The 57,671-nt window shown below is 47.5% G+C and carries 62 protein-coding genes (2 of these 62 cut by a window edge); 14 read left to right on the top strand and 48 right to left on the bottom strand.

The window, feature by feature from the left end; translation table 11 throughout:
• The 10 genes from EKM94_RS04565 to EKM94_RS04525 all read right to left on the bottom strand — a co-directional run.
• Positions 1 to 222, bottom strand: the 5' portion of a protein-coding gene (locus EKM94_RS04565) for a Lin1244/Lin1753 domain-containing protein (RefSeq protein WP_125598147.1). 765 nt of this gene lie to the left of the window's left edge; 222 of the gene's 987 nt are visible here — the first part of the coding sequence; it begins with the start codon at positions 220 to 222; its stop codon lies beyond the left edge, outside the window.
• 11 nt (positions 223 to 233) lie between these two features.
• On the bottom strand, positions 234 to 944 hold the full coding sequence (locus tag EKM94_RS04560; protein ID WP_125598144.1) for an MBL fold metallo-hydrolase: 711 nt from the start codon (positions 942 to 944) through the stop codon (positions 234 to 236).
• On the bottom strand, positions 944 to 2,026 hold the full coding sequence (locus EKM94_RS04555; protein WP_125598141.1) for a hypothetical protein: 1,083 nt from the start codon (positions 2,024 to 2,026) through the stop codon (positions 944 to 946). The genes EKM94_RS04560 and EKM94_RS04555 overlap by 1 nt, the downstream gene beginning before the upstream one ends.
• Positions 2,027 to 3,967, bottom strand: coding sequence for an AAA family ATPase (locus EKM94_RS04550; RefSeq protein ID WP_125598137.1), 1,941 nt, complete (start codon positions 3,965 to 3,967; stop codon positions 2,027 to 2,029).
• A gap of 60 nt (positions 3,968 to 4,027) precedes the next feature.
• Positions 4,028 to 4,264 (bottom strand): hypothetical protein, encoded by a 237-nt coding sequence (locus EKM94_RS04545; RefSeq protein WP_125598134.1) that lies wholly within the window; start codon positions 4,262 to 4,264, stop codon positions 4,028 to 4,030.
• 146 nt (positions 4,265 to 4,410) lie between these two features.
• Entirely contained in the window at positions 4,411 to 4,707 is a 297-nt protein-coding gene (locus tag EKM94_RS04540) for a DNA-binding protein (protein ID WP_125598131.1), read from the bottom strand.
• Entirely contained in the window at positions 4,698 to 5,186 is a 489-nt protein-coding gene (locus EKM94_RS04535) for a hypothetical protein (protein WP_125598128.1), read from the bottom strand. Before EKM94_RS04535 ends, EKM94_RS04540 begins: the two co-directional genes overlap by 10 nt.
• A gap of 70 nt (positions 5,187 to 5,256) precedes the next feature.
• Positions 5,257 to 5,418 (bottom strand): hypothetical protein, encoded by a 162-nt coding sequence (locus tag EKM94_RS12315; protein WP_164511103.1) that lies wholly within the window; start codon positions 5,416 to 5,418, stop codon positions 5,257 to 5,259.
• A gap of 290 nt (positions 5,419 to 5,708) precedes the next feature.
• Positions 5,709 to 5,942: a hypothetical protein gene (locus EKM94_RS04530; RefSeq protein WP_125598125.1), complete on the bottom strand. Its 234-nt coding sequence runs from the start codon at positions 5,940 to 5,942 to the stop codon at positions 5,709 to 5,711.
• Positions 5,943 to 5,962: 20 nt separating this feature from the next.
• Positions 5,963 to 6,199 (bottom strand): helix-turn-helix transcriptional regulator, encoded by a 237-nt coding sequence (locus tag EKM94_RS04525; RefSeq protein WP_125598122.1) that lies wholly within the window; start codon positions 6,197 to 6,199, stop codon positions 5,963 to 5,965.
• A 142-nt stretch (positions 6,200 to 6,341) separates the two neighbouring features.
• On the opposite strand from EKM94_RS04525, the gene EKM94_RS04520 reads away from it, so the two are divergent.
• From EKM94_RS04520 to EKM94_RS04490, 7 genes are all read left to right on the top strand, one after another.
• Positions 6,342 to 6,722: a helix-turn-helix domain-containing protein gene (locus tag EKM94_RS04520; protein WP_125598119.1), complete on the top strand. Its 381-nt coding sequence runs from the start codon at positions 6,342 to 6,344 to the stop codon at positions 6,720 to 6,722.
• Complete coding sequence (locus EKM94_RS04515; RefSeq protein ID WP_164511102.1) at positions 6,712 to 7,140, top strand: ImmA/IrrE family metallo-endopeptidase; 429 nt, start codon at positions 6,712 to 6,714, stop codon at positions 7,138 to 7,140. The genes EKM94_RS04520 and EKM94_RS04515 overlap by 11 nt, the downstream gene beginning before the upstream one ends.
• Before the next feature lie 22 nt (positions 7,141 to 7,162).
• Positions 7,163 to 8,554 (top strand): DUF4041 domain-containing protein, encoded by a 1,392-nt coding sequence (locus EKM94_RS04510; protein WP_125598113.1) that lies wholly within the window; start codon positions 7,163 to 7,165, stop codon positions 8,552 to 8,554.
• A 96-nt stretch (positions 8,555 to 8,650) separates the two neighbouring features.
• Positions 8,651 to 9,358, top strand: coding sequence for a DUF3862 domain-containing protein (locus EKM94_RS04505; protein ID WP_125598110.1), 708 nt, complete (start codon positions 8,651 to 8,653; stop codon positions 9,356 to 9,358).
• A 79-nt stretch (positions 9,359 to 9,437) separates the two neighbouring features.
• Entirely contained in the window at positions 9,438 to 11,111 is a 1,674-nt protein-coding gene (locus EKM94_RS04500) for an SIR2 family protein (RefSeq protein WP_125598107.1), read from the top strand.
• A gap of 237 nt (positions 11,112 to 11,348) precedes the next feature.
• Positions 11,349 to 11,567 carry a hypothetical protein gene (locus tag EKM94_RS04495; protein ID WP_125598104.1) on the top strand — a complete coding sequence of 73 codons (219 nt, stop codon included), beginning with the start codon at positions 11,349 to 11,351 and terminating at the stop codon, positions 11,565 to 11,567.
• A 102-nt stretch (positions 11,568 to 11,669) separates the two neighbouring features.
• Entirely contained in the window at positions 11,670 to 12,908 is a 1,239-nt protein-coding gene (locus EKM94_RS04490) for a tyrosine-type recombinase/integrase (RefSeq protein ID WP_125598101.1), read from the top strand.
• Between the two features lie 86 nt (positions 12,909 to 12,994).
• Here the strand turns inward: EKM94_RS04490 and gndA are convergent, their stop codons facing one another.
• The 10 genes from gndA to EKM94_RS04440 form a co-directional block, all read right to left on the bottom strand.
• The gene (gene gndA / locus EKM94_RS04485) at positions 12,995 to 14,419 is read right to left on the bottom strand and encodes an NADP-dependent phosphogluconate dehydrogenase (protein WP_125598098.1); all 1,425 of its coding nucleotides are present in this window, start codon (positions 14,417 to 14,419) and stop codon (positions 12,995 to 12,997) included.
• A gap of 254 nt (positions 14,420 to 14,673) precedes the next feature.
• Positions 14,674 to 15,294, bottom strand: coding sequence for a DUF177 domain-containing protein (locus tag EKM94_RS04480; protein WP_125598095.1), 621 nt, complete (start codon positions 15,292 to 15,294; stop codon positions 14,674 to 14,676).
• A gap of 10 nt (positions 15,295 to 15,304) precedes the next feature.
• Positions 15,305 to 16,474 (bottom strand): nucleotidyltransferase, encoded by a 1,170-nt coding sequence (locus tag EKM94_RS04475; RefSeq protein WP_125598092.1) that lies wholly within the window; start codon positions 16,472 to 16,474, stop codon positions 15,305 to 15,307.
• A 3-nt stretch (positions 16,475 to 16,477) separates the two neighbouring features.
• Positions 16,478 to 17,233: a class I SAM-dependent methyltransferase gene (locus tag EKM94_RS04470; RefSeq protein WP_125598264.1), complete on the bottom strand. Its 756-nt coding sequence runs from the start codon at positions 17,231 to 17,233 to the stop codon at positions 16,478 to 16,480.
• Entirely contained in the window at positions 17,230 to 17,589 is a 360-nt protein-coding gene (gene rsfS, locus EKM94_RS04465; protein ID WP_164511101.1) for a ribosome silencing factor, read from the bottom strand. Before rsfS ends, EKM94_RS04470 begins: the two co-directional genes overlap by 4 nt.
• Complete coding sequence (gene yqeK, locus EKM94_RS04460; RefSeq protein ID WP_125598258.1) at positions 17,589 to 18,158, bottom strand: bis(5'-nucleosyl)-tetraphosphatase (symmetrical) YqeK; 570 nt, start codon at positions 18,156 to 18,158, stop codon at positions 17,589 to 17,591. Before yqeK ends, rsfS begins: the two co-directional genes overlap by 1 nt.
• A 43-nt stretch (positions 18,159 to 18,201) precedes the next feature.
• Positions 18,202 to 18,846 (bottom strand): nicotinate-nucleotide adenylyltransferase, encoded by a 645-nt coding sequence (locus EKM94_RS04455; protein ID WP_125598089.1) that lies wholly within the window; start codon positions 18,844 to 18,846, stop codon positions 18,202 to 18,204.
• Entirely contained in the window at positions 18,843 to 19,154 is a 312-nt protein-coding gene (yhbY, locus tag EKM94_RS04450) for a ribosome assembly RNA-binding protein YhbY (RefSeq protein WP_125598086.1), read from the bottom strand. The genes EKM94_RS04455 and yhbY overlap by 4 nt, the downstream gene beginning before the upstream one ends.
• 10 nt (positions 19,155 to 19,164) lie before the next feature.
• On the bottom strand, positions 19,165 to 20,274 hold the full coding sequence (yqeH, locus tag EKM94_RS04445; protein ID WP_125598083.1) for a ribosome biogenesis GTPase YqeH: 1,110 nt from the start codon (positions 20,272 to 20,274) through the stop codon (positions 19,165 to 19,167).
• Complete coding sequence (locus EKM94_RS04440) at positions 20,267 to 20,794, bottom strand: YqeG family HAD IIIA-type phosphatase (protein ID WP_125598080.1); 528 nt, start codon at positions 20,792 to 20,794, stop codon at positions 20,267 to 20,269. Before EKM94_RS04440 ends, yqeH begins: the two co-directional genes overlap by 8 nt.
• A gap of 147 nt (positions 20,795 to 20,941) precedes the next feature.
• On the opposite strand from EKM94_RS04440, the gene EKM94_RS04435 reads away from it, so the two are divergent.
• The gene (locus EKM94_RS04435) at positions 20,942 to 21,898 is read left to right on the top strand and encodes an NADP-dependent oxidoreductase (RefSeq protein ID WP_125598077.1); all 957 of its coding nucleotides are present in this window, start codon (positions 20,942 to 20,944) and stop codon (positions 21,896 to 21,898) included.
• Positions 21,899 to 21,993: 95 nt separating this feature from the next.
• Here the strand turns inward: EKM94_RS04435 and EKM94_RS04430 are convergent, their stop codons facing one another.
• Complete coding sequence (locus EKM94_RS04430; RefSeq protein ID WP_125598074.1) at positions 21,994 to 23,091, bottom strand: alpha/beta hydrolase; 1,098 nt, start codon at positions 23,089 to 23,091, stop codon at positions 21,994 to 21,996.
• Positions 23,092 to 23,594: 503 nt separating this feature from the next.
• On the bottom strand, positions 23,595 to 23,837 hold the full coding sequence (locus EKM94_RS04425; RefSeq protein ID WP_125598071.1) for a hypothetical protein: 243 nt from the start codon (positions 23,835 to 23,837) through the stop codon (positions 23,595 to 23,597).
• A 203-nt stretch (positions 23,838 to 24,040) separates the two neighbouring features.
• Here EKM94_RS04425 and EKM94_RS04420 point away from each other — a divergent pair, with 203 nt between their 5' ends.
• Positions 24,041 to 24,826: an endonuclease/exonuclease/phosphatase family protein gene (locus EKM94_RS04420; protein ID WP_125598068.1), complete on the top strand. Its 786-nt coding sequence runs from the start codon at positions 24,041 to 24,043 to the stop codon at positions 24,824 to 24,826.
• A 116-nt stretch (positions 24,827 to 24,942) separates the two neighbouring features.
• On the opposite strand, the gene EKM94_RS04415 is transcribed toward EKM94_RS04420, so the two are convergent.
• Complete coding sequence (locus EKM94_RS04415) at positions 24,943 to 26,352, bottom strand: DHA2 family efflux MFS transporter permease subunit (RefSeq protein WP_125598065.1); 1,410 nt, start codon at positions 26,350 to 26,352, stop codon at positions 24,943 to 24,945.
• A gap of 473 nt (positions 26,353 to 26,825) precedes the next feature.
• Between EKM94_RS04415 and EKM94_RS04410 the strand changes: the two genes are divergently transcribed.
• Positions 26,826 to 27,323, top strand: coding sequence for a hypothetical protein (locus EKM94_RS04410; RefSeq protein ID WP_125598062.1), 498 nt, complete (start codon positions 26,826 to 26,828; stop codon positions 27,321 to 27,323).
• Between the two features lie 267 nt (positions 27,324 to 27,590).
• Here the strand turns inward: EKM94_RS04410 and nagE are convergent, their stop codons facing one another.
• The 11 genes from nagE to EKM94_RS04355 form a co-directional block, all read right to left on the bottom strand.
• Positions 27,591 to 29,570: an N-acetylglucosamine-specific PTS transporter subunit IIBC gene (gene nagE, locus EKM94_RS04405; protein ID WP_125598059.1), complete on the bottom strand. Its 1,980-nt coding sequence runs from the start codon at positions 29,568 to 29,570 to the stop codon at positions 27,591 to 27,593.
• A 5-nt stretch (positions 29,571 to 29,575) separates the two neighbouring features.
• The gene (locus EKM94_RS04400; RefSeq protein WP_125598057.1) at positions 29,576 to 30,487 is read right to left on the bottom strand and encodes a PRD domain-containing protein; all 912 of its coding nucleotides are present in this window, start codon (positions 30,485 to 30,487) and stop codon (positions 29,576 to 29,578) included.
• 575 nt (positions 30,488 to 31,062) lie between these two features.
• On the bottom strand, positions 31,063 to 31,689 hold the full coding sequence (locus EKM94_RS04395; RefSeq protein WP_125598054.1) for a GNAT family N-acetyltransferase: 627 nt from the start codon (positions 31,687 to 31,689) through the stop codon (positions 31,063 to 31,065).
• A 202-nt stretch (positions 31,690 to 31,891) separates the two neighbouring features.
• On the bottom strand, positions 31,892 to 32,251 hold the full coding sequence (gene rplT, locus EKM94_RS04390; RefSeq protein ID WP_125598051.1) for a 50S ribosomal protein L20: 360 nt from the start codon (positions 32,249 to 32,251) through the stop codon (positions 31,892 to 31,894).
• Positions 32,252 to 32,301: 50 nt separating this feature from the next.
• Positions 32,302 to 32,502, bottom strand: a complete 201-nt coding sequence (gene rpmI, locus EKM94_RS04385) for a 50S ribosomal protein L35 (protein WP_125598048.1) — start codon at positions 32,500 to 32,502, stop codon at positions 32,302 to 32,304.
• A gap of 33 nt (positions 32,503 to 32,535) precedes the next feature.
• Positions 32,536 to 33,057: a translation initiation factor IF-3 gene (gene infC, locus EKM94_RS04380; protein ID WP_318531098.1), complete on the bottom strand. Its 522-nt coding sequence runs from the start codon at positions 33,055 to 33,057 to the stop codon at positions 32,536 to 32,538.
• A 724-nt stretch (positions 33,058 to 33,781) separates the two neighbouring features.
• Positions 33,782 to 35,761 (bottom strand): threonine--tRNA ligase, encoded by a 1,980-nt coding sequence (gene thrS / locus EKM94_RS04375; RefSeq protein ID WP_125598042.1) that lies wholly within the window; start codon positions 35,759 to 35,761, stop codon positions 33,782 to 33,784.
• Positions 35,762 to 36,440: 679 nt separating this feature from the next.
• Complete coding sequence (locus EKM94_RS04370; RefSeq protein WP_125598255.1) at positions 36,441 to 37,055, bottom strand: sugar O-acetyltransferase; 615 nt, start codon at positions 37,053 to 37,055, stop codon at positions 36,441 to 36,443.
• Between the two features lie 157 nt (positions 37,056 to 37,212).
• A complete protein-coding gene (locus EKM94_RS04365) occupies positions 37,213 to 38,400 on the bottom strand; it encodes an MFS transporter (RefSeq protein ID WP_125598039.1) in 1,188 nt (395 codons plus the stop codon).
• A gap of 44 nt (positions 38,401 to 38,444) precedes the next feature.
• On the bottom strand, positions 38,445 to 39,068 hold the full coding sequence (locus EKM94_RS04360; RefSeq protein ID WP_125598037.1) for a sugar O-acetyltransferase: 624 nt from the start codon (positions 39,066 to 39,068) through the stop codon (positions 38,445 to 38,447).
• Between the two features lie 170 nt (positions 39,069 to 39,238).
• On the bottom strand, positions 39,239 to 40,093 hold the full coding sequence (locus EKM94_RS04355) for a helix-turn-helix domain-containing protein (RefSeq protein ID WP_125598034.1): 855 nt from the start codon (positions 40,091 to 40,093) through the stop codon (positions 39,239 to 39,241).
• Between the two features lie 438 nt (positions 40,094 to 40,531).
• Between EKM94_RS04355 and EKM94_RS04350 the strand changes: the two genes are divergently transcribed.
• Positions 40,532 to 41,347 carry a Cof-type HAD-IIB family hydrolase gene (locus EKM94_RS04350; RefSeq protein WP_125598032.1) on the top strand — a complete coding sequence of 272 codons (816 nt, stop codon included), beginning with the start codon at positions 40,532 to 40,534 and terminating at the stop codon, positions 41,345 to 41,347.
• 217 nt (positions 41,348 to 41,564) lie between these two features.
• Positions 41,565 to 44,345, top strand: coding sequence for a Cna B-type domain-containing protein (locus EKM94_RS04345; RefSeq protein ID WP_125598029.1), 2,781 nt, complete (start codon positions 41,565 to 41,567; stop codon positions 44,343 to 44,345).
• A 359-nt stretch (positions 44,346 to 44,704) separates the two neighbouring features.
• Here the strand turns inward: EKM94_RS04345 and dnaI are convergent, their stop codons facing one another.
• From dnaI to EKM94_RS12765, 12 genes are all read right to left on the bottom strand, one after another.
• Positions 44,705 to 45,643, bottom strand: coding sequence for a primosomal protein DnaI (gene dnaI, locus EKM94_RS04340; protein WP_125598026.1), 939 nt, complete (start codon positions 45,641 to 45,643; stop codon positions 44,705 to 44,707).
• Positions 45,630 to 47,093, bottom strand: a complete 1,464-nt coding sequence (locus EKM94_RS04335; protein ID WP_125598023.1) for a replication initiation and membrane attachment family protein — start codon at positions 47,091 to 47,093, stop codon at positions 45,630 to 45,632. Before EKM94_RS04335 ends, dnaI begins: the two co-directional genes overlap by 14 nt.
• Complete coding sequence (gene nrdR / locus EKM94_RS04330; protein ID WP_125598020.1) at positions 47,086 to 47,601, bottom strand: transcriptional regulator NrdR; 516 nt, start codon at positions 47,599 to 47,601, stop codon at positions 47,086 to 47,088. Before nrdR ends, EKM94_RS04335 begins: the two co-directional genes overlap by 8 nt.
• Positions 47,602 to 47,900: 299 nt before the next feature.
• The gene (coaE, locus tag EKM94_RS04325) at positions 47,901 to 48,527 is read right to left on the bottom strand and encodes a dephospho-CoA kinase (protein ID WP_164511100.1); all 627 of its coding nucleotides are present in this window, start codon (positions 48,525 to 48,527) and stop codon (positions 47,901 to 47,903) included.
• Positions 48,520 to 49,368, bottom strand: a complete 849-nt coding sequence (gene mutM / locus EKM94_RS04320; protein ID WP_125598014.1) for a DNA-formamidopyrimidine glycosylase — start codon at positions 49,366 to 49,368, stop codon at positions 48,520 to 48,522. Before mutM ends, coaE begins: the two co-directional genes overlap by 8 nt.
• 52 nt (positions 49,369 to 49,420) lie before the next feature.
• Positions 49,421 to 52,099: a DNA polymerase I gene (polA, locus tag EKM94_RS04315; RefSeq protein ID WP_125598011.1), complete on the bottom strand. Its 2,679-nt coding sequence runs from the start codon at positions 52,097 to 52,099 to the stop codon at positions 49,421 to 49,423.
• A 116-nt stretch (positions 52,100 to 52,215) separates the two neighbouring features.
• Complete coding sequence (gene murC, locus EKM94_RS04310) at positions 52,216 to 53,529, bottom strand: UDP-N-acetylmuramate--L-alanine ligase (protein ID WP_125598008.1); 1,314 nt, start codon at positions 53,527 to 53,529, stop codon at positions 52,216 to 52,218.
• 41 nt (positions 53,530 to 53,570) lie between these two features.
• Complete coding sequence (ytpR, locus tag EKM94_RS04305; protein WP_225422158.1) at positions 53,571 to 54,206, bottom strand: YtpR family tRNA-binding protein; 636 nt, start codon at positions 54,204 to 54,206, stop codon at positions 53,571 to 53,573.
• Between the two features lie 166 nt (positions 54,207 to 54,372).
• Complete coding sequence (locus EKM94_RS04300; protein ID WP_125598006.1) at positions 54,373 to 54,702, bottom strand: thioredoxin family protein; 330 nt, start codon at positions 54,700 to 54,702, stop codon at positions 54,373 to 54,375.
• A 113-nt stretch (positions 54,703 to 54,815) separates the two neighbouring features.
• Positions 54,816 to 54,938 (bottom strand): hypothetical protein, encoded by a 123-nt coding sequence (locus tag EKM94_RS12775; protein ID WP_263853228.1) that lies wholly within the window; start codon positions 54,936 to 54,938, stop codon positions 54,816 to 54,818.
• Between the two features lie 76 nt (positions 54,939 to 55,014).
• Positions 55,015 to 55,143, bottom strand: a complete 129-nt coding sequence (locus tag EKM94_RS12770) for a hypothetical protein (RefSeq protein WP_263853227.1) — start codon at positions 55,141 to 55,143, stop codon at positions 55,015 to 55,017.
• A 328-nt stretch (positions 55,144 to 55,471) separates the two neighbouring features.
• A complete protein-coding gene (locus tag EKM94_RS12765; RefSeq protein ID WP_263853226.1) occupies positions 55,472 to 55,603 on the bottom strand; it encodes a hypothetical protein in 132 nt (43 codons plus the stop codon).
• Positions 55,604 to 55,810: 207 nt separating this feature from the next.
• On the opposite strand from EKM94_RS12765, the gene EKM94_RS12310 reads away from it, so the two are divergent.
• Positions 55,811 to 55,975, top strand: a complete 165-nt coding sequence (locus EKM94_RS12310; protein ID WP_164511099.1) for a hypothetical protein — start codon at positions 55,811 to 55,813, stop codon at positions 55,973 to 55,975.
• Positions 55,976 to 56,110: 135 nt separating this feature from the next.
• On the top strand, positions 56,111 to 56,449 hold the full coding sequence (locus tag EKM94_RS04295) for a hypothetical protein (RefSeq protein WP_125598003.1): 339 nt from the start codon (positions 56,111 to 56,113) through the stop codon (positions 56,447 to 56,449).
• Positions 56,450 to 56,527: 78 nt separating this feature from the next.
• On the opposite strand, the gene trmB is transcribed toward EKM94_RS04295, so the two are convergent.
• On the bottom strand, positions 56,528 to 57,193 hold the full coding sequence (trmB, locus tag EKM94_RS04290) for a tRNA (guanosine(46)-N7)-methyltransferase TrmB (protein WP_125598001.1): 666 nt from the start codon (positions 57,191 to 57,193) through the stop codon (positions 56,528 to 56,530).
• Positions 57,194 to 57,671, bottom strand: the 3' portion of a protein-coding gene (locus EKM94_RS04285; RefSeq protein WP_164511098.1) for an ABC transporter permease. The gene runs 764 nt beyond the window's last position; 478 of the gene's 1,242 nt are visible here — the last part of the coding sequence; its start codon lies beyond the right edge, outside the window; its stop codon occupies positions 57,194 to 57,196.

The raw sequence follows: 57,671 nt of genomic DNA, 5'->3' as shown, positions 1-57,671 counted from the left end.
TGCACTTTCCTTGGCATCGACATCATCGGCCACCAAGAACCGTATATCTTCATCCCACCGCATGTAATACCCATCGTCTTGATAAATATTACAGAGCAGGCAGATTAGTATAGTGATTGACTGGTTTCCACACGAACGCATGATTTTTCGAATCTTGATATCATGGAGAAAATTAACATCTAAATTAAAATAATCAATTCCTTTTTTGATTGGACGTGCCAATTGGGCACCTCCTAACTTTTTGCTATTGTGACTGGTACACCGGTTATTTCTTGAGTCTTAGATTTAAACAACTTTGGATCACCGTTTAACTTTGATAAATGGATCAGCGTGACGCTCTCTAAACTTGGTGAGGTGTTAGCTTTAATGAAGTTCAATGAGTTCTCCATCTCGAAATGAGAATGCCAGATACGCCGCTCCAAGAATGGATTTAAAATACCATCATCAACATTCTTCTGAGCGATTGCAGATGAGTAATTCATCTCAACTAACATCTGAGTAATATCTTTAAACCTATATTTAACAAAATAAGTATCAGTGACATAAAGCAGACGGTCGCCCGCCTGACTCTCAATCAGGTAGCCTACTGGGTCTTTGGCGTCATGTTCGACGTGAAATGGCGTCACTATCCAAGTGCCAATTTTGTACTCGTGTAACGGCTGGATGTCGACTCTTCGAACACCTTCGAATTTGAGTGCGTTGGCAGTGCCAGCTGTCAGATAAACTGGCGCAATCGTATTGAGCAGATATTGCTTCAGATACTTGCTGTGATCACCATGTTCGTGAGTGATTAGGATGCCAACAACTTTGCTGAAATCAAAGTTCATCTTAGGTGCGGCTTTTTTCTCGGGAATTCCAACTTCAAGTAAAAGTTGAGTCTTACCATCACTCACGCAATAACCGTTTCCTGATGATCCTGTGCCAAATATTGTAATATCAAGCATTAGAATGGGTCCTCGTCATCATCAAAAATGGAAGGTTCTGGTTCTTGTGGGGCTTCTTCCTTAGTTGGTGCATCGATGATTTCAGGCTGCTGAGGCTTAACTACTTCACTGGCTTGCGATACTCCTTCAGGTGCGGGCTTCCATCCTTCTTTGGGTTCATTTTTTTCAGGCTTACTAGCCTCAATTTTTGCCTGTTCAAAGTCTTCTGAATTGGCGTGTTCTGTTACGTCCTTGCGAACCTTAGCAGCCTCTGGATCAGTGACCTCTTGATATTGATTAGCAACAAAACTGCTGGAGAAATCCTTAGGAATCTTTTTAGTAACATTGTTCCGCATCTTACGGATAATCATACTCTCACGAGACTGAGGTTCGCGCCAAGCAGGACTGATCTGGCCAGTTTTAACTAAATCATCATCGTCTAAGATTTCATCAAGCGTCATATTTTCAGTTTTCTGGCGAATCTCCGTTTTCTTAGCAATCTTATCTTTATCCCACATCAAGTTGTTCATCATATGGGCAATCAAATTCTTCTTAACATCAGCACGTTCGCCGATGTAATAGTTAATACTGCCATTCTGTGACTCAATAGGATAAACGACCCGAATGACCTTGCCGATACCTTTTTCGACCCATGTAGGTGGGGTTGTTTCGACACCTCTGTGTGATGGATAAGTGAAATCGTCGCCCTCTCGAATTGCCCAATAAGGGTAGACTTTTTTAACGTCGCGACCAAATCGTGCCAGTAAAGCATCGTTGCCGTCACCCTCGATATTCATTTCAATCTTTGGTTTGGCGTTTTTTGACTTCCGAACGATGAAATAAACTTCTCGTGGAGTTGCATCAGCATTTAATTGCAACGCGGCTACCGTCAATAAGATTTGTGTTAAGTTGCTCTGATCGATTTGGCTAATCGATAAGCTGCTATTCTCTAGCGTTGTGTTAATTGCAGAGATTGCCGAAATAACGACCTGTCGTTGATAGTCAGTCATCTCAATGCCGTTATTACTTAATTGGCTGGAGATCATTGGTGCAATTGCATTGGTAATCTTAGATAATCCTGTTTCATATTTTGCTACTGTCATTTAAGCCACCACTTTCAATTTTTTATCTTCGGATACTACTAAGCTGATTTGTTGTGATCCAGTTTCAACCAGATGGTTAACTGATTCTGCATTATCAATAAAGATTGGAGCCTTCATATCGTAAAAATCTGTAAGAGTATTAATGATGTCCAATCCTGCGTTAATTCTGGCCGCATTATTTAGATCACTGAACGGCACACCGTTAACCGTTGCTTCGCAGGTTTCTTTCAATTCACCGTTTTTCTGGTTTTCAAATAGCTTGAATTTAACAACACTAAATTTTTGATTGATGCTATCTTCGGTCATGGTGATTTTTGCACGCATAAACCGTTCGATCAGGTAAGATTGCTTGTCTAGTTCGTTATACTGCGCCTTTAATCGTGCATCGTCGGCTTCAAGTTCTGCTAAGCGTGCTTGTTGTGTTCTAACAGCTTGATATTTAGCTAATTCAGTTTCGATATCAGCAATTGACTTGGCGTATTGACTGATCTCATCATTCAGGTGTTCAATCTCAGTTACGTTAATCTGGGAGGCCGACTGATTATTGATTTGATTCTGTAAATCAGCAATTTTGGCTTCGGTCTCTTTGCAACTAGCTGAATCTTTATATTCGACTAAAGAACGTTTTGCCGATTCATACTCTGATGTTGCTTTTTTATTCAATTTTGTTAATTCGGTAACCTTAGAAATTGATTGTTCTTCATTTCGCTTAAGATCACCCAGGTTAATTCTTAATTCATCCAATTCAGACTTGTATTGTTTTCCCTGAGCGACGATTTGCTCTAATTTTTCTGATTTTTCGGTATTAAAATGTTTAATCAGTTCAGCAACTTCATCATCGGGTAGTTCTCGATGACAAGTTGGACAGGTCTTTGCAGATTCATCAAAACTTTGTTCTTTTAGGGCGTGATATTCTTTTAGAAGTGACTCTTTCTTTATTTCAATACCCTCTATTTTTTGCCCAGTACTGAATATATCAGCAGTCAATTGCTCATCGTTATTAGTTGCATCACTCAGTTGACGTCGTAATTCAGTCACTTTATTGGCCGTTTCCATTACGTGTAGATTATTGGTAGCCCCAAATTTTGTTTCATCCTTAACTGCTTGTAACTTTAATTCTGCTATCTGTTTATATAAAGCAGTTGGGGTATCAACCGATCGCAATTCAGTAATTTTTGCCTTACGAGAATCAATTTCAGATTGATAGGTAGCTTTCATTTCTTCTAAGTCACCAGGACTAGTGGAGACTGTTTCGGGTATTGCCCTGGTTGCTTCATCGATTCGAGCGGGCAAAGCATCAATATCACGCTTAATCTGACGACGCTGATCATTAATCCGCTTGTTTTGGTCCTCGATAGTACTATCACTGATTAACTGACTCAAGTCTTTGAGCTCTGGATGCTTATTGATGACATCTTGATCAGTTAGACCTGAGATAAGTTGCATTAACACAGCACGCTGTTGATCCCATTTGAGATTGGTAAACATCGCCGGGTTAGTTAGCGCCTTAAAAGTATCGACATCAATGATCTTATTGATGAATTCCTCATACTCTTTAACTTTCTGTGGTACATCGTCCACGTAAAGTAGAGTCTTATCAGGCTTGCGCACCTTCTTAAGCTCGCCGTTTGGTTTGGTCCAAACTTCTTTGAGAACTCGCTTCAGTACTGTATTCTTAGCGCCAATTTTCAGCGTTGCGGTAACTTCAGGTTCTAATCCAAGTAACTCAGTTCCCTCAGCCGCCAATGGCTTGACGTGAAATGCTTTCGATTCTTCCGAGTTCTTGCCGAAAAGCAACCAAGTAAAAGCGTCAAAAATGGTTGTCTTACCCGAAGCGTTCTGACCCAAAACAGCAGCGTCATTTCCTTTAGGCTCAAAGCTGAAATCTTTGATACCCTTAAAATGATGAATGGTCATTGATTGTAAATTAATGACTGTCATTGTTTAAACTCCTTTGCAATGTTAAAATATGTGTATAAATAATTTTGATTTGATTATTTTTTAGCCTATGTCGGTGGCGGCCGATGTAGGCTTTTTTGTTGTTCCGTGAGCCAATTCATATTGCTCTTCATTAATCAGTTCCTGAATTGCTCCTTGTGACGCTGTCATGCCAATTTCCTTATCATTGATGCCAATCAATCGATTGAAGCGTATGCGATCTTCGATTTTGTTGTAGGCCTCCTCGAATGCAAACAATCTTGCAGTTCGAATCCGCTGCATCATTTCAAGTTCTGTCACAAAATCACTTCCAATCTAAATCAAAGATTTGATGTAAAGCCTTTTTGAATGTTCCAGTCTTGCCCCACTCGTAAGCTATTCCAACGATGGTAGTAAGCCCAATCAAAATTAAGATTCCTGATACCTGCTGCAAAAAACTCATGCAATCAATACCTTTCCTGATTTTCATCCAGCCACGAATTAACCTGGTCCAGTTCAAAACGCCATTGCTTCCCTGTTTTCCCAACTGACGTGTGTGGCATTCCGGCCGCAACATAAGCTATGATTGTTTCACGACTCATGCCCTTAACTTGACTAAGCTTGGGAGTTGATAGCAACTTTTGACTAACAGGGGTTTTTGTATTTAAGGCAGCAACTACTTTTGATACAAGCTCGTCCATGGCACTATCTTTAAATGTTTCAACTAACAATTTTGCTGAATCCTTATCAATTGTTATTTCCATTTGATCACCTCCTGAATACCCCAGTCATCAGTAATTTGTAAAACTAATTCAACTTCTGCCGTGACCTCCTGCAGATATTCGTCACAGTAACGTTTCATTTCCTCACGATCAGCACTGGTTCTCTGGTCAACCGGCTTACTGTTTAATTCGGTAAAACGATTATCGAGGGCACGTCGCTCGCTTTCCTCTTTTTTCTGGGAAAAGAACCACGCATATGAATCATCTTTGGCCTTGGTAATCTTCGGTAGTACCATGCCACTTTCAAGCAAACAGGCGCCAATCATGAATCTTGCATCTCGCATTGCCTTAATAACCTTAAAAAGCTGATTTTCAGGAATACCCCGTGACGACCAATTCGTTACCGCACTTGCGTGTTTAAATCCTAAGTCTGCTGCGATATCACCACGGACCATATCATTCGCCTTGAGCCGTTGATCAAAGAGAGAGAGAACTTGCTGATCTGATTGTGTTAAATACATATATACTCACCTCCAATCACTCAAATTGCGTAGTGCAGGACACACTCTGAATTACGGTACAATTCATTTGTCAGCAATAAGTAGCGTTGATTTCATCTACCTCATTACTTTCACAGCTGTTGAGCAACTTCCAATTAGCCTCAACAACTCGAATTGACTTTGACTCCCAGTAATTGCGTGAAACATCTGGCCGCCAGAGAATGATATCGTTGATCATTTCTTCCTTACTCATTTAGCTCACCTCCTTGAAAATTGAATAGTGTTGCTCACCTTTAAGCGATATAATCAACCTGAAAGGTGGTGACAAAATGGCACAGATAACTGTGGTTCAAATTACATGTGGTCAGTGCGGCCATAAATTCGTCCTTAATACGAGTACATGGCCGTCAACCATTCAGTGTCCATATTGCCAAGAAGAAATGTCTCAGGACATGATTCCGAGAGTCAAAGAAGCTTGGGGAACAGCTTCAGACCTTAATATGGATTTTGCAAGGTATCACGCTGATCGTAACGAAACAAAATTCAGCGTTGATCTAATAGCCGAGCAAGTTCACTTTCCACACGAGTAAATCTCACAACTGATTCAAGTTGTCGAGGCCGAAGATTGTATTTGGCCTCGATTTTTTTAATATCAGCGACAACATCATCTAATCTGTTGGGGTAAACATTTTCCTTGTTAAAGTTGTACGTGTTCTCCAACCGATTTAGTAGACCTGGGAAGTTGATTGCTTTTGATTCGTTTGATTTTTCTTTCATGGTTCTTCCTCCTTAATTATTTATTTTGTATAACTTTTGTAAACATCCTGGGCAAAAAAAATATCTGAAATCTCAACACCAAGTCGACCAGAAATTTTTTTTGCAGTTTTAACTCCTGCAGAACGTTTTCCGTTCAAGATTGCAGATAGATAGCTAGGAATGATGTCTACCTTGTCAGACAAGCTCTTTTGCGTATAACCGTTCATAGCAATTAATTCATCAATCTTTGCACGGTCCGAAATATAAAGCTTAACCAATTCATCATCTCCTTGTTTTTAAGTACAATTACATAATAACATTAGTATAACTTTTGTCAACGAATATTTGCTTCTTTTTTATATTTTTGTGTACACACGTTATACTTTTGTTATACTTATCGTATTGAAAGGACTGATATGTATGAGTTCTGTCACTCCACAAGAATTTGGAAATAAAATTAAACAAATTCGAAACCAAAAAAACTTCTCTTTAAGACAAGTATCAAACCAATCAAAGATTGGCGACAAACCAGCCATTTCTGCATCTTACTGGTCGCTAGTGGAACGTGGTCAGAGAAACATCCCTAAAGTTCCAACGTTAAAGCGTATGGCTAAGGGACTTAGGATAAGTAATGAAGAAATACTAAATTTTGCAGGTCTTTCTGCAAACGATCAAGACAAAGAAAACGCTGTTGATCTTGACGATGAAAACGCAGTCTTAACATTCCAAGGTAAGCCCGTTCCGCCTGAAGATTTGGCGCTAATGAGAAGACTGCTAAGGGGCAAAGATGATGATGAATGATAACTTCATGCAATCTACTTTGAACTTTGCGTTCGACCACAAAATCAGATACGAATTAACTAGTGCAATGAATTCAGATACGCCCTCTGGATCTAGCGCGTATCATAGATCAATTGTCATCAATCTCAATTGGTATGATCAGCAGCAGCTACCCTTCGTCGTTGCACACGAAACAGCGCATGTTTTATGCAGTCATCGGGGTATTTCGTATTTTTGCGATTCTTCTAATAGTGCTACCGAGGCCGAAGCAAACAGAACTGCCGTTGATATTCTAGTGCCTATGTATTTTGAGGACATTGATCCCGAAGATGCTAATTATCATGCATTCCTCGATTCATTCCATATTGGTGAGAGTATGGCTGATTATTCTATTGATACAATAGATGACTTTTATCACGGCAATTTAGAATTGCTTTAATTAATCACTTGGAGGAGTAATAATGAGTTTAACTGATCTATTTAAAGTCAATAAGTTGAAAGATGAGATTGAGCGCTTAACCGCTGAGAATGCTGGTTTACAGGAAAAAGCCAATATCGTTTTGACCGCACAGCAAATGAAGCCTGCAGAATTACAGGATATTATCGATAATAAAACTAAAGAGATTAAAAATCTTGAGCTTGAATTCGAATCAAAACGCAGCAATGAAAATAAAGAGCTTGATGAACTTAATGAGAAACAATCTTCCATAAAGGAAAAAATAAAAACTCTAAATGCTGATATCAAAAGTCTAAAAGAAAAATTAGTCGATACAGAAGATAAGGTAAACATGGAATCTAATGGCCTTTACGAACCTCGTTATGACTTTGCCTCATCACTTGGATATAAATCTCAACTCGATCAAGTTCGCCAGGATCAAAAGCAAATGATTCGCAATGAGCTTGCGGCAGAGATTTTTAAATCAATGTTACTGGATAATTCCGCCGCAAGAGGCCGCTCGATGCAAAAGAAAAACATCAAACAGCTGTTGCGAACATTTAATGGTGAGTGTGAAGCCGCGATTAATAAAATTACCTACTCTAATTTAGATAGAATCAGTAATCGAATTGAGAAGTCCTTCGATCAATTAAATAAACTAAACGATCCCAACGGTGTTCGCCTCACTCCTAAATATTTGGATAGTAAAATAGATGAATTACATCTTGCTTTCGAATATTCTGAAAAGAAACAGGAAGAAAAAGAAGAATTGCGTGAACAACGCGAACGCGAGCGTGAAGAAAAACGTGCTCAGAAGGAAATTCAAGACGCTCAAAAACAGATTGATAAAGAACTAGATCATTACATCAAAGCGGTTGCTGAACTAAAAGAGAAACTTGCTACGCTTGATGGTACAGAAAAAGAAGATGTTCAATCAAGAATTGATGAACTTCAAAAAAATATTGGCGAGTCGGAGGATAAAAAGAAAGACTTAGATTATCGTGCCGAAAATGCTACAGCCGGATACGTTTATATTATTTCTAATATTGGATCGTTTGGCCCGGATGTAGTTAAAATTGGTGTCACACGCCGACTAGATCCATTAGAACGAATTGCGGAACTAAGCTCTGCTTCAGTGCCATTTAAATTTGATGTTCACGCCCTGATTTTCTCTTACGATGCCTACAAATTAGAAACAGAATTACATAATAAATTTGCAGACGAACGAATCAATAAAGTTAATGCACGTAAAGAATATTTCAATGTTCCTATTTCAAAGATAAAAGATGTTCTTAAAGGATATGAAGATTTGACGGTTGATTTCACGGAAAATCCAGATGCCGCTGAATACCGTGAAACTATGGTCCTTGAAAAGAATAAGATAGCCCAACAAGAAGATATTAAATCGGTCGGTTAGAGCAAAAAGAAAAAGCCACCGCTGGCACGGTAGCTTTCGGTAATACTTTGTACAAAAATATTATACCAGATGTAGGTCTGGGTTGGAGGAATTATTATGGCAAAAAAGATTAAAGATGAGAATGGCAACACTTATAAGTTGAAAAAACCATTCTACAAGCGAGTTTGGTTCTGGATTTTAGTTGTTATTGTCATCATTGCAGCTGGTTCAGCAATGGGCGGCAATAAGGGCAGTGACGATAAGGCAGATAAAGCTTCATCTACAAAAACTACTGCAACTAATACAAAGTCCTCATCATCTAGTAAAACTGATAGTGGTAAAATCACTCGGGCTCAATTCGACGCCGTCAAAATTGGTGATTTAATGAATAAAGCCGACGGTGGTCAGACAACCGATGAAATTAAAAAAACATTTGGTAAACCAGCTTCTACCTCAAGTAGTACAACTGAGGGTGTTAAAACAGACATCCTTACTTGGACGAATGTCGAGGGCGGTCTAGGCGCCAACATTATCATTAGTTTCACGGATGGCAAAGCATTTTCAAAAAATTTAGCTGGATTTAAAATCAACCGCAAAAACAAAATTTCATTGGCCGATTTTGAATCAATCGCAAATGGAACAAGTTATAACGATGTTATCGCTAAGTTTGGCGAACCTGATAGTTTAGACGAAAGCCTAATCGGCGGAACTAAGAAAGTTATTGCCATGTATATGACTGGTATCAAAGGCGATTTAGGAGCTAATTTTAATATCACATTTGATAATGATGCCGTATCTGGCAAATCACAATCTGACATGAAGTAACTGCACCACACCCTATTCGGTTTAAGTTGGGTTCGACTCCCAGCTGGGGCTTTTGAACAAATATATTGGTGGTGATTAAATGGGATTAAAAGAGATTGTTGACAATAATAGTTACCCTATCGTTTTTATCGGGTCAGGTATCTCAAAGCGATATTTAGAAGAATCTGACTCTTGGGAAGAACTTCTACAACGATATTGGAAAAAATTAAAAATTTCTACTCCCTTCTATTCTGAAATGCACGATCTTACGAAGAAATATTCTGACTTATCCGACGAAGATATAGGGTTTAACGTTAATACCGAAATTGCAACAATCATTAAAGAAAAATTTGACAATGGTTTTTACAACGGTGATATTCATGTTGCGGGATTAACAGATAAGATGGCCTATCAACAAAATATATCTCCCTTCAAATTTGACTTATGCAATCATTTCAAAAAAGCGCATTTAAAAAGCAATATTGATAAAGATGAACTGAATCAATTCGGTATTTTGCTCAGTAAGGCAAAAATTATTGTAACTACAAACTACGATTCTTTAATTGAAACTGAATTACATCATAAAAATGGACAAAGTCCTAAAACATATATCGGACAAAGTGGCTTTTTTGATGAAACAGATAATTGGTCCGAATTGTATAAAATCCACGGTAGTCTCACCGATCCTAGCTCATTAATAATAACCAAAGAAGATTACGAAGAGTATGACAAACAATCGATATTAATTAGCGCAAAGATACTTTCTTCAATGATTTCATCTCCAATCGTTTTCTTAGGATATTCATTAACAGATAGAAATGTCAGAAAACTGTTATCTGATTTTTCCTCACAATTACCACGAGAAGATACAAGAAAAACAGCGAATAGAATACTGGTTGTTGAATATAAAAAAGGACACAAAGAGTTAACTGAATCTATTGAGAATGATCATTCCCTCAATTTTACTTATACTTCAATAAAAACGGATAATTATACTGATTTATACAAACAATTTAATAGAATTGATGAAGGTGCAACTCCTTTAGAAGTAAGAAAATATAATTCATTAATCAAACGTTTGGTTGAAGATTCCGGGCGAAAGGGCGAAATAGAATCTGTTTTAGTATCTGTAGAAAACCTTGACAAAATTGATGATCAAATTAATCAGGGCAAACATATTGTTGTTGCCTTAGGCGATAAAAAATATATTTATGTATATCCGGACCTATTAAGCTATATCAAGGATTATTTTCTGAACACTAACAACTATTTACCTGCTGTTGCCTTGTCATTCGCAGCACATCAGGGAGACAGAAAAACTAAAGTTCCATTTGCAAAATACTGGAATAGTGTCGATTTAGATACTTTAAAACTCAAAGACGATGAACTATTTAAGCTGGAAAATAAAATCAGATGTTATCCAAATCTAGATAGTATTATTAACTCTGTTGGAAGATATGATCGTAAGAAATTCAATAGTTTAGACGAAATTTTCAAAGTGTTTCCACTAGGAACACCCAAATGTATTTCCGTTATAACCTATAATCTGAAAAGAATTCCCAAAACAGAATTATCTGACTATGTAATAAATACAGCGTTAGACGGATTTGAAAATGCTGTAAAAGAAAACACCAGTTTAAAAACATTTTATCGTAAATTATTTGTGGGATATGATTTATTAGTTAATGGCGATTTTGCCCAACAAAAAAAGCTCAAGGCCACACGAGTGACTGAGCTAGACGGCAAGGCAGTAAAGGGTTTGCCTACGGATTGACCCTTAACTTATGATTAATTATAACCCATAAAAAAGGGTTTTTCAATCATCTGATTTAACTGTAATATTTATTTTTAACCTCGCCTAGTGGCATAGTTAAGTGCGATTCTTAACCGAGGCTTTGATCATAAGGAGGTCAAGAAATGAACGAGAAAGAGTTTTTCGACTACTTTGAATCAATTACCTCAGCAAAAGACAGATTTTTAGAAAAAGCGATTGATCTGCAGACAAAAAAATTTGAAGCGTGCGCCAGCTAAGCGATATAACGAAACAGTGGTTGCCCGTCAGGCAGACAAGCTTTGGGAAGAGTTAGTTGAAAATGTTTATAGCAATGTCCGCAACAGCATAAAGAAACCTGAAAATCGTTCGTCCTGGACTAGCAAACTTGAAGCTGAAGGTGTCATGGAACAACTTGATGATTCTATTGCTGAGATGGATCTTAATCCGGAAGAATAACTTAATAGAAATTATGTACCGCCTATTTTTTTACAGTTTAAAAGAACATACGTGCGTGTTTTTTGGCGTATTAAATAACACATCACGAAGGGAGTAACGATAATGAGAAAATGGACAAAAGTTAAGAATCACCCAAATCTTTACGAGTACCCAACTGATCAAGGTAAGCGATTTGGTGTGCGACGCGGTTATAAAGACACCGTGGGAAATTATAAACAGTTTAGCAAGTCTGGCTATAAAACGTGGCGAGAAGCTGATATTGTCCTAAAGAAATTCGAATCTGATTTAGCGCTAAAGAATTTTGACAACCTATCAGCTGACAAAGTCAAATTAGAGCAAGTTTGGCGTCAGATGGTTTCTGAAAAAGAACGACTAGGTCGGTGGCGCACTTCAACAGCTGATTCGCAAAAGATGAACTACGACACCTATATCAAAAAAGCACTCGGAAATTATTTCTTATCCAAAATAAAGCGCCCTGTCGTCCAATCCTGGCTTGATAGTCTATCACAGAGTGAATTAGCCCATGACACAATCAGGTCTGCGTATGGTACTCTCTCATTGATTATTAACTATGCTGTCAGCCAAGAGCTGTTGGGAAGCAACCGCATTAGAGGCTTAGACTACTCAGGCAAAGACGCTAAAAACAAATCAATTGAGCCGATAGACTTCAACAAATGGATGAAGTGCGCAAAAGAAAATTTGAATCCGTATGATTACAACATGATTTTTATCTTGGCGAACTCTGGCATGCGTCGCGGCGAAATTAACGGTCTGCGAACTACCTCAATTGAAATTAAAGAGAATCAAATTACTAAAGAGAGATATGCAGTTGTAAATATTGATTATCAACGCAGCGTTAACGAGCCCAATGGCGGCGAGCTAAAAACGAAAACCAGCTATCGTAAAATTGTGATGACAGGTGAATCAGTAAACGCACTGGAGAATTCTATTGAAACTGCCAATTTACGTCGGACTGCCGGTCATAAAGATACTGAATCCACTCCTTGGTTGTGGGTCAAACAAAATGGCGATCCTTCCGGAGTACTTCACCTGACTTATCTGTGCAAAACAATTAGCACAAAAGTTGGAATCAAAATGCATCCACATATGTTCCGCCATTATTTTGCAACAGAAACTATTGCGCATGGAGTTCCACAAATAGATGTAATGCATTATCTGGGTCACTCAAGCGTGCAAATGACGGCTGACTATACTCGTCCGACAGAGGGAGCAAGCCTGAATGTTTCGAAAGGCTTCAGCCCAGCAATACCAACCGATACAGAAATTGTGGTACAAGGGACCATGTACCACAATTTGTACCACAATTCTAATGAAAACTAATGAAGATTAAACGAAAAAAAGCTTATCCCGAAGTTTAGAAATCGCTCTAAACGTGGGATAAGCTTAATTAATTTACTTTAGTTTTTCTATTGTTCCTCGTACCACGTGTAGTGGAAGACGCCTTCGCGATCATTGCGCAGATAAGTATGCGCGCCGAAGTAGTCCCGTTGCGCTTGCGTCAGATTAGCCGGCAGCACTTCCGCCCGATATGAATCGTAATAGTTGATCGCCGCACTCAATCCTGGTGCTGGTACGCCATTCTTAACCGCCAAAGCAACCACATCACGAACCGCCGCTTGATATTTCTCGGCAATATTGGTGAAGTATGGGTCCAACAGCAGGTTTTGTAAGTCAGCCTTTTGGTCATAAGCCGAGGTGATCTTTTGCAAGAATTGCGCCCGAATGATGCAGCCTTCTCGCCAAATTGCCGCGATTTTACCGAAGTCTAATTCCCAATCATAGTGTTTAGCCGCCGCCAACATTTGTTCGAAGCCTTGGGCGTAACTCATGATTTTGCTGAAATAAAGCGCCTGCCGAATTTCTTCGACTAAGGCCTTCTTATCAACACCTGCTGCCAATTTCGGCTCTGGACCATGCAAGACCTTGCTGGCGGTCACCCGTTCGTCTTTCAACGCGGAAATATAACGGGCGTAAACCGCCTCGGTGATCAGGGATTGAGGCACGCCCACTTCAAGGGCTTCTTGAGAACTCCACTTACCTGTACCTTTGTTACCAGCCGCGTCCAAAATAACGTCAACGACAGGCTTGCCGGTGCCAAGATCATCTTTTCGCGTCAAAATATCCGCGGTGATTTCGACCAAGTAACTTTGTAATTCGCCCTCATCCCATTCCTTGAAAATGTCAGCGATTTCTTCAACACTAAAGCCTAAGACTTGCCGCAAAATATTGTAAACCTCGGCAATCAATTCCATATCACCATATTCGATCCCATTATGGACCATCTTGACATAATGACCGGCCCCATTAGCACCAATATAGGTAACACAAGGTGTGCCGTCATCAGCCTTGGCCGCGATTTGTTCTAAGATCGGCGCGACGAGATCATAGGCTTCTTTTTGACCACCAGGCATCAATGAAGGTCCTTCCAAGGCGCCAAGTTCGCCACCGGAAACGCCCATACCAATAAAGTTGATCCCCGACTTGTCCAATTCAGCATTGCGCCGCATGGTGTCTTTGAAGAAGGTGTTGCCACCATCGATCAGGACATCGCCTTTATCCAGCAATGGTAATAATTGCTTAATAACCGCATCGGTCCCAGCGCCAGCCTTGACCATCATCATGATCCGCCGTGGCTTCTCCAATGAAGCGACAAAATCTTCGATCGTGTAACTTGGCACTAATTTCTTATCGCTATGTTCTTTAGCAACCGCCTCAGTCTTACTCCCGGTCCGATTATAGATTGCAACAGTATAACCACGGCTTTCGATATTTAGCGCTAAATTCTTTCCCATGACGGCCATACCAATGACGCCAATTTGTGGTTTATCCATGAATCATTGCCTCCAATTTATTTAGTTCTTTCACGCGTGGCTTAACGCGCTTTGATTCTCAAACATCTCTATCCTAACAAAAAACAAGCGAAATTCATAGTGAAAGGCTACCGTGAAAGCGCTGTGACAATAAGATTTTTGGAAAATAAAAAAGCAGCGCTCACTGCTTTTTTCCAATCAGGAACAAAAATCGCACCATTAGCGGCGCATTGGCCGTTGGGAGCTTGCTGTTTGGCCTTCTTGTTACCGACAACTCATTCCTTGGACTCGTCTTCCTGATCATCTGGCTGATCCGTAGCTTGAGCTTGCTGATCAAGTAGTAGCTTCAATTTCGCAAACTCAGGATTGGGTTGGTTGGCTTGGGCGGCCGCTGCTGCAGCGAAATCGGCCTCGCTCAACACTTCCCACCCCTCACCAGTCGGCAACGCCTCACCAGCGGCTTCTGCCGGGGTGTAGATCTGGGTAGGGATCGCCAAAAGAAGATTATCTTCGATGGCGCTAGCTAAATCGATCTCACCGTTGACGATAGGAATAATGATATCCTCATTACTCTCTGTTGGTGTGGCTTCATCTTCTTCCAACTCGGCGACTGCCAACTCTTGATCCAGATAAAGCTCGTCAATCCGTAAGTCTAATGGTAGGGCCACCGGCGCCAAACTTCGTGTTGAAGGTACAGTCAGCTGACCACTCACCTGCAAGCGACTGCGCCAACCTTCACCTTCTGCCTGCAACGTCCCGGTGACTTGAAAAGCGGATGCCCCGATCAATTGGGGATAACGTTGCTTTAAAGAAGTTTCGGGCATTAAGGTCTCATCGATCTGAATCGCCTTGCGCTGGTATTTTTGCAACTGGTCAATTGGAAATCTTAAAGTCATTTTCGACACCTCATTTTTTTATGATGATTTGTTGTTTGAAATTCTGTTCGCGCCCAGTCAATTGCTCATACAAGCGATCGACTCGGATCTGCAAGCCTAAGGGGCCCTGGGGCGCGCCCGCCGCCGCGGTGACGCGCGTGATCAAGGGCGCCGCTATCTTCGACCGTTGCTGATGGAGATACTGCTGCCCGGCGGCAGTGAAGCCCAACAGCCGCAATTGGGGTTGTTGCGTCAGGGCCTGCTGGATCTCCGCCGCCGTCACATTGAGCAAGGTGTACAGCGCTAACCGCCGTAAGCGGGCATAGGTATACCGTTTCGACTTGACCCGGCGTAAGAAATCAGACCAATTTTGACTCTGCAAATTTTGCTCCCAAAACCGATATTCTAGACCTTCTGACATTTGATAGATTGGGGCCAACGCTTGGGGCCAAGTCGTGGTCAGCCGGTAATGCAACCAAGGCCATAATTGGTCCGCCGCCAAGAATGGTCCTTGGAGCACTTGTGGACCATAGGGCACAAACGGACTGATCGCCGCGGTTTGACCTTGCAACAACTGGCGTCGCAAATAAGAAGCGCTGGCAAAAGCCTGGCCGTGTTGATCATGACCACTGCTATCCTGATCGTGATCCACCCCCACCCGCGCCAGCGGCAACAAAGTCAACGGCTGAGCCAATTGGGCGTTGGCAATGGCATAACTCAAGGCCAATAGCTGATTGGGCGCCGCCACCATTGAACCCATTTCCTGTTGTAAAAGTTCGTTCCATTGGGTGGCATAGGTTTTCGTATAATCCACAGCAAACCGTTGTTGCTGGGATTGGGGCCAGACCCGCTGAACGAAATCCTGATAATCAAAAGTCGGCGTTTCCGTACCGAAGGCCAGAGTATCACAGCCAAGCGCCGCTAAAATTGCTAAGGCGCCGGTCGCAAACCGATCCGCCGGCTGACAACTGACCGCAAATGGCAGTTCCACCACGATATCCGCGCCGTGCGCCAACGCCAAACGCGCCCGCTGCCATTTATCAATGATCGCCGGTTCGCCACGTTGGACGTAATTTCCTGACATGGCCACGATCAGACAAGCTGCACCACTTTTTTGCCGTGCTTGCTGGAGTTGATAGGCGTGCCCGCGATGAAACGGATTGTATTCAGCGATGATCCCACAAGCCTGCTGTACTGCCATCTCCTAGCCTCGTTGCGCTTGAACGAACCAGCGCGGCGTTGTGGCGGTAATCGCCTCACCAGCGAAACCGCCGAATGTTTGGATCTGCGTGAAGCCGGCCGTTTGTAACGCGGCTTCAACGGTCGCTAACGGATAGGTGCGCTCATGATGCGTCTCGTTCAAGGCGTCATAGCCGCCGAGCGCGTCATCCCAAACGAAGAAAGTCAGATCATGAGTCACACTATTGCTGGCTTCCCCGGCGAAACTCGCCCACATAAAGGCCCAGTCTTCTTCACGATAATTGTACATATACCCGGGGAAAACTTCATTGACCTGATAAAGGGAGTGCAGATCGAACAAAAACGTGCCTTGCGGGGCCAAAACCTGCGCCACTTGTTTGAAAGTCGTGGTCAGATCGCTTAAGTCGGTCAAATAACATAATGAATCGTCATAACAAGTCACCAGATCCAACGGTGGCAAATCCAGCTGGCTCAGTTGGCGAAAATCACCTTGAAGTAGGGTCACATCGACCTGGTCATTGGCCAACCGCTGACTGGCCAAACTGAGCATTTCCTCAGACAGATCAACACCGTAAACTTGACCGTTACCATTTTGGCGTTGGGCGTAAAGAGACGCCAAATCGCCGGTACCACAGGCCAGGTCGAGAATTTGCTGACCTGCCAAGGTGCCGACGCGTTGTTCCGTAAAGTCTAACCACTGCTGGTAAAGACTCTTGTCCATCAGCAGATCATAATAATAGGCAAAAGTCTGGTACATCATGCCTTGACCCATTCGCCTAAATCAACCAAAGGCGCGTCTGCCCACAACTTCTCCAAGTTGTAAAATTCCCGCGTTTCTTCTGTAAAGATATGGATCACCACATCTTTGAAATCGATCAAGACCCACTGAGAATCCTTATTGCCTTCCACGTGGCAATCCACGGGCGCGGATTTGGTAACTTTATTGACGATTTCGTCGGTGATCGCCTCGACCTGCCGGGTTGAACCCGCATGCATGATCACGAAATAATCGGCCAAGAGACTGACCTTGCGCATATCTAACGCCACAATGTCTTCGGCGCGTTTATCGTCGGCGGCAATCACCGCTGTTTTTAAAATTTCTTCGCTACTGATCACTAATGTTCCTCCTGTTTAATACCATATTGGTTGTACGCGGCAAACATCGCCGGATAAACTCGCTGTTGTTTGTCGATCAAGTGGATCAAGGTATGATCCAATTCATAGGCCACGGCCGCGTCCAAGCCCGCCGCAACTGAGGCTCGGGCCGCCGCCGCGCCCGGATAATCCCGACCGGGTTCCACATAATCCGCGACGAAAATGATTTTGTCCAAGGTCGACATCTGGGCGGCGCCGGAAGTGTGATGGGCGATCGCGCTTAAAATCTCGGGATCAGTCACGCCTAATTCTTCGGAGATGAAGTACTGGCCAACTTCACCATGCCAAATATTATTGCCATAAGCCAATAATTCAGGGTCCAGCTGGTGTTTAGCGATCATCGCCTTAAACGCCGCATCGGATTTCTCCTTGGCGTAATCATGGAGCAACCCGGCGATCCCAGCCTGGGTGATGTCAACGCCATTTTCGGCCGCCAGCGCCATCGCTGTTTGTTCCACGCGTAAGCAATGGTTGAAGCGATAATCGCTAAGTTGGCCGCGTAATTTTTCAACCAATTGTTGGTGGGTCATTGGGACCAATTCGGCGAAACGAGCTGATGAATATGAATATTGATCAGGCATGATAAAGCCCCTTTTCTTTGATATAACTGGCGACTGCGTCTGGGACTAAATACTGGATCGAGCGGCCTTGAGCGACCAGTTGCCGCAATTGCGTCGAACTGGTCGCCAACTGCGGCGCGTCCACCCAGATCACTGGATACTTACTTTTGACAGGAAAACCTGGTCGGCGGACACCAACGAATGTGACCAACTTGGCCAAGTCCGCGATCCGATACCATTTGGGCAAATAAGCGATCATGTCCGCCCCTAAAATCAAGAAATAATCATTCTCAGGATGGCGCCGTTTCAATTCAACCAAGGTGTCATAAGTATAACTTTTGCCACCGCGGGCGATCTCCAGTGTGTCCAGCTCGAACCCAGGATGATCCTGGATCGCCAGCGCCACCATCGCCGTCCGATCCTTGGCGCTGATTGCTGTTTTGTGATCGACGTGGGGGGGATTGGCGTCGGGAATGAAGAGGACGCGCTCCAACTTCAATTGCTGCATCACTTGATCGGCCATGACCAGATGCCCATTGTGAACAGGATTGAAGGTGCCGCCAACGATTCCCACACAATGACGCGGCTGAGCGGTGGGCGCCAATTTGACTTGTGTCGCTGGCGTAACTGTCACGGCTTGTTCCGTTAAATGCGTCATTTGATCGCGTTCACTTCCGTCGATAACTGTTGATATTTCTCCTTGTGGGAAGGTCGATAAATCGTCAAAACCCGACCCAAAACTTGGACCACCGTGACATCTGAGATCTCACTGACCGCAGCGACAACTGCGTCAGTCGTGACCGGCGCATTCTGTAGCAAATTGACCTTGATCAGCTCGCGAGTGGCAAATGCTCGGCGCAAATCGGTCAGAAAGGCCTCGTTGACCCCGTTTTTACCCACATGGACCAAGGGCTTCAACCGGTTAGCTTGGCTTTTGATATAACGTTTCTGTTTACTCGTTAACATAACATCTCTCCTAAACGATTGGATTCCGCAGACTAAAACCAACGCCAGCAGGTAAGTACAAGTCAAAGTGGCTTGCTGGCGATAATTTGATCCAGCCTAACCCGGCAATCACCAGATCTTGTGCCTCTTTCGTGGCGAATGTGTGCCGTTTAAAGGCGGGCATCTTGCTGATATCCGCAGGCGGCGTCAATAATTCCCCGGCGTGCTTATCATAAAACTCCGCCGCGGTGGCTGTCTTGGTCCGATGAACCAATAAATTGTTCTCAACATAGACCGCTAAACTAGCGCGCTGGCCGGAAACAAAATCTAAGCGCGCCAAGCCGCCTAAAAATAGCGTTTGTGGTGGCGTGAGTTGGAAAATCTTCGGCTTAAGTTCGTTTTGTGGGCTAATGTAGTGCAGCTCATCTTTCGCCAACAAATGGGCGATTTGAGTGCCATTAATGATACCTGGCGTGTCGATCAAGTCATGACCATCAGCCAAAGGAATCTGGATCTGGTCCAAAGTCGTGCCAGGGAATTGCGAGGTCGTGATCACATCTTGATTGCCGACGGTACTTTTAATGATCGCGTTGATCAAGGTCGACTTGCCCACATTGGTGGTGCCGACCACATAAACGTCACCGTGTTGCCGATATTTCTCGATCGTCGCCAGCAACTCATCAAGCTGGAAATTCTTCTTAGCGCTAGTCAATAGCGTGGCGATCGGATGCAACCCTTGAACGGCCGCTTGACGTTTGAGCCAATCGGTCACCCGGGCGCGGCGAACACTATGGGGCAAAAGATCCGCCTTGTTGCCCACTAAGATCACCGGGTTTTTCCCGACAAAACGGTGCAACCCAGGAATCACACTACCGTCGAAATCGAACAGGTCGACCACATTGACGATCAAGGCCTTCTTCTGCCCCAAACTATTCAGCAAACGCGTGAATTCATCGTCATCAATGGCGACATCGGCGATTTCGTTATAGTGCCGCAAGCGGAAACAGCGCTGGCAATAATAGGTTTCATTGCCACTGGCTTGTTGTTTCGCCAAGGCGGCCGCCGGAATATACCCCGCCCCCTGTGGATCCGTACTCTGCAGTTGTGCGCCACAGCCAATACAATACAATGCTTCAGTCATCCAATCGCTCCCGCCATTTAAATTGCGCGTCTTTACGCGCATAGTGCTTCATAATAAAACCTTCCATGAATCGGCTAAACAGCGTGACCCAGCTGTCTGTTTCCACCAGGGGCTTGACCATGACCGTCCGCACCCCGGCCAAATGTCCCGCCTGAACATCCGTCAACAATTGATCACCCACCATGATCGTTTGCCGTGGACTCAAATCAAATTGCCGCAGCGCGCGTTTGATGCCAGATGGGAGTGGTTTACGGGCACTGTGGATAAAAGGAATATCCAAATCTGCCACCGCCCGCGCAACCCGTTTGGCATTGTTATTGGAAACCACAATGACCTGAATCTGGCTTTGCGCCATTTCCGCCAGCCAGGCCCGCAGTTGACCCGAAGATTCCGGTTCATGCCAAGCAATCAGGGTATTATCTAAGTCTGTTAAAATCGTATTGATGCCATTACGTTTCAAGTCGATCGGTCGCAATGCATAAATGCTAGTCAGTAACCAATCTGGTTTAAAAAAAGCCATGTTCCACCTCGTTTTTCTTCTATTAATTATAAAGCGTCCCCTGCTAAAACACAATTAAGTTGTCAGCCGTTGCTTTTCAAATTGAGCAAACTTTATATTCGTAATTTGGTTGCGTTTCTCTTATGCTAAGGTAAAGGAGTGTTGTTGATGATTACTTATGGTTTCAGTGAATACGGCGATGCTAGCGTCCTTCAGGCCTACCAGCTTCCGATTCCCCTGCCGAAAAAACACCAGGTCCAGATCAAGGTGGCCTATTTCCCGGTCAATCCCTATGATGTCGCTTTGCGTCAAGGAAAATTCGACCCAACATCTTTAACTCAGACCATCTATCTCGGTAGCGATTTAGTGGGCCAGATCACCGCGCTGGGTCCAGAGGTAACGGCGCTAAGTCTGGGCGACTGGGTGATCGCCCATCGGCCTAACCGGGCAAACAGCGAATATGTCATCGCCGGCGCGAGTAAAACAGTTAAATTACCCAGCGGTCTGGCGCCGGACGTTGCGGCTTGTTTGCCAACGCCGGGAATAGCCGCCTACAATGCCTGGTTCCATTTCGCTCAGATCCCACCCAAAGCTACCGTGGCGATCATTGGCATCGCCGGCGCCGTGGGTGGTTTGTTGGCGCAAATCGCCAAGCAAGCTGGTAATCCGGTAATCGGGGTGGCCAATCAGCGCCACCAGCAAACAGCGCAGCAATTAGGAGTAGCCGAATTCTTGGCGTACGACCAATTGCCCACCGCACCAACTTGGCGCCACCAAGCAACCGTCGTTTTCAATACAGGCATGGGTGGTCAAGATCACGGCCTAGCCGCGGAACTAGTCGCGCCTGATGGTCAATTGTTGCGCTTCAATGGCGCCCCAGAGCAGGTCAGTGACCCCAGTGTTCAATTGATCGATGTTGGTTACCGCCGCGATTTGACTGATGGCGACGCTTTGCATTTTTGGACCGATTATTGCCAGCGCCAACCGCTCTTCTTACAAGTCGCGCAAACACTGCCCGCAACGTTAACTGGCCTCCGCCAAGCCCACCAATTGACCGCCCAACGCCATCAAGGAAAATATGTGCTCGCTTGGGATTGGGCAACGAAAGCGACGCCGTTGACCTAACCCACCAGCTGACAGTTTCAAGCAACCCGCTGATTTGTGAAAACAGACTGACCCAAGTCACGGTCAGTCTGTTTTTGAATGCCTAGAATCATTGACTAACTATTCAATTGTTGATAGCGCTCGTTCAGCCAAGTTAAGGTCGACGGCAAATACGTATCCCAAAAAGCCCAATTATGATTGCCTGTTTGTTCCCGATAGTCCAACTTCTCCAAATATTGGCGACTGAACGCGCGGAAAGTCCGATTACTCTCCAACAAGTGGTCTTCCGCGCCAATATATTGCAACAACGGCAGCCGCGTCACCTGCTGATTGGCCAACAGATTCAACAGATTATTTCGCCCAGCCTGAAATTGATCCTGCGAACCAAACGTCGCCTCGAAATATGGCGCGCGGTCCGCCCAAGTCGCGCCAATATCCAAGCGCCCAGACAAACTGGCCGCCGCCCCAAAACGTTCCGGATAGGTAAGCCCCATTTTGAAGGCACCATAGCCACCCATGGACAAGCCGGCCACAAAAGTTGTGCTCCGCGTCAAAGGAAAATCCAGCCAAGTCTTCAAGTATAGTGGCAATTCCTCGGTCAAATAGTCCCAATAACGCTCACCGTTGGGCAAATTAGTATAATAACTTCGCCCAGCATCAGGCATCACGATCGCAAACGGATACTGGCCAGCGTAACGCGCCAGCGAACTTAGGGTCAGCCAGGCGGCGTAGTCATCAGACAAGCCGTGAAGCAAAAACAGGACAGGCTGGCGCTCCAGACGTTTTGATGGTAAGTAGAGATTGAACTGTGTTTGTTTATTTAAGGCTTTAGAATACATACGATAAGTAGCAATGGACATCGAATCACTCCAATCATCAGCAATTATACCATACTGGTCTTTGAAAACTGTAGCAACAGCTAAGAACTTGCTGGGAATATCTGTGGTTGGATTGATTGAAAGTAGCTTGGCCGCAGCTTGCGCTGCGAAATTCGAGGTGAGCTCGCTGTGGGCGCTGTTTTGAGCCAATCCGAAAAGTACGCGGCTTGTCTCAAAATCAGGCCTTGTCCTAAGCGGCAAAGCCGCCAAACGTGTTCGCCGACCTAGCTTCTTCCGCTTAGCTACGCAAATATTCCGGAGGCAAAGCCCAGCCTCCAAAATATTTGCTAGGCTAATGCTCAGAAGCTGCCCAGGTCGGCTCACACTCTCAACCATTTCACGGCGATCTCACCCCGAATTTCTCCGCTCCAGCCGCTCAACGTTATAACAGCCGTTTGAGCACTCACGCCGACTGGCAAGCTATGGATGAATCAGCCGGATCGGTCGGTTTTCACTCATGAATCGGTCAGGAAACAAGTAGAGATGTTCAGCCTACGCAAACTGTCCCGACCTCCTAATCTGAATTTATTGGCATTGCCGTACCACCCCAGAAAGGGCAATTGTTTGACCTCTATCTTGCAAAACCACTTCGTTAAATACACAACTTCGATAAATACACAACTTCGATTGCAGATAGGCTCAATTCTGCCTAGCAACCGCCTCAGGACGTGTGGCTCAGCGGTGAGATTATTCTTAGCGATTTATCGCTTAGAATAAGGCCTGATTTTGAGACAAGCCGCCGGGCTTGCGGATTGGCTCAAAACAGTGCCCACCGCGCTCCAGCCACGACAAACGTCCTAAGGCGGTTGCGTTCTCACCTAAACTCATCACACTTGCAATCAAGCAATAAGACTTCTGAAATCCGTTGGTATTTCCGTACCACCCCACAAAGGGTGATTGTTTTGACCTCTAGCTTGCAAACGCACTTCGTCAAATCCTTCGTCTCGATTGCAGATAGGCTCAATTCTGCCTAGCAACCGGCTGGGACTGCGCGGCTCAGTGGTGAAATTGTCCTTGGCGGCTTTGCCGCTTAGGACAAGGCTCGATTTGAAGACAATTCCCGCTTTTGGAATTGGCTTCAAACGACGCCCACCACGTTCCAGTCCGCAACAGCAGTCCCAGCCGGTTGCGCTCACGCGCAATACCCTGCACACCTGCAATCAAGCGAAATAATCCAACCCAAAACACTGCTTTTTAGCAAAACAATTCCCGTAAAAACAGTGCGTCACAGCACCAAGTTCCATGATACAATACGCCATAGTAAGCAAAATAAGGAGTGGGACAAATGATCAAAGTTGCAACGTATAATATTAAGAACAGCAGTCAAACTGACGCCGAGTTGGATAACTGGTCGTACCGCCGGCCGAACATTCTGGCCTTGATCAAGAAACAGGATTGGGATGTTTTCGGCCTGCAGGAAGTGATGGCCGATCAACGTGCCGACCTGATCCAGGCGCTCGGCGCGGATTACCAATTGGTCGGCGCGGTGCGGGATGATAGTGCCAGCGGCGAATATAATCCAGTTTTATTCAAAAAGGATCGCTTTGAGGAATTGCAACAGGACACATTCTGGTTGTCGGCCACCCCAGCGGTCATGTCACGCACGGCCAGTTGGGAGGCTGCCTGCTTCCGGATCGCCACTTGGGTCCGATTGCGCGACCGGCAAACCCAACAAGAACTGCTGTTTATCAACACGCATTTGGACCATGTCAGCCCCACCGCTCGCGAAAAAGGGGCTCAGGTGATCGCTGATTTCATTGGTCAGCAGTCCGATCGTAATATTTTCCTCACCGGCGATTGTAATGCCGAGGCCGATGAACCATTCTACCAAATCTTGACGGCGCAACTCCAAGATGTGCGGCGGACAGTGCCTCATCGGGTCGGGCCATTGAAAACATGTTCCAGCGAAGACTTTACGACTCATTTCGATGCCGCGACTTGGGTCAGTATTGACTATATTTTCGCGTCAACAGCGGTGCAGGCGACGCGTGTTGCCGTGTTGACCGACCGCTTCCATGAGCGATTCATGTCAGATCACTTCCCAGTAACGGCCGACGTGACTTTGGCCTGAGTTCAGCGTTTCATTTGATGCCCGAGCCCAACCACTTTCATTAAGCTTCAAAGCAGAACAAGCCCTCAACTTTTGCAGTTGAGGGCTTGTCGCTTGACTTACTTAATCGTTAGCTGTTAATCATCGATTTTGACAGTTGCAGGATCAGGCTGGTCGGCGCGAACTTGAAAAGCTAGGATCAAGCCGATCAGCGCGAAAATCAACGTGAAGGCGAACCCAGCGTGGGTCCCTTGGACAAAAGCATTGGCGCCGGTCGCGCTGGTCCGGGTCTGGCCCCAAGCCAACAAACTGGTGGCGATCGCCGTGGCCAAGGCGCCAAGAATCTGTTGCAAAGTGTTCAAGATCGTACTGCCATCTGCGGCCAAAGCGCCGGTTAACGCGTTTAACCCGTAAGTTTGCGCTGGCGACATGGCCAAGGGCGCCTTGACCATCAAAATCATATGGGCCACAACCACATAGCCATAGCTGGTTTGCGGTGTGGTCAACAAAAGCAACAAGGCCCCGATGAAACTCAATAAAAAGCCGATGCGCGTTAAATATTTCGCCCCATACCGATCAAACAGCCGGCCGGAAGTCGCCGAAACCAGGGCGTTGACCAAACCACCAGGCAGCATTAGCGCGCCCGTCAGCGCAACCGGTACCCCCAAGCCTTTCTGCCAAAGCATCGGCAATAAATACATGGCGGACATAATGATTCCAAAATCAATCATGACCAAGGCCGTTCCCAAACTGAACTGCCGCACCCCAAAGGCCCGCAAGTTCAGGACCGGCGCGGCCAGTTGTAGCTGCCGGCGCCCGTACCAAATCAAACTGAGTAAGCCCACGATCAAACTTACCAAGACCAGCGGATTCAACCAACCACGATCACCGGCCAAACTAGCGCCGATCACCAAGCCGCCAAAGCCCACGGTGGAACCGACAATTGACAAGAAATCGACTTTTGGTTTCGTTAGAGGCACAACATTTTCCATGAAAATCACCGAAATGACCAAGGCGACCACCAACAAAGGCATAAACAGCCAAAAGATCCAGCGCCACGATAAAGCGCCCAGAATCAAACCTGCCAGCGTTGGACCCACAGCGGGCGCAAACATGATGACCAGACCGACTAAACCCATCGCCCCACCGCGCTTCTCTGGCGGATAGATGGCCAACAGCACCGTGAAAATCAGCGGTAGCATCAGACCAGTCGCGATCCCCTGAATCATCCGGCCAATCAACAAGCCGGTAAAGCCCGCCGCCACAGCCGAAATCACTGCGCCCACAATAAAATCGCTCAAAGCGAAAACGATTAATTGTCTTGTAGTAAAATGTTTGGTCAATAAACTGGATAAGGGCAAGACAACCCCCACCATCAATAAATAGCCGGTGACCAGCCACTGAATCGTTCCCGTATTGACATTTAAATCCTGTTCCAACTGCGGTAAGGCGATGTTCAAGGCAGTTTCGCTGAACATCCCTACAAAGCCGCCTAATAGCAGCCCGATCATAATCAAGGTCGGTTTCCTTCTCGTACTTGTTTCCATCAATATGTACACTCCCAATTCTCTAAAATCAGCGGCCTAAACGGCACAAGTGATTACTCTACCAGAATTTTCAAGCCTTCGTAAGTTTTTTCTGAAAAAATGGCCAAAAAATCTGAAAATAGGCTTGGGAAAATTGGTGGCGAAAACAGAGAGCGAGATTTCCTCCAGATGGCCTGGGTTTTCCAGACATCAATGGATCACAAATTTTCTGCAAGGCGCTCGGTTCCCGGATCACCGGCCGCTTACCTCAGAAGCGGTCGCACGGAATGATCATAGTTTTCGCGAAGGGAAATGTTATACTAGAACTGTTAATTGTGGTTCAAATGCGCCGCCAGTGAGCGCTGGTGGCATCTAACAGCGGCCGCCGCATCAAAATTGGGTCCAGACTTCTGTTTGATCATGCTTGACCCCTAAAGTCAGCCGCCTTCGTCGCGGCGTCAGTTAGTTAGCTTTCAGCCTAAGGAGGAAATCTTGTGAGTGAACCAGTCCCTTTATGGACAATGACCGTCCAACCACGGCCTGTCCGCAAACTGCTTTATCTGCCCGCCAAAACCGCCCATGATTATTTCTCGTATTGCGCGGAAATGGGTTGTGACTGGGAAGACTTTCTTGATCAGATCCCAGAAAAATTTGACACGGCTGCCTTGGTCACCTTGCCGCAGCGACTCAACCAACCCGGCCGCGCCATTGTGGCGGCGGGCATTGAGGTCCCGGAGGATTTCGATCAACCACTGCCGGGTCATTACCAAAGCGCCATCCTTCCCGCTTGTTCGTTGGTCTATTTTCAAAGCGCGCCATATGTCCAAGAAAGTGAGTTCGCCCAAGCCATTGCGACGGTCAATCAAGCGCTGGCCACCTATGTGCCTGCAAAATTTGGTTATCGCCACGCCGACCAGATCGCGCCACGTTTTAATTTTGGGGCGACACCGCAGACTGGCGCCAGGTTGGCGATCCCAGTTCTGCCACTTTAAGCAAACATCCCATCCCCGTCAACAGCGGAACAGCAGCGTCACCCTTGTTGATGGATTTACCGCTCTAACTAACGATTGCCCTTGGCGATCGTTTTTTTCATGGCCGCAGAACCACGAAAAAAGAGTTCCCCCAACCCCTTTTTGTCAAGAATAAAAAAGCAGTTCGCTTACGCTCCTAAAGGAGACGTAAACGAACTGCTTGACTTGCGTTCAATTTGGCTGCTAGGCCCGCAGCGCCGGCGCTAGTAACCAGGTATTAACGCTGGCCTATTTTGCTTCGACAGAACCGAGAATGTCGTTAGCTTTGACCGTCTTACCAGTGGTCAATGCCAAATCTTTGACCGCATCAGCATTGGTGAAGGCAACGATCATTTCCGCATGCTTGCCAGCGGCCTTGAGCGCTTCAAGATCAACTAAAGCGATCAGTTGACCACGAGCAACTTCTTGGCCTGCTTCAACATAAATGGTAAATGGTTCGCCCTTCAAGCTAACGGTGTCGATCCCCATGTGCAATAACACTTCGAGACCCGCGTCAGTCTTGATACCCACAGCGTGTTTCGTTGGGAAGACACTGGTGATCGTCCCCGCGACTGGCGCGAAGATCTCACCAGAAGTTGGCTTGATAGCGAAACCATCACCCATCATCTTTTGCGCAAAGACATCATCAGGAACTTCAGTGATTGAGACGGCGTCACCATTTGCGACGGCGTAAACGTCGATCTTCTTGGCGATTTCTTTCTTCGCTGGAGCAACGACTGCAGCTGCGTCAGCGGCAACCGCCACGCCACCGTTGGCCAAACGTTTCATTTCATCCGCGACGAATTGCACATCGGTCCCAACAATGACTTGGATATTGGTCTTATCAATGATTTTGACCCCAGGAACATTGGTCGCTTTGATCTTAGCGACATCGACCTTGCCGGTATCTTTCACCATCAAACGGAGCCGCGTGGTACAGTTATCGATCGAAGTCACGTTTTCAGCGCCACCTAATGCGGTGTAGATCCGCCGCGCCAAACGACCGTACTTGTCTTCACCAGCAACGTTGGTATCAAGGTCTTCGGCTTCTTCACCGGCAACATCGTCGGCTTCACGACCAGGTGTCATCAAATTGAACTTGGTAATCACGAAACGGAAAGTAAAGTAATAAACAACGCCCATGATCAGGCCCAGCACCAACAGCATGTATGGCTTGTTAGCGATCGGCACCCGGAGGCTTAAGATAAAGTCGACCATCCCGGCACTAAAGTTGAAACCGGCAGTCCAATGGAAAGTTGCCGCGAGGAACATGGAGATACCTGTTAAAACAGCATGAACCACATATAATGGCCAAGCAACGAACATGAAGGAGAATTCCAATGGTTCAGTCACACCTGTAAAGAAGGAAGCGAACGCCGCTGCCAACATCAAGGAAGCTGTGACTTTCTTCTTCTCAGGGCGAGCACACTGGTAAATTGCCAAAGCCCCAGCAGGTAAACCAAACATCATCACTGGGAAGAACCCAGCTTGGTACATCCCGGTAATGCCCTTAGTCCCTTGGCTAGCCCAGAATTTACCGATATCATCGATCCCAGCTAAGTTGAACCAGAACACGTTATTCAAAGCATGATGTAACCCAGTTGGAATCAGCAAACGGTTGAAGAAGCCGTAAAGGCCAGCACCAACAGCGCCTAACCCAGAAATGAATTCACCAAAGTTAACTAAGCCGGTATAAACTGGTGGCCAAATGAACAGTAACAACAGTGAAACCAGCGCCATGGTCCCAGCGGTAACGATCGGCACCAGCCGTTTCCCACTGAAGAAGGCCAAGGCCATCGGTAGTTTCGTGCCGCTAAAGCGATTGTACAACGCTGCGGCAACTAAACCTGCCAAAATACCGATAAAGACGTTCTTGAAGTTGATCGCGCTGAAGGCGACGTTAACATTCTTGACATCCATCCGGAAGAACATCGCAACTGCGCCTGGTTGTAACAAGGTGTATGGTGTCAGGAAAGCGACCAACCCAGAAAGCGCCGCGGCGCCATCCTTATCTTTCGACATCCCGTAAGCCAAGCCCACTGCGAACAAAATACCCAAGTTATCAAGGATCGTACTCCCTGTTTTGAGCAAGAAAGCGGAAATAACGTTGTTACCGCCCCAGCCTTGTGGATCGATCCAATAACCGATCCCCATAAATAATGCCGCTACTGGCAAAGTTGCGACAGGTAGCATCAACGAGCGACCCATTCTTTGCATATAAGCTTTCATAAAATTTACTCCTCCTGTTGATCATGCCCTGATTCCGACGCTGGGCTGTCGCCTGATTCCGGATCACCCTGATTCGGCCGTGTCCGCGTCAATCGCAGGCGTTCAATGTGGATTGCGATATACCCAAGTTCCTCAGACGTCATCGACATCTGATATTTCTTTGTCAACAAGACCCGAATTTTCTTGGCAATACCATAGCTTTCCGGATACTTGCGTTTGACCATTTGAACGATTTCTTGATCCAAAACCGCATATTCTTGATAATAATAGCGTTTCATCAATAACCGGAGATGATTTGCCAACCGTGAATAATTCAAGGCCATCGCCTCTGAATGAATATCCAGATTCAATTCCCGCTCGATCAATTGGATCACATCAGAAACGATCATGACTTCGCGAATACTTTCGCGCTTCTTCCGCACGCGATCACCACGCCCACTATGCAAATGGATCGCGATATAGCCCGCTTCGTCATAGGTGTAAGGAATATGCAGTTCCTTATTCAGATACTCCACCGCCCACTGCGCGATACTAAATTCCTCACCATACAACACTTCGATCTCGCGCAACAATTTATTGCGGATCACGATCCCATTACGAATATTTTCCGCCGAGAACGACAAGTGATCAGTCAACGCGATCAAAACATGCTCATTGAGTTGTTCCATCAGCACTGTTTCAGCGTGGTCAATGATATGCTCGGCCGCAAACAAATATTTCTCATCGATTTGACTCAGAAGATCTTGCAGCTTCAATTGCCCTTCCGGCGCCATGACAAACATGCGCTCGATCTGACGTTTAAAGACCAGATCATTTCTTTTCTTGCCAAAACCGATTCCCTTACCGATCGCGACTTTTTCCTGACCGTCGTCAGTGACCAAGACCGCGTTTTGATTGAGGACTTTCTTGATTTTCATTTCTACCTCATCTGCAGATGCCTGCTCCATGTGCCCTAAGATGTCTATTATTTTCATTAAAGCAAAAAGGCATGAAAAAGTCCACGAGGATCACTCCTCGAGCGCTCTTCCATGCCTAGTATCATCTAGTCACATGAAACAATATTGTTAACATTGTTAATTTAGCATATTAAATTCAGAAATGCAAGTGCTTTCGCGCAATTAAATCACCGTCATAGCGGGAAACGCACGGAGCCAAAAAGTTTGTGCAGTGCCTAGCGACCAGACCAATACCGCGGTAAGCTCAGTTCAAATACGCGTAAACACAAAAATAAAGAACGACTAATAACGGTTCTGCCAACTCGGATCAACGAGATTATCACGGTCAATTTTCGCGAATAGGACTAGACCAATATCCACGCGCCGATGCGGTTCACAGGTAGCTCAACTTAAAAATAATTAGGCAACTCGCTGGTCAAATCAAGACAGCCGCCATTTATGTTCAAGTCGTCAATTAACAAGGGCGTGGCTAGTTTGCCTGGCCAGCTGGCAGTTGACGGCCGAAATCGCGCAGCTTCAGTTGACCTGATCGACCGCTAACCGCGTGCTGAGTTGTCGGCCAGCTCCGGAGATTTTCTAGTGAGCTGGAAAGAGAGGAAGGCGTTGATGCCAATTTTCTGTGCCTGTTTAGCCACCAGCGGTCGCCTGCCCGTTTCAATGAAGCCCAACTTTTGATAAAGGCCCACCGCCGGCAAGTTCGTATCAGCTACCTCCTGGATGAGAAAGTTCGGGTACGAGGTCCGCGCAATGACAGCCGCCAGCAAGCGTGAGGCCACGCCATTGTTCCTGGCGCTGGCCGCGACGCCAACAAATTCGATCGAACCGGTAGCTCGCGGTGGATTCTTGAAAGACGCGGCAAATTCACGGGGAAAAACGCGTGCGGCAATCGTGCCCTTCAGCCAGCCGAAATGCTTGATCAACTCACTTTTCTCGAATTGTAAACTAAGCTGCTGACAGTCTGTACAAGCCACAATCCCCACCACTTGCCCCGCGGTCACCGCGACGAAGAAATAATCAAGTTGAAACGCGTGGGCGAAGGCGCCAGCGATGACTTGCGGATCTTTCGAGAAGTAGCCCAACCATTGAGTAAACCCTTCCGCAAAGATCGTCGCAATTTGATCGCGGCAATCAAAATCCAGTTCATTCGCCTGATAAATTTCCATTTCCGTGTGTCCTCGCTCTCATTAGATGCCAGCAGCTGGCATCGCGTAATTTCAATCAGTATAGCGGTAAATTCCCAATGTTGTCTATGGGACTTTGGTTGCAGCACGACCATTCTCGGTCAAGCGTTCACTGTGCGTGAGACTTGACCGCGGCACACAAAAAAACTCACTCAAAATGAGTGAGTTGAATTTGTCTGAAACCTTATTTAGCCAAAGCAGCTTTAGCTTGATCAGCAATTGCAGTAAAGGCTGCAGCATCAGTATAAGCAATGTCTGCTAACATCTTACGGTTAATATCAACGCCAGCAACACGTAAACCGTGCATCAATTGGCTGTAGTTCAAATCGTTCAAACGAGCAGCCGCATTGATCCGCGCGATCCATAACTTCCGGAATTCACGTTTGACCTGACGACGATCGCGGAATGCGTAACGATATGAATTCATGACTTGGGCATTAGCTGATTTGAACAGTAAATGCTTAGCACCGCGATAACCTTTAGCTAATTTTAAAACTTTCTTACGACGTTTGCGCGTAACTGTACCGCCTTTTACACGTGGCATAATAATTTCCTCCTTGAGACTATCTATCGAATATAATTAATGGCTAAGTCCTAACGAACTTGAGAAAGCATTTGCCGGATACGGCGCATATCGCTGCGTGATACCAAACCTGCTTTTGCTAATTGACGACGTTGTTTCTTCGTCTTGCCGTGGAAACGGTGGCTTGTATAAGCATGGCCCCGCTTTAATTGACCACTAGCAGTTTTCTTGAAGCGCTTTGCTGAAGCGCGGTGTGTTTTTTGCTTTGGCATGATAAGATCCTCCTAAAGTAATGTAAATGTCGATCAAGCTTTTTTCTCAGCCTTAGGTGCAAGCATTAGAAACATGCTCCGACCATCCATTCGAGGGTGAGACTCAACGGTCGCGATATCAGCTGTTTGTTCAGCCAGATCCTCGAGAACCTTACGTCCCACTTCCTTATGGGTGATCGCCCGACCCCTAAAGCGGATTGAAACTTTAACTTTATCACCTTTGCCTAGAAATTTCCGGGCATTGTTCAACTTCGTATTGAAGTCATTCTCGCCGATACCAGGGCTCAAGCGAACCTCTTTGATATTGACGACCTTTTGCTTCTTGCGAGCTTCACGATCTTTCTTCTGTAACTCGAAACGATACTTGCCATAATCCATGATCTTGGCAACTGGCGGTTTCGCGTTTGGCGAAACTAGGACCAGATCCAGATTAGCGCGTTCCGCCATCTGTAAAGCCTCGATCTTGGACTTGACTCCGGCTTGATTACCTTCAGCATCGATCAAGCGAACTTCACGTGCCCGAATACTTTCATTAATAATTAAATCTTTTGCTATGGGAAGTCACCTCCATAAGTTGTCGACGTTAATACGTCAACCCATGCAAAAAGCTGCGAGCGCAAAAGCACCCGCAGCGAAATATAATTCTTCGGCAAACATAATGTTTTGATACCCAGAGGTCTAAAACATGGGTGAGAAGCGGGAACTTCTGCTTAATTCAACTGTTCCATTGTAACTAGAATGGTAATGGAAGTCAAGAAGTTTTTTCAGATTTCCTTGTACAGGATGTTCCGCTGAGCGTTGGCGTTGGTAGATTGCAGATGTGGTGGGCTCCAGGTCGGGCTGGGGGTGGTGGAACGCGGCGGGCACGACTTGAAGCTTTTCGGAAACCCGCCGAAAATCTTCAAGCTCGGCCTTATTGTAGGCGATAAATCGCCAACAATAATATCGCGGCTGACTCACCCCCAGCCCGACCTTCCGCCAAGCGAACAAACAGCCCACCACCCCCCAGAGTGCGGAACACAACGGGTTGACTTTGAGCATTAACCTAGCCAGGATTTTGGAGGCTGGGCTTTGCCTCCGGAAGCCTGGCGTAGTTAAGCGCAGAAGTCAGTTGTGTGGAGCACGTTTCAACACCACGCCTCGATTGCAACTAGGGTCAATTCTGTCCAACGCCTAGCATAAGCAAGACAGACAACAAAACCGCCAGAGGCGGCGGTTTTGTCATGGTCATTCTGTTTGAGTCAAAAGGTGACTCCGTTCTCTCCTGCCGTTAGGTCGCTTAGTCCAACTTGCTTTCGATCTCAGCGTTGACTTTGCCAGAACCTGTCCGACTATAATTATGAATATCATCCAAAATGCTATCACGGAAAATCTTGATTGGTTCATCAGCGGCGTCTTTTTCACCATAACGCCGGACGGAAACCGTTTGGGCCTTCAGCTCTTCGTCACCCACAACTAAGGTATAAGGGATCTTCTGGGTTTGCGCTTCACGAATCTTGTAACCCATCTTCTCGTTACGCAAGTCGAGTTTGACACGGACACCGGCCGCCGCCAATTGTTTTTGGATATCTTTGGCGTAATCTGTGTGCAGATCCAAGTTTACGGGGATGACCTCAACTTGTGTCGGCGCCAACCAGGTTGGGAACGCGCCCTTGTAAATTTCCATCAAGTACGCAATGAAGCGTTCCATGGTACCAACGATGCCTCGGTGCATCATGACAGGACGGTGCTCTTGACCATCCGCGCCAGTATACTTCAAATCAAATTTCTCAGGTAACATGAAGTCTAATTGGATCGTGGACATGGTCTCTTCGCCACCAAGGGCTGTCTTGGTTTGAACGTCCAACTTAGGACCATAAAAGGCCGCTTCGCCCTCGGCTTCATAATAATCCAAGCCTAATTCGTCACAGGCGCCCTTCAGCATCGCTTGAGCGCTATTCCACATCGCATCATCATCGAAATATTTCTCGGTATTGGCTGGATCCCGATAGCTTAAACGGAACGTGTAATCGGTGATATTGAAATCATCGTAAACTTCCATCATCATTTTCAAAACGCTCTTGAACTCATCTTTGATTTGATCTTGCGCCAAGAAAGTGTGGCCATCATTCAAGGTCATTTCCCGAACCCGTTGTAAACCGGATAACGCCCCGGATTTCTCATAACGGTGCATCATCCCTAATTCGGCGATCCGAATCGGCAATTCCCGATATGAACGGTTGTGATGGTTGTAAATCTGGATGTGGGATGGGCAGTTCATTGGCCGCAATTCCAAAAATTCGCCATCGCCCATATCCATTGGTGGGAACATATCTTCACGATAATGATCCCAGTGACCGGAAGTTTTATACAGATTCAAGTTGGCCAAAACGGGCGTATAAACATGTTCATAGCCATTGGCAACTTCTTTGTCAATGATGTAACGTTCGATCACGCGGCGAATCGTCGCGCCATTAGGCATCCAGTAAGGTAGGCCGGCACCGACTTCAGGATCAACGAAGAAAATATCCAGATCACGGCCGATCGTCCGGTGATCCCGTTCCTTGATCTCTGCCCGTCGCTTCAAATCACCGTCAAGATCGGCCGCCTTGAAGAAAGCCGTCCCGTAGATCCGTTGTAACATGGGATTACTGGACTTGCCTTGCCAGTATGCGCCGGCAACAGACAACAATTCAAAATGCTTCAGTGGCGCCAGGCTCTTCAACAAAGCGTGATCGCCAAAACTCAGGTAGTCGCCTAAACGATAAACGTTGATTTGAACCGCGTCAATCGCGTTCAATAATGATGTCTGATAAGGATCATCCTTGAATTCTGCCAACAGTTCAGCTTTATCCACTAATTTCCGTTCGATCGGTTGATTAGCGGAGATAACTTTTTGCATCGCTTTTTTGATTGCTGGTAATTCGTTGATGGCAACCTGTCCCGCAGCCCGATCCGTATCTAAATAGAAACCATCTTCATTACTTTGGTGCTCACCGAAATGAACATCGCCGTGCAACTGTTTCAAAGCCGCGCCTAAAACGAACGCCGCAGTATGCCGCAAAACTTGCAATCCTTCTGGATCGTCACTGGTCAAAATCCGAAATTGACCCGCTTGTTTCAGCGGTTGCTCCAAATCAACGATCGTCCCGTTGACTTCACCAGCAACGGCCTTTTTAGCCAAACTACTTGCAATGCTTTTCGCAACATCAAGCGTGGTGCTGCCAGCTTCATATTGACGCTGACTTTGATCTGGGAAAGTTAACGTGATTTCTGCCATGATAGTTCCTCCTTGTTTTTGCCACAAAAAAAGCCCTAGTAATCGATTGATTACTAGGGACGTTATTGGATTAACGCGGTTCCACCCGAATTTTGGACATAGATCCACTCATTATGATCAATAACGGAATCACCCAAAATAATCGAAGCGGTCGCAATCACCGAACCGGAGAAGCTCACAGCCAAGGCTACTCTCTCTGCACAAGTTCAATCGTCATTGTGGTATCTTCAAGCGTTATTAAACCACAAAAAAAAGAAAAGAGCAAGTAGAAATTAGAGTGCGGCGCGCAACGGGTTGACTTCGAGCACTAGCCTAGCAAAGGTTTTGAAAGCCGCTTTTTGCTTCCGGAACATTTGCGTAGCTAAGCACAGAAGTCAGTTGCGCGCAGCACGTTTCAAAATTAGAGTGCGAGCCGACCCGGGTAGTGCTTGAGCATTAGCCTAGTAACTGTTTTGGGAGCTGAACTTTGCTCCCACAACAGTTACGTAGCTAAGCGGAAAGCACTGGGTCGGTGAGCACGTTTCAAAATTAGAGTACGGAGCGCAACGGGTTGACTTCGAGCATTAGCCTAGTAACAGTTTTGGGAGCCGGTTTTAGCTCCCGGAACTGTTACTAGGCTAAGCACAGAAGTCAGTTGCGCGCAGCACGTTTCAAATCACACCAAGCATCTCCTGGAGCACTACCCCAACAACTTAGGATCAATTTTCCGTTCCCGGGTGTAAAATTCGCGATCATGTTCGTTGACCGGACGCACAACCCGGCACGGATCCCCAAAAGCGACAACATTATCTGGGAGGTCTTTGGTGACCACGCTCCCAGCACCAATCACCACGTTATCGCCGATGGTCACGCCAGGTAACACGATCACACCGGCGCCGAGCCAACAGTTGCGGCCGATGTGGATCGGCAAATTATACTGATAACCCTGTTGGCGCAACTCAGGAAGAATTGGATGGCCAGCTGTGGCCAGCGTGACATTGGGACCGATCATCGTCCAGTCGCCAACATAAATGTGGGTATCATCGACCAAGGTCAAGTTGAAATTGGCGTAAACGCCGCGACCGAAATGAACATGATGCCCACCGAAATTGGCATGCAATGGTGGTTCCACATAACAACCCAAGCCGATCTCAGCGAACATCTCCTGTAATAAGCGTTGCCGTTCTGGTCCAGCGCTGGGGCGAGTCTGATTGTAATCATACAACTTCTCCAAACAACGTTGTTGGATCGCCGCAACCTGTTGATCATCCGGATGATAAAGATCGCCTTGGTGCATTTTATTGAAGACATTCATTGGTAAACGCCATCCTTTATTTTTGATAAAATCATTCATTGCTAAATTACGTCATTGAGTGGCTGCGCGGAAACCGGCTCCGGTTGCAGGGCACCATCCCCACACCAGCAAGTAGCCGCCACCGCCCGCCAAAAGGGCAATTCAGGCTGTGACTGGCTCATGCCCGCGGTCGATTCACTCGCTTGATCCGGCGTTGCTGGGACTGCACCAGCGCGACAATCAGCGCCAACAATAATAACATGGTGATCACCCAAACCAGCACGTTTTGCGTCAAGGGTCCCCAGCCGATCTCACCCAAAAGGTTCCACCAGATCGGTGCGAGAAAGGCGCTGACAATGGTCACAATGGTCAAGTAGCTGCTCATTTCTTCCACTTGATTCGGCGCTAATCCCTGTTGGCTGCGCACCACCAAGTACGGTCCAGTAAAGGAATAAACGAAATTGAAGCCTACCGCCGCCATGATCGCCAACCCCTGATTAGGCGAAAGCAACAGCCCAAGAACCGTCACCGCCGCGGTCATGTAGCCAGCGGTCAACACATGTCGCCCCCAACGTCGATAACTCCGCCCGAAAAGCATCCCGGCGGCGAAACCGCCAAGATTCATCAACGCCAGCGTCAAGCTGGTCACTTGGGCGCCACCGAATCCTTTTTCACTGAACAAACTGGGCAACTTCAATTGAACGCCCCAAATGACTAAATACGTCCAAAAAGTCAGTAAAATCAGCCACCAAGCGGAACGTGGTAAGGGCGTTCGAACCACTGGCGCCACCGATTGCGGCCGATCCGGCGGCAAGAAACGGCCCACCGCGAGGGCCACAAGTAACAGCAGTCCATGGATCCAGAAGACCCAACGCCAATTTCGCGACGCCAGCGCGCCGACTAGCAACATGATCATGGTACTCCCCAAGGCACCGATGCCGGTTTGATACCCTAAAAGACGCGTCTGCTGGGCGCCCTGATAATGATGAACGATCAGGCTGATGCCATGAGGCGCGTATAGCCCTAAACCTAGACCTAAGAGGAAGCGACTCACGGCAATCGCGCCATACGACCGCAGCCAAACAGGTAGGCACCCGGCGCCAGCGCCCAAAAGCAGTCCCACTAAAATGACCCGTTTACTCCCCCAACGACGCGTTAACCACGGATTGAACAATAACGTGATCAACGCGCCCAGATTGGCCAAGGTCACTAATAATTCGATTGCGGCTAAAGGCAGCTGGGGAAACTCCTGCGCCCATTTTGGAATCACGCTGGTGACGGCCAAGGCCAGTCCCCCCACGGCCGAAATACTTAAAATCGTAATCAGACGTCCACCCGCTTGGATATTCCTTGATTGTTTTGTCATAATGACCTCATTTCTGCCACTTGCCGGACAACCAGGTGATTTATCTAGTCTTTAGAAGTTAAATGTTCGCGCCATTGCGCCTGCTCGCCTTGCCAATAGGCCTCATCGGCGGCGGTGATCGGACGAATGACCCGGGCAGGCACGCCAGCAGCAACCACGTTATCCGGCAAGTCCTTGGTCACCACTGCGCCAGCGCCCACCACGACATTGCTCCCGATCGTCACCCCTGGACAAACGACCACGTTGCCACCTAACCAAACATTGTCCCCAATTGTGATTGGGTGGCCGTACTCCAGATCCGTATTCCGGACGCTAGCAACCACCGGATGACCTGCGGTGTACAGTGAGACCCGTGGCGCTAACATTACGTTGTCGCCAATCGTGATCGGCGCTACATCAAGAAGAATCGCATCATAATTAGCATAGAAATTGCGCCCCACATGAACATTGTGGCCATAATCCATTCGCATGGGCACTTCGAAATAAGCATCCTGACTGGGACAATCGATCAACTCCGCCAAAATTTCAGACCGTCGTTCGCCTTGATCCGGCGCCGTTTGATTATATTGATACACTTGTTGTTTGGCCTGTTTCCGCAAAGCGACCAATTCAGGATCGGGCGAATAATACAACCGTCCCGCCAACATTTCCGTTCGTTCTGATGTCATAAGAAAAACCTCCTGTAAGTGGATACAGGAGGTAGTTTACCATGTTTTTCTGGAACAGAGGGGACAATTTCGAAAGAAACCAGCCACAATTCTAACGGCTGAGCTTGATTGGACCCACCAATCACAGTCTGCCCAGCTCCGCCCTTGGCTAGGCGGACACCGCTAACTCACTACCGATGATACCGGGCGTAGGCCTGCCGGTAAGCACTCGGGGTGGTCCCCTTCCACGTTTGGAAATTACGATTTAGATTTTTTCGATTGCCAAAGCCACAGCGTTGGGCGATGTAGTCGATTTTATCATCGGTTTCTAGCAATAACTTACGGGCATTCAATAGTCGCACCAGCCGCAAATATCGATTCAGTGACATCTGAACGTTGGCGTTGAATTGTTGATTCAACGTCGTTTGCGAAACATGAAACCGGTGGGCCACTTCCGCGCTACTGATCGTTTCGCCATAATTTCGATCCAAATAGTTGATCACTTGATCGACCAAGGGCGCGTTGGGCTGGATCGGCGGCGAACTCGGCGCCAGCTCAGTGAAATTATCCGCCAGAAGCGCCAGCACTTGATAAAAATGACTAAGAATCAATAACCGCGCCACATCCGTAAACTCTTGATGCAGCAAGTCACGGATCTGATTTAAGTGCAAAGCCAGTTGGGCATAAGCTTCTGGATGGACCGCTTGGCTGGGGGCGCCAAATAAGCGCAAGGACCAATCGGCGCTTTCCGGTAATTGCGTCAGTAAGAACTGGTCGTCAATGATCAACCCGAATTCATCCCATTGATGTGAAGGCGCGCCGCTAGCGCTATGGACAACGCGGCGGTCAACGGCCCAGATCGCGCCTGGTTGGTGATGCCGCGTGGTGCCATCGGTTTCAAATTTCAGGGTCGGACCGGCCACTAAATAATTCAATTCGATGCCTTGATGCCAGTGTGGCGAAACGCCAATGCTGGTCAAGGGATCATGTTCATAGAATTTAAATGGCAGTCGCGGCCAAAGTTGCACGGTTTCATGCTGGATCATGTTATCCCTCAAAGCGCGTCAGGCCCACCTGGCGCACCTATTTCTTTCTGCGAATGACTCGCCCTAAAGACTACTTATATCATAGCACATCACCGGCTCGGCTCCACAGCAAAGCGGTCCTTTGTGGACGCCACGGCAACGGAATCTACCCAGAATTGTCCCCTCTTCCTGCCTAAAATAGGACCTTTCCCCTAAATAAAAATGGTATGCTGAAGACATTCAAACCTCCTGCCACTAACCAACCTAGCGATTGGTTAGGCGTAGGTTCGAGTCGCCGCAAGGACCATCAGCGCCACCTTCTTCAAAACAGCCTCACCTCAACCGCGAGTGCAAGCGCCAGCAAGCAATAACCCCATTGATCAATGGAACTTCAACGGAACTTCAACGGAATTTCAACGGAATTTCAACGGAAGCAAAAGAATAGAGAGGAGTTTTCAAATGAACATCAAATTAGTAGCAATCGATATCGATGACACACTGTTGAACAGCGCTGGTCAGATTCTCCCCAGCACGATCGCGGCCGTGCGCCAAGCACAAGCAAAAGGGGTCAAAATCGTCCTGTGTACCGGGCGACCACTGGCAGGCACGCGTCATTTCCTCAACGAGCTTGGCTTGAGCGGCGATGATGAATATGTGGTCACCTTCAACGGCGCCGCGATTGAAACGGTTGCCGGTCGGGTTCTAGCGCGTCATTTAGTCGCCAACCAACATTATCGCGCGCTCACCGCCTTCGCTCAAGATCACCAAGTACCTTTCAACGTGCTTGATGAAGACGGCATTATTTACACGGCCGATCATGATGTGAGTTGGGTCACAGTGGTGCAGGCCTGGGAGAATCACGCCGGGCTTTTGATACGGCAACCAGCTGACCTGCCGACTGACTTTTCGATTGCCAAAGGCTTGTTCGTTGGTGAGCCCGAACAGTTGGATCAAATTGAAACTGCGGTTCGCCAGCGCTTTGCCACGGAACTTTACGTTGTTCGCGCCGGTCGAAATTTTCTGGAATTGATGAATCCGATCGTCAATAAAGGGCACGCGGTCACTGAATTGGCCCGGTTACTGGAGCTCCCGACCAGCGCGATCATGGCGATCGGTGACGAGCAAAACGACTTGGCCATGTTTGCCGCGGCCGGAACAGCGGTGGCGATGGCCAATGGCGCGGAAAGTGTCAAAGCGCAAGCTGATTTTGTCACGACCAGCAACGATCAGGACGGCATCGCCCACGCCTTTCAAAAATTCGGTCTCATCGATTAGTGTCATGCAAGTTCGGTACGGCCCCTTCTTGGCGCCTAACTGACCCAATCAAAGAAGACAATTAACGCTATCAGCGCTGCTGACAGCGTTTTTAATTCCAATAACTTTCACAAACGACTTTTATTTTTTTAATTGTGAGCTATAATTTAATTGTTATAGCAGTTCGGTTAAGGGGCAAATCAACCGAACAAATTATTGATGGAGTGAGGGTGTGTTTATGTTCAAGAAAATTTGGCAACGCACTGGGCGAATCATCGCCTTAACCATTTTGACCACGGCCACGTTAGGCGGAAGTGGCGGACTGGGCAGTGGGATGGCGGCACAGGCGGCCGTCAATGATGATGTTCCCAATGGCGGCAGTTTCTACGCAGATGTGCCCGAGGCTAAAACGGCCCCCTTGCAGGCAGCGCAGTTCTTTCATATTTTTTCCAACGAGGCGATCACTGGCGCGCACACCAACGGCAATATCGCCACAGACGAGCTGTTCAGCGAAACCAACTTTGGTACCAATGTGATCGATGGTAGCTTGGTCAAGGATATTTACTACTTCCAAGATGTGCACAAAATCAGTTCTTCGGCGTTCGTCAGTTCTGATATGGCGCGCAACAAAGCCGTTTTCGGTGAGGATACCGAGATTGAATTGGCCAGCGCCAGCAGCCAGAATGCGATTTCGGTCAACCAGAACAAACTAGACCATTTACAAGAAGATGAGGTTTACCAAGACAAAGATCAACAGCAATATCTGAATATAAAAACGGAATTGGCGCATGATCTGGCTCAATCAAACACTTGGGGACAGGCGCAAAATTCTCCGGATGTTCATTATGACAACAGTAACGAGAATAATCGCGTCATCACCATCACCCCTAGTGTTAATGATGAACAGATTCTGTTGACCAAGAAGGATCAAGCCGGGCGACCACTGCCCCAGGCGGTATTCAGTCTTTATCGTAACGGTGCCACACAGCCACAGGTCACCGGGCTGACCACCGATGAGAACGGCCAGATCCGGGTCAGTGTTGCACAAGCCGGGCTGTACTATTTCGTTGAAACACAAGCCCCGGCTGGTTACGAATTAGATTCTGATCACCATTTTGTCGCGGTCGATCCCAGCAACAGTGGCAGTCAGGCATACCACTTTTATAATTTAGACGCCAGTGAACTGGAGCGGGATCGCCCGCTAACGATCAAGGGGTTATCACGCACTGGCGGACCCCTGGTGATCAATGTTCATGTGGGGAATCAGGCAACTTTGGACATCCAGTCCCAGATAAAATTAGTCATTGATGGCGCCGATCGGGTCAATCATGAAACCGAAGACTTCAGTGATGCCAAAATTCTCTGGAATTTCGTGGGCGCCAAAGGCACGCAGATCGGTGTGCAAGCCCCGTTCCAAGGGACCATGCTCGCGCCACAAGACGAGATCACTGCTCATCAGAATATTGATGGCAGTCTGATCGCCGATCGCGTCAATGTCAAATCCGGCGAGACGCACCGCTGGGATTTTCAAGGTGATGCTTCGACGAGCACGCCGGCGACGGTCACCGTTGTCAATGAGGCGCAGGATAACGATCCTGATCAAATCAACGTCAGTGGGAACAAGGTCTGGGACGATCAAAATGATCAAGATGGTTTGCGTCCAACCTATCTGACCGTTTTCCTCTGGCGTCAACATCAAGGCGGCGCCAAGGAACTGGTCACCCAGAAAATCGTGACTGCAAGTGGCGCTTGGCATTATGAATTCGCCGATCTGCCCACCCACGATCACCAGGGTCGCCCCTGGATTTATTCCGTTTCCGAAGCGAAAATTCCTGGCTACACCACGACCGTTTGTGATGATGACCTGATCAATCAGCACAGCCCAGCAGTAACCGCCATTGCAATCAAGAAAATTTGGGACGATGCCGCCAATACATCACAACGGCCCAATTCGATTACTGCTCATCTCTGGCGGCATGGCAACAACGGCATTGAGAAGGTCGCCGACTTCGAATTGACAGCAACCAATCATTGGCAAAAGCAATTCAATGACCTCCCTAAATATGACCAAGGCATCAAGATCCATTATTTTGTGACTGAAGATGATCTTGCTGATTATAGCAGTGAGATCAACGGTTTCGACTTGACGAACCACTTAGATTTGAACGACCCGGACACGACTACCGTCTTTGGCGCGAAGGTTTGGCATGATCAAGATAACATTTACGGCAACCGACCCAACAATATCACCGTGACCTTGGAACGGGCTTGGGAAACTGGCGCGGACGGTGAACCAGCTTGGCAATTTGTCGCCAGTAAAGTTGTCGATGCACAGACCAACTGGGAATATTTCTTTAACGATTTGCCGAAATTCTCCGAGACCGGTCAAAAAATCAACTATCGCGTCACTGAGGCAACCCCTGATGGTTATACGGTTACCCAGGACGGCCATAACCTGATCAACACCGCCGATCCTGAACTTGGCGAGCAAGGTACTGAGTTTATCAACTTGCGCCTTCGTAAATTTTGGAATGACCAGCAAAATCAAACCGGTCAACGCCCCGCCAGCATCAAGGTCCAACTTTATGCGAACGACCAGGCCCTTGGCGCTCCTAAAACACTCAGCGCCAATCAAAACTGGGTCGGCTTGTGGCTAGCGCTGCCGAAATATGATGAGCAAGGTAAGAAAATCAATTATACGGTCAAAGAAGTTGTGCCAGCTGGTTACAGTGCGAGCTACGACCAATTGCCACTAACGGATGACGGCCAATTGCAAGAAATCAATTTGATCGACACCTTGAACACCACCACCACCAAGCCCGAACAACCAGGCCAAAGCACTGATCAGAAAGCAACGAAAGAAACGAAAGATCGGCCAACGTCACAACATCAAAAGCGCTTACCGCAAAATGGCGAGCGTCCAACCAGCATCATGGCAGTTCTCGGTGGTACCTGCTTGATTCTGACACTAGCCGGTTTTAGTGCGGACACCTTGAAGCGTCGTCGCCGTCGGAACTGATCATAGCTAGACCCACTTTAGTTCCCTGGTGCCAGGTGCCAGCTAAGCCACCCACCCAACCGCAGCACCTACGCCGCTGCTGCCAGCAAAAATACCGACCCCAGTAAACAGCAGCGCCCAGCAAGCACCAAATAGCGAACGGCCCTCCAGCCAAATCAATGACTGGAGGGCCGTTCGCTATTTTTTCCGATGGAAACTTGGCACCCAGAAGTGGGTGTCTGAAAGATCCTGCCTAAATTCCTGATGTGATTTATTGTTTAAAGCACTTGATTCAAGTTTCTGATCAAGCAACTTTTCAAGCAAACTTTTCAAGCAAACTTTTCAAGCAAACTTTTCAAGCAACCTTCTTCGCGATCCGACTAAGGCGCGATGCCGCCGGTTTGCCGCAGATTAGGACCTTGCATCGGTAACTCGACCGCTAAGAAGCGAATCCGCTCCATCAACCGTTTGGCCTTGAGCACGTCTGTCTTTTGCCGCGTGTCCGCCAGAAATGTTTCCAGCTCGGCCATCGCTAAGTTCGAGGTGAAGCAGGTGGTCAACCGTTCTTGCATCCGGTACTGCAAAATGACGCCTAACACCTCATCACGAACCCACGGTCCATTACTATCCGCGCCAATATCATCCAGAATCAAGACCGGCGCGCTTTGGATTTTTTGGATCTGCGGCCAAACTTGCCCTTCACCGATCGCCTGCTTGATTTGGGTGGCAAAAGTCGGGAAATGAACCAAAGTCGTGGCGATGCCTTGCTTGGCCAGCTCATTGGCGACTGCTCCCATTAAGTAGGTCTTACCAATCCCGAAAGGACCAGTCAAATACAAACCTCTGGCAAAGGGATGCGGCCCTGGCTGACTCAACTCCTGCAACATCCGCAGCGCTGCGTTGATCGCATCCTTACGTCCTGCCGATTGCTGATAGGTCAGTAGATCGGCGGCGCGCAGATCATGAGGCAAGTTGACCATCGTGACCCGCTCCCGGCGCGCTTGAGCCGACCGGGCCGCCGCCAACTGAGCCGTTGGGCGATAGGCAACTTCGATCAACCCGTTATTGAGCAATAAATACGGCTCATAACCGGCCTGGGATAAGGCGCTGTTGGGATCCTGATTGGTTTTCACCTGGTAAAACTCATAGATTGCCGAAGCCGATTTTTCCAATTCCGCCGTGGTAATGACTGCCTGATGGGCGCTTAAGAAGGCCTGCACATCGGGATCACGCAAGGCAGTGGTCATCAAAGCTTGATAGCTCTGATCCAGCTTCTTCTCTTTCATAAATTTATCCAAATATTCATTAAGACTGTGCATGTTCGTCACCTCGCTGTTGCCTCTTTTGTTTGAGCCATGCTAAATTCTGTTGAAGCTGATCATCCACCGGTCCAGTTGGCGCCTTGGTCGTGCTATCCGTGCTATTGGGAACCGCGTTTGCCGGCGCCGCCGCGTCACCATCACGCAACCAGCTTGGCACAACGCCTTGACTCTTCGCCGAACGGCGTTGACTTGATTTCGTTGGCGCCGTGCCATCTTGCCGCTGATGATAATATGTCAGTCCAGCCTCTGGGGTGGTGATTTTCTGCGCCACCCAATCCTGGGCGATCCGATCCAAGGGCGCCACGGTCACGGTCGGGTTCTCCTGTAAGCAAACCCAAACCAATAAATTCAAGGTATCCGCAGAGAAAATATGCCGCTGTTGCAGTGTCTTTAAATTGAACTTCTCTCGATTACCCACATACAGTTTCGACCCCAGTTGCTTCTTGACCCACCGAGTAAAGGGCAACAGACTTAACGACTTGGCCGCCTGCAGAAGATCTTGATCTGTCTGACTAAACGCTTGCGCCGGTGCTGCAGGCGCGACCACCGCAGTTGACGGTGGCGTGGTCACCGCCGAACCGGTTGTTGGTGTTGTCGTGGTCGGCGATTCTTCAGGATTGAGTTGATCATAAAGGGTCAGCGCCCGCTCCTCCAAAACTCGGAAATCGATTTGATTAGTGGCCTGATCCAAGCTCTTACTGATCAGACGCGCAATATCCGTCAAACTAAACTCATAAAATTCATGCAACCCAAAGATCTCACTTTGATGATCCATGATCTCATTACGCTTGATCTGTTTTTGCCCCACTAAGGCAATCAAGGTCTCCCAGTCAAACGTCGCCAACTGCGCCGGACTGATCTCACTGATCATTTGCGTTGGCCCCTTGACGCGCAACGCTTGCACGCCCTGTCGCACTTCTTCTGGTGGTGTTAATAAGGCGCTACTAGGCAAATTAAACACATCCAAAAAACCCGCCGTGGTTTCTTGCGACTTGGATAAGTCAACTTGCGGTAAGGCGAAGGCGGCGACCAAGCTCATGTAGCGTTTCCGGGACACTTTTTCTAGTAGAAAAGTTGCTAGGATCTCTTCATGAAAGAAGTCCGCCGGCGCTAATGGGGGGTATAAGAAATAAAGGGCATAATCCCCGATTTGATCGGTCGTTTGAAAGCTGCGGACCAACCCGACGGCCTCGAGTTGGCGCCGCGCCTGCATAAATTCCTGTGGATTGATCCCCAATAATTCCAGTAATGTGAAATGAGACGACCGCCGTGAGCGCAACGCCTGATCGTCAACTTGGGCCCAAAGCGCCTGGTACAGTGTAAAGGCATTGGGATTCAGTAACGGCTGGTACAGCTGGGCCAGCACCCGTTGATCAAGATCCGTTAGAATCCCACCGCGAACCAAGAAGTAGCCACTGGCGGGATCAAGTTGGATTGGCTCAACCATTACTGTGGTCATCTCCCTGACTTGATTGGCCCGCGTCATGCTTCAGCGAACGGTTCTCCTTGGCAATCAGTTCCTGCACCTCTTGCATGAAAACATTCATGTCTTTAAATTGCCGATAAACACTGGCAAAGCGAATATAGGCCACATCATCGAGCTTAGCCAAATATTTCATGACCAATTCGCCAATATCCTCCGAGTGAATCTCGCCTTCGCCACTTTGACGAATATCTCGCTCGACCTTATCCACCACGGCGGTCATTTGATCCATGGAAATGGGCCGTTTCTCAGCCGCACGAACCAGTCCGCGCATAATCTTCTCTCGGTTGAATTCCTCCCGAGTCCCGTTCTTCTTGATAACCAGTAGTGGTGTTTGTTCGATCCGTTCAAAAGTTGTAAACCGATAGCCGCAATTTTCGCATTCCCGACGGCGACGAATCGCGCGCCCTTCATCAGCGGGGCGACTATCGACGACCTTCAGGGAATTGTGATGGCAACGTGGACATTGCATAATTTGACACCTCTTTAATAATTTCGATAACTTTGATCGCAGGAGTTTCAGTTCCCCCGACGAAATCAAGCGCACTTGCTATGCTTTATATTATACCTTAAACCAGCGGTGAAACCAATTTCCATCCCAGGATTTCGCGCGCTGACCGGTAGCCGTTTGCCTCACCAACGCCCCAGGACTAGCAAAAAAATCTTGAACGGTCCAATGACCATTCAAGATTGATTGTCGGCGTCTTATTAAGCAGAACGAGCCAACTTCCTAACGCCCAAGTCAGCTCAGAATTAGACTCGCACTTAAGCTCAGGAGCGTAACCACGACTGAAACGCGGCGCTGCGGACAAAACGCTGAAAGTTCGCGGTCAAAGTGGCCAAGTCCTGGCTAGTATCCAAGATGAAATCCGCCGTGGCCAAGCGCTGGGTTCGCCCGATTTGCGCGGCAAGCCGTGCTTGGGCCGCCACCTTAGTGAGCCCATCACGCTGCTGCACACGCGCCAATTGCAGTGCCTCGGGAAGATCAGCCACCAGAATGCCATCACAAAGCGTTTGATAATTCTCTTCGATCAATAAAGGAATCTCCGCCACCACTAACGGCGCGCCGCTTTCTCGACCACGCGCGATCGCCGCCGTGATCGCGGCGCGGATCCGCGGTTGCGTCAGCTGATTCAACTGCGCCAGCGCTTGGGGCTCGCTGAAAACCAATTGGCCTAATTTGGCCCGATCCAAACTGCCGTCCGCGCGCAAATACGCCGGACCAAACTGGGCTTGGACCGCCGCTAATCCTGGTGAATCAGGCGCCAGGATTTCGTGTGCGATTTGATCAGCATCCACCAAGAAAGCGCCCCAGTTGACGAAGCAAGTCGCGACCGCCGATTTCCCGGAAGCGATCCCCCCGGTAATTCCTAGGACTTTTGCGCCTAAATCAGTCATCAAGCACAACCCCCTGGGGGAGTGGCTGGCACTGAGGACAGAAATGTGTGCCTCGACCACCGACTTTGATTTTCTTGATCGGAGTTTGGCAACGAGGACACGGATCATCTTCGTGACCGTAAACGTGTAGCGCGAACTGAAAATGACCTTGATGACCATTGGCGTCAACATAACTGCGAATACTCGTGCCACCAGCGGTCACCGCTTGGTTCAATTCCGCGATGATCTGGTCGTGCAGCGTCTGCGCCTGGGTCAAGGTAACTTGATCTGCCGGCAATAACGGGTTCAACCGACTTAACCACAAGACCTCATCCACATAAATATTGCCCAACCCGGTAACCACATGCTGATCCAGCAAAGTCGGCTTCAACGCCTTATGATGCTTTTGTAGCCCGGCATAAAAACCAGCGACGGTGAAGTCGGGTCCCAGTGGTTCAGGACCTAACGCCTTGATCCCGGATAACTGCTCCTCAGTTCCCGTCCGCACCAAGGTCATCCGGCCAAATTTGCGAACGTCTTGATACTGCAGGCTGGTGCCGTCGGTAAACGTGAACACCACATGCACATGCTTGTTCGCCGGCGCCGATGTTGGTTCCAAGAAATATTTGCCTTCCATTCGCAAATGGCTGACCATCGTTAAATCATGGTCAAACCGAAACAGCAAGTACTTGCCGCGCCGTTGGATCGTCTCCACCCGCCGACCAATCAGCGTATCGACAAAAATCGGTTGATCATTCGTCACGATTTTCGGGTAAAGTACCGTCACCGTTTTGATCTGCTTGCTTTGGATCAAGGCGATCAATGAGCGCCGAACTGTTTCAACTTCAGGTAATTCTGGCACAATGATCCCCCTCTTTGTCTGCTTGATGCCGTTTGCTGCCGTTCAACCTAAATTATTTCGCGTCATACCAAGTAGCTCCGTGGGCGCTGTCGACCACCAAAGGTACATCCAAACTGACCGCAGAGTCCATCACTTGCGGTACGATTTTCGCCAAAAGTGGGATTTCCTCGGTGGGCGCTTCGAAAATCAATTCGTCATGAACTTGCAGAAGCATTTTCGCCTGTAGATGTTCTTGGGTCAAGCGCTGCTGCATATTGATCATCGCTACCTTGATGATATCCGCCGCGCTTCCTTGGATCGGCGTGTTCATCGCCGTTCGTTCGGCAAAAGACCGCAAATTGAAATTCTTCGCGTTGATATCCGGCAAATAGCGGCGGCGATGCATGATGGTTTCCACATAGCCTTGTTGCCGTGCTGTTGCTACAATGTCCTTGATATACGCTTGAACATCTGGATACTGTTCAAAATAAGCGGCAATGAACGCAGCCGCTTGTGGTCGCGAGATGCCAATATTCTTCGCTAAGCCGTAATCACTGATTCCGTAAACGATCCCGAAATTGGTGGCCTTCGCCTGGCGCCGCATATCTGGTGTCACTTGACTTGGATCTGTCAGCCCGAAGATCTTCATCGCTGTATTGGCATGGATATCCAGCCCATTCTTGAAAGCCGCTTGCATATTCTGGTCCCCAGAAACATGGGCCAATACCCGCAATTCCACCTGAGAATAATCGCTGGAGAAAATCTCCCAATCAGGATGACTGGGCACAAAGGCCTGACGAATCTTGCGTCCTTCCGGCAAGCGCACCGGAATGTTTTGCAAATTCGGGTCAACTGACGATAACCGCCCTGTTTGCGTCAATGTTTGTAAATAACGCGTATGGACCTTGTGATCAGGGTGGATCACTTTCAATAAGCCGTTGATATAAGTTGACTGCAACTTTGAGATTTGCCGATACGTCAGGATCCGCTCAATGATCGGGTGGCTCTTCTGTAATTGTTCCAAAACCTCAACTGAAGTGGAATAACCCGTCTTATTCTTCTTGATCACGGGCAGTTTGAGTTCTTCAAACAGCACCACCCCTAATTGCTTGGGTGAATTGATATTGAATTCGTGACCCGCGTCTTGATAGATCAAGGCCTCGATTTCCGTCAACGTCTTGCTGAAGTCCTGTTGCATCGCCTTCAAACGTTGACTATCCACGGTGATTCCCGCCAACTCCATCTGCGCCAAAACCAACGCCAAGGGCGCCTCGATTTCATCATAGAGTTGATCCTGATCATTGGCCCGCAACTGCTCTGTCAGCTGCGCTTGGAGTTGATAAATTGCCTGCGCCTTCCGACTCAAGTGCTCGCCTAAAACCGCGTAATCCGTCGGGATCGCCCGCTTGGTGCCCTTCCCGTAAACATCCAGATCCGTTTGCACCCCAGCATAGCCATGAAGATGCGCGATCACTCCTAAATCGTTACTGTTATCAAATGTGTTCAACAAATAAGAAACCAGTAACAGGTCGAAACTCATGCCCGCAATGCGCAAATCAAGCCGGGCCAGCAAAACATCAGTCTTCTTACTGTCGAAAACATATTTGAGCTGGTTTTCATCAGCCAACCACTGACTCAGGGCAGGTTCTTGTAGCAAACTAAGATCATCGCTGTAATACCATTGCTGCGGCGTGCCCAGAGCAAAGCCCACAGGCGTGTCAACATGATAGTTGTCGCCCAGAATATCCAGATCAAAGGCGCGAGGTTGCTGCTTGGCTAATGCGGACGCCAAATTACTTCGGGTCAGTTCAACCAACTTGATCGGTGTTTCCGCCGCGTCGGCTTCATTTTCATCCGCTAAATCGCCCAGATCCATTTTCGCTAATTTGGACTTGAAATCCATTTCCTGATAGAACGCGATCAAAGCGGTCTGATCAACGGGCCGCCGGTTGGTCGCCGCCAAATCAATTGTCAACGGTGCGGTCGTATTGATTCGCGCCAACGTTTGTGACATCAGAGCGGCCTGTTGATCATTGATCAGGTTCTCTTTCAACTTGCTTGGTTTCATTTCCGCGACATGCTCGTACAGACCCGCGATCGAGCCATATTGCTTCAGAAGTTTCAGCGCGGTCTTCTCCCCGACCTTGGTCACACCAGGATAATTGTCGGAGGTATCCCCCATTAATCCTTTAAGATCAACGATTTGTTCAGGGTCGATCCCCAGTTTCTCCCGAACGTGCTCTGGGGTATAGGTTTCCAACTCATTGACACCCTTGATCGTGACTTTAACCGTGGTGTTGGCCGTCGTCAACTGGGTTAAGTCCCGATCCCCGGTCACCACCGTTACCGGCATTTTGTCGGCGGCGGCTTGAGCCAGTGTGCCAATAATATCATCGGCTTCATAGTTCGGTAGCTGATAATGCGTCAATCCATAAGCGTCCAGCAACTGATTGATATAAGGCAATTGTTCCGCGAATTCCGTCGGTGTTTTCGAACGATTGCCTTTATAATCGGGAAACATTTCCGTTCGGAACGTTGTTTTACCCGCGTCAAAGGCGACCAAGACATGGGTCGGCTGCTCAGCGGCCAACAGTGAATCCAGCATATTGCTGAAGGTGTAAATGGCGTTGGTGTGCAGCCCTTGACTATTGGTAAAACGATCCAGCGAATTGTGCAGGGCAAAAAAGGCTCGAAAAGCCAAACTATTTCCATCGAGAAGTAGCAATTTATCTGGTTGTGCTTCCGTTGTCATCAGTCCTCCATCTTTTGTTCCCACGCTAACGCTGGCACCAGCTCGGCTTGACCGTCAAGAAACCAGCAAGCCCACCTAAACCAGAGTCAGAACTCCGCACCGTCATGTGTCCACTCTTAATTCTTGAGCAGATCCTCATAGACAGTTTCATACTTTTGAATATCCCCGGCACCCATGAAAACGACCACCGCGTCGGAATATTGCAACAATGTTTGCATTTGATCCAAATGTAGCACTTCACCGCCATGCTTGATCAACGCGCCGAGATCCGCGCTGGACACCTGACCTTGTTGTTCCCGCGCCGAACCAAAAATCTCCGTCAAATAAACCTGATCGGCCAGATCCAAACTAGCGGCAAAGCCAGGCATCAACGCCTGCGTCCGTGAATAGGTGTGCGGTTGGAAAACCACCACTAATTGGCGCTCTGGGTATTTCTGCCGCGCGGAGTCGATCGTGGCTCTGATTTCGGATGGATGGTGCGCGTAATCGTCAATGACCGTCACTTGACCGAAATGCTTCTCGGCAAACCGCCGCTTCACGCCAGCGAAAGTCAATAATTCCGCGGCGACTTCGTCCATTGCCAGGCCTTCTAAATAACTGACCCCAATCACCGCTAAACTATTCAAAATACTATGCTGCCCATACAAATGAATCACGAAATGACCAATGATCTGATCGTGATAACGGACATCGAACTCAGAGCCCGCTGGTGATTCCTTCAGATTGATCGCTTGGAAATCATCGTCATCTTGCAGGCCATAGTAGTAAATCGGCGCCGTTGCCTGAAGTTTCCGCAAACTAGGATCATCACCCCAAGCGAAAATCCCCTTCGCCGTTTGACGGGCTTCCTGCTCAAACGCGCTGAAAACATCGGCCAAGTCATGATAATAATCAGGATGGTCGAAGTCCACATTGGTCATGATCACATAATCAGGATGATAGGCCAAGAAGTGACGCCGATATTCATCGGCCTCAAAGACGAAGAATTTGGCATCCGCCTCACCCTTGCCCGTACCATCACCAATCAAATACGCCGTTTTATCAACGCCGCTGAGCACATGGGCCAAGAGTCCAGTCGTGCTGGTCTTCCCATGAGTCCCTGCAACCCCGATGCTGGTGTATTGCCCCATCAATTGCCCCAGAAAATCATGATAACGAATCACTTCCGCGCCTAATTCATGGGCGGCCTTGATTTCCGGATGATCATCTTGAAAAGCGTTACCGGCAATATAAGTCCAGCCACTCCGAATATTAGCTGGGTCGAATGAATAAATCGGAATACCAGCCGCTTCTAGATTTTTTTGGGTAAAGGTGTATTGATCAATATCCGAACCGGCCACTTGATAACCTAAGTCATGGACAACCATGGCCAGCGCGCTCATCCCCGAACCCTTGATTCCAATAAAAAAGTATTTCTTCGTTTGCATCATTTTCACCCTAATATCAAATTAATTTAGTAACGCCGCATCGCTTACGCAAATTGATACTGTCCCTGAAAATCAAAAGCCTGACCCACAACCGCGTCATGAGCGAGAACCATGATACCCCGACGAGCCGGCGCGTTCGCCAAAGCCAATTCCCGCGGGCTACAAATCATGCCGAAACTTGCGACACCGCGCAGTTTCCCCGGCCAAATCAATTTACCGCTAGGCATCATCGCGCCCACCAAGGCAACCACAACTTTTTGACCCGCTTGGATATTTGGCGCCCCACAAACGATCTGTAAAGGCTTCTCTTGGCCCACATCAACTTGCGTAATTTGAAGGTGATCAGAATCAGGGTGCGCCTTCATTTCGAGAACGTGTCCAATCACAAATTTAGGCGCGCGATCGGCCTTCAGTGTAGCGGGTTGCTGCGCGGCGCTGAGCAACTGATTGATCTGGGCCACTTGTTCCTCGGTTAATGTCACTTGACCTGAGCCCGCTAACGCAGTCAAATGTTTAGAAGCGTTGAATAAGTTGTAACCAACAACTTGGTCATTGTCACGGCGTTGAATTTGGATCAAATCGCCAAACCGGACGGCCTTTTGTTCGGAAGCCGTCGCCTGAGCAGTGGTCATAATAAGAACGTCGCCTAACGCGACCGGATTATAGCTTGTAATCAGCAATCAAAAAACTTCCCATCATTTTTTTATTGTTATTATTTTATTGTTAATGGCAACTAAAATATCGTCGTTAGCGACAGAAAGCCAGCAGTTCTGCAAAAATCACAGAAGCAACTGGCTTTGGTTGCACGTTTATTATTGTAAGCTAGATGGGGTCTTTTTTAAAGTCTTAGATCGCAAAAGCGAGATTATTAATGAATTTTTCAATCTCTGCCTTAGTTTTACGATCCTTGTTGACGAAGCGACCAACTTCTTGTCCATCTTGATAAGCGACGAAACTTGGGATACCCATAATGTTCAATTCAACGGCCAAGTCCATGAATTTATCCCGATCAACTTCGATGAAATTGATGTCGTGGTATTCTGCTTCAATGGCTGGCATACTTGGCTTGATGAACCGGCAATCGCCACACCAAGTCGCGGTGAAAAACAGCATTGTTTTGCCCTTTGCCGTAATTGATTTAAGATCTTGTTGTTCTAACTCTGATAATTGCTTCATGATCAAGCCTCCAAAAAAAGTTTCAATTCAACTACTTGTACTATATGCTATCTTTTAGTAAGCGTCAACTGAATTAGCTCCGCCTTTTTGATGATTGGTTGACTGATTGACTATCATATTTCGACCGCAGCTTGCGCTGCGAAATTCGGGGTGAGCTCGCTGTGGGCGTCACTTTGAGCTTCGCAAAGCCCGCGAATCTCAAAGCTGAGCCTTGTCCTAAGTGGCAGAGCCGCCAAAAACGCGTTCCACACAACTGCTTTCTGCGCCGATACGCAATTTCACTGGATTGATTGCATCAATCCAGCAAAATCGCTAGTCGTGTTCAAAAGCAACCCGTTGGTTCCACGCTCTCACCCATTTCACGGCGATCTCACCCCGGATTTCTCCGCTCCAGCCGCTCAACGTTTTAATAGCCGTTTGAGCACTCACGCCAGTTGGCAAGCTATCGCCAATTTATGAGGAACCACGCAATTGACGGCCATGGCTAGTGGTCACCAGCTTTAAATTGGTGACACCAGTACAGTTTGTATGATGAAGGAACCTAGTCTCAGCGAATCAACTGAATCGGTCGGTTTCCACTTAAGGATTGTTGAGGGAACTGGTAAAGATGTTCGGTCTACACAAAATGTCCCGACAGCTTGATCCAATTCAGTTGGTGTTGCAGTACCACCTCAAAAGAAGGCGATTGTTTGACCTCTAGCTTGCAAAATCACTTCGTCAAATCCTTCGCCTCGATTGCAGATAGGCGCAATTCTGCCTAGCAACCGCCTCAGGACGTGTGGCTCAGCGGTGAGATTATTCTTAGCGATTTATCGCTAAGAATAAGGCTCGATTTGAAGACAAGCCGCGCACTTTGCGGATTGGCTTCAAAACGACGCCCACCGCGTTCCAGCCACGACAAACGTCCTGAGGCGGTTGCGTCCCCACCAAACCCAGCACACTTTCAATCAAGCACAGATTTCCGGAATCCGTTGGTGTTGCCGTACCATCCCAAAAGAGGGCAATTATTTGACCACTAGCTTGCAAACGCACTTCGTCAAATCCTTCACCACGATTGCAGATAGGCTCAATTCTGCCTAGCAACCGGCTGGGACTGCGCGGCTCAGTGGTGAAATTGTCCTTTGCGGCTTTGCCGCTTAGGACAAGGCCTGATTTTGAGACAAGCCGCGATCTTTGCGGATTGGCTCAAAACAGCGCCCACCACGTTCCAGTCCGCAACAGCAGTCCCAGCCGGTTGCGCTCACGCGCAACACCCACCCACAACTGCAATTAAGCGCAAGATCAAGAATGAAAACCCGCCATTCCGAAAAGAATTTACTCATTTTGTTTGCCCCTCGCCGCAAAACGGGGTATCCTAGTGATTACAGGAGTATTTTGCAAAAAATTTGGTGATCGTGAGGGAGTAACCATGACAGAAGCATCGAAAAAATTTCTCAAATATACCTTGATTGGTTTCGCAAGTGGCTTAACGGTCGGGGCGACCGCAGCTTTTAGCTGGCACTTTAAGGAGAAACAATTACCGGAAAGTCTACTAGACGAAATCAAATCATTGTTTTTGAAAGAAGGACCGATCGAGGGTTCTTGGATCGAAGCAACACCGCGGACCATTACTTGGCGCGGCGACCGTCACTTGGCTTACTTCGGCGGGATCACCCGGGAAGAAAATCAACGTTTGGTTCAATACCAGTTTATTTTCGACGCCAAAACCAAGGAATTACTTGATTTGAAAAAAGAAGCCCTCGCCTAGGCCTGGGCTATGACCAAGCGACTTCAAACGACTAAGCAAAAACCATCACCCGGCAAACATGGGTGATGGTTTTTTGGATTATTCAGAAGTGCCCGGCATTGTCTGGGGCTGGGCGTCTAGGGCGTAGATCACCTGACCTTTCGCGGCAAACTTCTGTTCATATTCCGTTTGCACGTTACTGGCCGCGCGTTCACTGCGATGTAGATCCAATGAAATGAAGTCAAACTGCCATGCGCTGGCGTTCAGGCTGATCAAGGAATATTCAAATAATCCTTGGTTATCCGTCTTGAAACGTAATTGACCGGCTGGCGCCAAGATCTGTTGGTATTGCGCCAAGAAGCTTGGATAGGTCAGACGGCGTTTCGCATGCTTTGTTTTCGGCCACGGGTCGGAAAAGTTCAGGTAGAGATTACCAATTTCCTGTGGCGCAAAATACTCAGTGACGGCGGCGCCATCGCCCAAGAATAGTTGCAGATTCGGTAATTGCAAGGTGACCTGCTTTTGCAAGATCATTCCTAAAGCCGAGGCTTGGATCTCCATGGCAATGAAATTCAATTCGGGATGAGCCTGGGCCATGCCGATAATGAACTGGCCTTTGCCAGAACCGATTTCTAATTGGATCGGCAATTGTGGTTGCGTGAAACGTTGGGCCCAATGACCCTTCAAGCCAGATTGAGCTGAAACAACCAGTTCAGGATGGGCTGCCATTAATTCTGGCACCCAGGGTTTGTTGCGCAGACGCATTTATTTCTTCCCCTTCTTACCAGCGTTCAGGCGCTGGGGTACGTAAATTTTTGTAAATAGGACTAGGAACGCGAACGATACCACGATGATCAAAAGGGACCAAGGCAGACCAGAAAGCCCTAAACTGAACAAAATGGTCACACTATCCACCAGCCATTCAATAGCCAAAAGTGGTGCCAACACCCCATTAAACTGCTGTTGGCGTTGCTTCACCGTGGTCGGCAGCAACTTCGCCAAGGCGTTGTGATCGAAATGATGGTACAGCGGTAAGAGTTGATAGCCAGTCAAATATAAGAACAACAGCGTCAAGATCAGCAAGAGCACCGGTTGTTTGATCAACGCCAACAAAACGGCGCCAATCACCACGAAACGCAACCAAATATTGCTATAATCGGTGCGTCGTAGGAAAGCCCGGGTCAGCAGGTAATGGTAGGCCCCTGGTTGGCGTTGGGACCAGAAACGAATCAGCGAATCTAGC

It is taken from the genome of Lapidilactobacillus achengensis, from assembly GCF_003946655.1.
In the GTDB taxonomy this organism is placed as follows: Bacteria; Bacillota; Bacilli; order Lactobacillales; family Lactobacillaceae; genus Lapidilactobacillus; species Lapidilactobacillus achengensis.
This window is presented reverse-complemented; position numbering and strand designations above follow the sequence as displayed.

Bases quoted from the DNA above. Each gene is read 5' to 3' on its own strand.
- EKM94_RS04560 (WP_125598144.1), bottom strand. From the start codon at position 944: ATGCTTGATATTACAATATTTGGCACAGGATCATCAGGAAACGGTTAT.
- EKM94_RS04555 (WP_125598141.1), bottom strand. From the start codon at position 2,026: ATGACAGTAGCAAAATATGAAACAGGATTATCTAAGATTACCAATGCA.
- EKM94_RS04550 (WP_125598137.1), bottom strand. From the start codon at position 3,967: ATGACAGTCATTAATTTACAATCAATGACCATTCATCATTTTAAGGGT.
- EKM94_RS04540 (WP_125598131.1), bottom strand. From the start codon at position 4,707: ATGGAAATAACAATTGATAAGGATTCAGCAAAATTGTTAGTTGAAACA.
- EKM94_RS04535 (WP_125598128.1), bottom strand. From the start codon at position 5,186: ATGTATTTAACACAATCAGATCAGCAAGTTCTCTCTCTCTTTGATCAA.
- EKM94_RS12315 (WP_164511103.1), bottom strand. From the start codon at position 5,418: ATGAGTAAGGAAGAAATGATCAACGATATCATTCTCTGGCGGCCAGAT.
- EKM94_RS04530 (WP_125598125.1), bottom strand. From the start codon at position 5,942: ATGAAAGAAAAATCAAACGAATCAAAAGCAATCAACTTCCCAGGTCTA.
- EKM94_RS04520 (WP_125598119.1), top strand. From the start codon at position 6,342: ATGAGTTCTGTCACTCCACAAGAATTTGGAAATAAAATTAAACAAATT.
- EKM94_RS04515 (WP_164511102.1), top strand. From the start codon at position 6,712: ATGATGAATGATAACTTCATGCAATCTACTTTGAACTTTGCGTTCGAC.
- EKM94_RS04510 (WP_125598113.1), top strand. From the start codon at position 7,163: ATGAGTTTAACTGATCTATTTAAAGTCAATAAGTTGAAAGATGAGATT.
- EKM94_RS04505 (WP_125598110.1), top strand. From the start codon at position 8,651: ATGGCAAAAAAGATTAAAGATGAGAATGGCAACACTTATAAGTTGAAA.
- EKM94_RS04500 (WP_125598107.1), top strand. From the start codon at position 9,438: ATGGGATTAAAAGAGATTGTTGACAATAATAGTTACCCTATCGTTTTT.
- EKM94_RS04490 (WP_125598101.1), top strand. From the start codon at position 11,670: ATGAGAAAATGGACAAAAGTTAAGAATCACCCAAATCTTTACGAGTAC.
- gndA (WP_125598098.1), bottom strand. From the start codon at position 14,419: ATGGATAAACCACAAATTGGCGTCATTGGTATGGCCGTCATGGGAAAG.
- EKM94_RS04480 (WP_125598095.1), bottom strand. From the start codon at position 15,294: ATGACTTTAAGATTTCCAATTGACCAGTTGCAAAAATACCAGCGCAAG.
- EKM94_RS04475 (WP_125598092.1), bottom strand. From the start codon at position 16,474: ATGGCAGTACAGCAGGCTTGTGGGATCATCGCTGAATACAATCCGTTT.
- EKM94_RS04470 (WP_125598264.1), bottom strand. From the start codon at position 17,233: ATGATGTACCAGACTTTTGCCTATTATTATGATCTGCTGATGGACAAG.
- yqeK (WP_125598258.1), bottom strand. From the start codon at position 18,158: ATGACCCACCAACAATTGGTTGAAAAATTACGCGGCCAACTTAGCGAT.
- EKM94_RS04455 (WP_125598089.1), bottom strand. From the start codon at position 18,846: ATGACGCATTTAACGGAACAAGCCGTGACAGTTACGCCAGCGACACAA.
- yhbY (WP_125598086.1), bottom strand. From the start codon at position 19,154: ATGTTAACGAGTAAACAGAAACGTTATATCAAAAGCCAAGCTAACCGG.
- yqeH (WP_125598083.1), bottom strand. From the start codon at position 20,274: ATGACTGAAGCATTGTATTGTATTGGCTGTGGCGCACAACTGCAGAGT.
- EKM94_RS04440 (WP_125598080.1), bottom strand. From the start codon at position 20,794: ATGGCTTTTTTTAAACCAGATTGGTTACTGACTAGCATTTATGCATTG.
- EKM94_RS04435 (WP_125598077.1), top strand. From the start codon at position 20,942: ATGATTACTTATGGTTTCAGTGAATACGGCGATGCTAGCGTCCTTCAG.
- EKM94_RS04430 (WP_125598074.1), bottom strand. From the start codon at position 23,091: ATGGTTGAGAGTGTGAGCCGACCTGGGCAGCTTCTGAGCATTAGCCTA.
- EKM94_RS04420 (WP_125598068.1), top strand. From the start codon at position 24,041: ATGATCAAAGTTGCAACGTATAATATTAAGAACAGCAGTCAAACTGAC.
- EKM94_RS04415 (WP_125598065.1), bottom strand. From the start codon at position 26,352: ATGGAAACAAGTACGAGAAGGAAACCGACCTTGATTATGATCGGGCTG.
- nagE (WP_125598059.1), bottom strand. From the start codon at position 29,570: ATGAAAGCTTATATGCAAAGAATGGGTCGCTCGTTGATGCTACCTGTC.
- EKM94_RS04400 (WP_125598057.1), bottom strand. From the start codon at position 30,487: ATGAAAATCAAGAAAGTCCTCAATCAAAACGCGGTCTTGGTCACTGAC.
- EKM94_RS04395 (WP_125598054.1), bottom strand. From the start codon at position 31,689: ATGGAAATTTATCAGGCGAATGAACTGGATTTTGATTGCCGCGATCAA.
- rplT (WP_125598051.1), bottom strand. From the start codon at position 32,251: ATGCCACGTGTAAAAGGCGGTACAGTTACGCGCAAACGTCGTAAGAAA.
- rpmI (WP_125598048.1), bottom strand. From the start codon at position 32,502: ATGCCAAAGCAAAAAACACACCGCGCTTCAGCAAAGCGCTTCAAGAAA.
- thrS (WP_125598042.1), bottom strand. From the start codon at position 35,761: ATGGCAGAAATCACGTTAACTTTCCCAGATCAAAGTCAGCGTCAATAT.
- EKM94_RS04370 (WP_125598255.1), bottom strand. From the start codon at position 37,055: ATGAATGTCTTCAATAAAATGCACCAAGGCGATCTTTATCATCCGGAT.
- EKM94_RS04365 (WP_125598039.1), bottom strand. From the start codon at position 38,400: ATGACAAAACAATCAAGGAATATCCAAGCGGGTGGACGTCTGATTACG.
- EKM94_RS04360 (WP_125598037.1), bottom strand. From the start codon at position 39,068: ATGACATCAGAACGAACGGAAATGTTGGCGGGACGGTTGTATTATTCG.
- EKM94_RS04355 (WP_125598034.1), bottom strand. From the start codon at position 40,093: ATGATCCAGCATGAAACCGTGCAACTTTGGCCGCGACTGCCATTTAAA.
- EKM94_RS04350 (WP_125598032.1), top strand. From the start codon at position 40,532: ATGAACATCAAATTAGTAGCAATCGATATCGATGACACACTGTTGAAC.
- EKM94_RS04345 (WP_125598029.1), top strand. From the start codon at position 41,565: ATGTTCAAGAAAATTTGGCAACGCACTGGGCGAATCATCGCCTTAACC.
- dnaI (WP_125598026.1), bottom strand. From the start codon at position 45,643: ATGCACAGTCTTAATGAATATTTGGATAAATTTATGAAAGAGAAGAAG.
- EKM94_RS04335 (WP_125598023.1), bottom strand. From the start codon at position 47,093: ATGGTTGAGCCAATCCAACTTGATCCCGCCAGTGGCTACTTCTTGGTT.
- nrdR (WP_125598020.1), bottom strand. From the start codon at position 47,601: ATGCAATGTCCACGTTGCCATCACAATTCCCTGAAGGTCGTCGATAGT.
- coaE (WP_164511100.1), bottom strand. From the start codon at position 48,527: ATGACTGATTTAGGCGCAAAAGTCCTAGGAATTACCGGGGGGATCGCT.
- polA (WP_125598011.1), bottom strand. From the start codon at position 52,099: ATGACAACGGAAGCACAACCAGATAAATTGCTACTTCTCGATGGAAAT.
- murC (WP_125598008.1), bottom strand. From the start codon at position 53,529: ATGATGCAAACGAAGAAATACTTTTTTATTGGAATCAAGGGTTCGGGG.
- EKM94_RS04300 (WP_125598006.1), bottom strand. From the start codon at position 54,702: ATGAAGCAATTATCAGAGTTAGAACAACAAGATCTTAAATCAATTACG.
- EKM94_RS04295 (WP_125598003.1), top strand. From the start codon at position 56,111: ATGACAGAAGCATCGAAAAAATTTCTCAAATATACCTTGATTGGTTTC.
- trmB (WP_125598001.1), bottom strand. From the start codon at position 57,193: ATGCGTCTGCGCAACAAACCCTGGGTGCCAGAATTAATGGCAGCCCAT.